General features: G+C 64.3%; 50 protein-coding genes and 1 riboswitch (2 of these 51 cut by a window edge). Of the genes, 31 read left to right on the forward strand and 19 right to left on the reverse strand.

Annotated features, from left to right (window positions below; all coding sequences use genetic code 11):
- Positions 1 to 585 carry the 5' portion of a CAP domain-containing protein gene (locus tag HUI96_RS03995; RefSeq protein ID WP_188253358.1) on the reverse strand. It extends 315 nt beyond the left edge of the window, so the window shows 585 of its 900 coding nt (coding positions 1–585); it begins with the start codon at positions 583 to 585; the stop codon falls past the left edge of the window.
- A gap of 261 nt (positions 586 to 846) precedes the next feature.
- Positions 847 to 976: riboswitch (FMN riboswitch) on the forward strand.
- A gap of 79 nt (positions 977 to 1,055) precedes the next feature.
- On the opposite strand from HUI96_RS03995, the gene HUI96_RS04000 reads away from it, so the two are divergent.
- A complete protein-coding gene (locus HUI96_RS04000; protein ID WP_188253359.1) occupies positions 1,056 to 1,532 on the forward strand; it encodes a 6,7-dimethyl-8-ribityllumazine synthase in 477 nt (158 codons plus the stop codon).
- A gap of 10 nt (positions 1,533 to 1,542) precedes the next feature.
- On the opposite strand, the gene HUI96_RS04005 is transcribed toward HUI96_RS04000, so the two are convergent.
- From HUI96_RS04005 to HUI96_RS04030, 6 genes are all read right to left on the reverse strand, one after another.
- Positions 1,543 to 3,207, reverse strand: coding sequence for a glycerol-3-phosphate dehydrogenase/oxidase (locus HUI96_RS04005; protein ID WP_188253360.1), 1,665 nt, complete (start codon positions 3,205 to 3,207; stop codon positions 1,543 to 1,545).
- Entirely contained in the window at positions 3,204 to 4,748 is a 1,545-nt protein-coding gene (locus HUI96_RS04010; protein ID WP_188253361.1) for an FGGY-family carbohydrate kinase, read from the reverse strand. The genes HUI96_RS04005 and HUI96_RS04010 overlap by 4 nt, the downstream gene beginning before the upstream one ends.
- 142 nt (positions 4,749 to 4,890) lie before the next feature.
- On the reverse strand, positions 4,891 to 5,838 hold the full coding sequence (locus HUI96_RS04015; RefSeq protein WP_188253362.1) for a D-ribose ABC transporter substrate-binding protein: 948 nt from the start codon (positions 5,836 to 5,838) through the stop codon (positions 4,891 to 4,893).
- 115 nt (positions 5,839 to 5,953) lie between these two features.
- Positions 5,954 to 7,009: an ABC transporter permease gene (locus tag HUI96_RS04020; protein WP_188253363.1), complete on the reverse strand. Its 1,056-nt coding sequence runs from the start codon at positions 7,007 to 7,009 to the stop codon at positions 5,954 to 5,956.
- A gap of 31 nt (positions 7,010 to 7,040) precedes the next feature.
- Positions 7,041 to 8,600: a sugar ABC transporter ATP-binding protein gene (locus HUI96_RS04025; protein ID WP_188253364.1), complete on the reverse strand. Its 1,560-nt coding sequence runs from the start codon at positions 8,598 to 8,600 to the stop codon at positions 7,041 to 7,043.
- The gene (locus HUI96_RS04030; RefSeq protein WP_188253365.1) at positions 8,597 to 9,247 is read right to left on the reverse strand and encodes a DUF2291 family protein; all 651 of its coding nucleotides are present in this window, start codon (positions 9,245 to 9,247) and stop codon (positions 8,597 to 8,599) included. Before HUI96_RS04030 ends, HUI96_RS04025 begins: the two co-directional genes overlap by 4 nt.
- A gap of 461 nt (positions 9,248 to 9,708) precedes the next feature.
- On the opposite strand from HUI96_RS04030, the gene HUI96_RS04035 reads away from it, so the two are divergent.
- From HUI96_RS04035 to HUI96_RS04100, 14 genes are all read left to right on the forward strand, one after another.
- Positions 9,709 to 11,310, forward strand: coding sequence for an FGGY-family carbohydrate kinase (locus tag HUI96_RS04035; RefSeq protein WP_188253366.1), 1,602 nt, complete (start codon positions 9,709 to 9,711; stop codon positions 11,308 to 11,310).
- The gene (locus HUI96_RS04040) at positions 11,307 to 12,824 is read left to right on the forward strand and encodes a glycerol-3-phosphate dehydrogenase (protein ID WP_188253367.1); all 1,518 of its coding nucleotides are present in this window, start codon (positions 11,307 to 11,309) and stop codon (positions 12,822 to 12,824) included. The genes HUI96_RS04035 and HUI96_RS04040 overlap by 4 nt, the downstream gene beginning before the upstream one ends.
- A gap of 66 nt (positions 12,825 to 12,890) precedes the next feature.
- Positions 12,891 to 13,823, forward strand: coding sequence for a TIM barrel protein (locus HUI96_RS04045; RefSeq protein ID WP_188253368.1), 933 nt, complete (start codon positions 12,891 to 12,893; stop codon positions 13,821 to 13,823).
- 34 nt (positions 13,824 to 13,857) lie between these two features.
- Entirely contained in the window at positions 13,858 to 14,892 is a 1,035-nt protein-coding gene (locus HUI96_RS04050) for a sugar-binding transcriptional regulator (protein ID WP_188253369.1), read from the forward strand.
- A gap of 3 nt (positions 14,893 to 14,895) precedes the next feature.
- Positions 14,896 to 15,666 (forward strand): triose-phosphate isomerase, encoded by a 771-nt coding sequence (locus HUI96_RS04055; protein ID WP_188253370.1) that lies wholly within the window; start codon positions 14,896 to 14,898, stop codon positions 15,664 to 15,666.
- Between the two features lie 11 nt (positions 15,667 to 15,677).
- The gene (locus HUI96_RS04060; protein WP_188253371.1) at positions 15,678 to 16,133 is read left to right on the forward strand and encodes an RpiB/LacA/LacB family sugar-phosphate isomerase; all 456 of its coding nucleotides are present in this window, start codon (positions 15,678 to 15,680) and stop codon (positions 16,131 to 16,133) included.
- 158 nt (positions 16,134 to 16,291) lie between these two features.
- A complete protein-coding gene (locus tag HUI96_RS04065; RefSeq protein WP_188253372.1) occupies positions 16,292 to 17,302 on the forward strand; it encodes a dihydroxyacetone kinase subunit DhaK in 1,011 nt (336 codons plus the stop codon).
- Positions 17,303 to 17,307: 5 nt separating this feature from the next.
- Positions 17,308 to 17,916, forward strand: a complete 609-nt coding sequence (gene dhaL / locus HUI96_RS04070) for a dihydroxyacetone kinase subunit DhaL (RefSeq protein WP_188253373.1) — start codon at positions 17,308 to 17,310, stop codon at positions 17,914 to 17,916.
- A 704-nt stretch (positions 17,917 to 18,620) separates the two neighbouring features.
- Complete coding sequence (locus HUI96_RS04075) at positions 18,621 to 19,448, forward strand: phosphogluconate dehydrogenase C-terminal domain-containing protein (RefSeq protein WP_188253374.1); 828 nt, start codon at positions 18,621 to 18,623, stop codon at positions 19,446 to 19,448.
- Positions 19,449 to 19,512: 64 nt separating this feature from the next.
- Positions 19,513 to 20,454: a D-ribose ABC transporter substrate-binding protein gene (locus tag HUI96_RS04080; RefSeq protein WP_188253375.1), complete on the forward strand. Its 942-nt coding sequence runs from the start codon at positions 19,513 to 19,515 to the stop codon at positions 20,452 to 20,454.
- Between the two features lie 90 nt (positions 20,455 to 20,544).
- Entirely contained in the window at positions 20,545 to 21,195 is a 651-nt protein-coding gene (locus HUI96_RS04085; protein WP_188253376.1) for a DUF2291 family protein, read from the forward strand.
- Positions 21,192 to 22,745 (forward strand): sugar ABC transporter ATP-binding protein, encoded by a 1,554-nt coding sequence (locus HUI96_RS04090; protein ID WP_188253377.1) that lies wholly within the window; start codon positions 21,192 to 21,194, stop codon positions 22,743 to 22,745. Before HUI96_RS04085 ends, HUI96_RS04090 begins: the two co-directional genes overlap by 4 nt.
- A complete protein-coding gene (locus HUI96_RS04095) occupies positions 22,738 to 23,799 on the forward strand; it encodes an ABC transporter permease (protein WP_188253378.1) in 1,062 nt (353 codons plus the stop codon). The genes HUI96_RS04090 and HUI96_RS04095 overlap by 8 nt, the downstream gene beginning before the upstream one ends.
- A gap of 4 nt (positions 23,800 to 23,803) precedes the next feature.
- Entirely contained in the window at positions 23,804 to 24,835 is a 1,032-nt protein-coding gene (locus HUI96_RS04100; protein WP_188253379.1) for a Gfo/Idh/MocA family protein, read from the forward strand.
- A gap of 48 nt (positions 24,836 to 24,883) precedes the next feature.
- On the opposite strand, the gene HUI96_RS04105 is transcribed toward HUI96_RS04100, so the two are convergent.
- Entirely contained in the window at positions 24,884 to 25,600 is a 717-nt protein-coding gene (locus HUI96_RS04105; protein WP_188253380.1) for a transcriptional regulator NanR, read from the reverse strand.
- Between the two features lie 134 nt (positions 25,601 to 25,734).
- Here HUI96_RS04105 and oiaX point away from each other — a divergent pair, with 134 nt between their 5' ends.
- Both oiaX and HUI96_RS04115 read left to right on the forward strand, forming a co-directional pair.
- The gene (gene oiaX, locus HUI96_RS04110; protein WP_273032463.1) at positions 25,735 to 27,021 is read left to right on the forward strand and encodes a 3-oxo-isoapionate-4-phosphate decarboxylase OiaX; all 1,287 of its coding nucleotides are present in this window, start codon (positions 25,735 to 25,737) and stop codon (positions 27,019 to 27,021) included.
- A 5-nt stretch (positions 27,022 to 27,026) separates the two neighbouring features.
- Positions 27,027 to 28,358, forward strand: coding sequence for a four-carbon acid sugar kinase family protein (locus tag HUI96_RS04115; protein WP_188253699.1), 1,332 nt, complete (start codon positions 27,027 to 27,029; stop codon positions 28,356 to 28,358).
- A 73-nt stretch (positions 28,359 to 28,431) separates the two neighbouring features.
- Here HUI96_RS04115 and HUI96_RS04120 read toward each other — a convergent pair whose 3' ends face one another.
- Complete coding sequence (locus HUI96_RS04120; RefSeq protein ID WP_188253382.1) at positions 28,432 to 31,101, reverse strand: DNA translocase FtsK; 2,670 nt, start codon at positions 31,099 to 31,101, stop codon at positions 28,432 to 28,434.
- 235 nt (positions 31,102 to 31,336) lie between these two features.
- Positions 31,337 to 32,845, reverse strand: a complete 1,509-nt coding sequence (locus tag HUI96_RS04125) for a DUF1254 domain-containing protein (protein WP_188253383.1) — start codon at positions 32,843 to 32,845, stop codon at positions 31,337 to 31,339.
- A 589-nt stretch (positions 32,846 to 33,434) separates the two neighbouring features.
- On the opposite strand from HUI96_RS04125, the gene HUI96_RS04130 reads away from it, so the two are divergent.
- Entirely contained in the window at positions 33,435 to 33,776 is a 342-nt protein-coding gene (locus HUI96_RS04130) for an SH3 domain-containing protein (protein WP_188253384.1), read from the forward strand.
- Between the two features lie 84 nt (positions 33,777 to 33,860).
- Here the strand turns inward: HUI96_RS04130 and HUI96_RS04135 are convergent, their stop codons facing one another.
- Both HUI96_RS04135 and HUI96_RS04140 read right to left on the reverse strand, forming a co-directional pair.
- Complete coding sequence (locus tag HUI96_RS04135) at positions 33,861 to 35,315, reverse strand: GntP family permease (protein WP_188253385.1); 1,455 nt, start codon at positions 35,313 to 35,315, stop codon at positions 33,861 to 33,863.
- A 3-nt stretch (positions 35,316 to 35,318) separates the two neighbouring features.
- Positions 35,319 to 36,365, reverse strand: coding sequence for a patatin-like phospholipase family protein (locus HUI96_RS04140; protein ID WP_188253386.1), 1,047 nt, complete (start codon positions 36,363 to 36,365; stop codon positions 35,319 to 35,321).
- A gap of 815 nt (positions 36,366 to 37,180) precedes the next feature.
- On the opposite strand from HUI96_RS04140, the gene HUI96_RS04145 reads away from it, so the two are divergent.
- The gene (locus tag HUI96_RS04145; RefSeq protein WP_188253387.1) at positions 37,181 to 38,155 is read left to right on the forward strand and encodes a sialate O-acetylesterase; all 975 of its coding nucleotides are present in this window, start codon (positions 37,181 to 37,183) and stop codon (positions 38,153 to 38,155) included.
- Between the two features lie 219 nt (positions 38,156 to 38,374).
- On the opposite strand, the gene HUI96_RS04150 is transcribed toward HUI96_RS04145, so the two are convergent.
- The 7 genes from HUI96_RS04150 to HUI96_RS04180 form a co-directional block, all read right to left on the reverse strand.
- A complete protein-coding gene (locus HUI96_RS04150; protein WP_188253388.1) occupies positions 38,375 to 38,815 on the reverse strand; it encodes a hypothetical protein in 441 nt (146 codons plus the stop codon).
- 1 nt (position 38,816) lies between these two features.
- Positions 38,817 to 39,455, reverse strand: a complete 639-nt coding sequence (locus HUI96_RS04155) for a cytochrome c oxidase subunit 3 (protein ID WP_188253389.1) — start codon at positions 39,453 to 39,455, stop codon at positions 38,817 to 38,819.
- Complete coding sequence (gene ctaD / locus HUI96_RS04160; protein ID WP_188253390.1) at positions 39,448 to 41,394, reverse strand: cytochrome c oxidase subunit I; 1,947 nt, start codon at positions 41,392 to 41,394, stop codon at positions 39,448 to 39,450. The genes HUI96_RS04155 and ctaD overlap by 8 nt, the downstream gene beginning before the upstream one ends.
- 9 nt (positions 41,395 to 41,403) lie before the next feature.
- Positions 41,404 to 42,186: a cytochrome c oxidase subunit II gene (gene coxB, locus HUI96_RS04165; RefSeq protein WP_188253391.1), complete on the reverse strand. Its 783-nt coding sequence runs from the start codon at positions 42,184 to 42,186 to the stop codon at positions 41,404 to 41,406.
- A 276-nt stretch (positions 42,187 to 42,462) separates the two neighbouring features.
- On the reverse strand, positions 42,463 to 43,236 hold the full coding sequence (locus HUI96_RS04170) for a hypothetical protein (protein WP_210320033.1): 774 nt from the start codon (positions 43,234 to 43,236) through the stop codon (positions 42,463 to 42,465).
- Positions 43,237 to 43,279: 43 nt separating this feature from the next.
- Entirely contained in the window at positions 43,280 to 45,064 is a 1,785-nt protein-coding gene (locus HUI96_RS04175) for a thiamine pyrophosphate-requiring protein (RefSeq protein ID WP_188253393.1), read from the reverse strand.
- 124 nt (positions 45,065 to 45,188) lie between these two features.
- Complete coding sequence (locus HUI96_RS04180; protein WP_425299190.1) at positions 45,189 to 46,505, reverse strand: family 1 glycosylhydrolase; 1,317 nt, start codon at positions 46,503 to 46,505, stop codon at positions 45,189 to 45,191.
- Between the two features lie 168 nt (positions 46,506 to 46,673).
- Here HUI96_RS04180 and HUI96_RS04185 point away from each other — a divergent pair, with 168 nt between their 5' ends.
- The 12 genes from HUI96_RS04185 to HUI96_RS04235 form a co-directional block, all read left to right on the forward strand.
- A complete protein-coding gene (locus HUI96_RS04185) occupies positions 46,674 to 47,342 on the forward strand; it encodes a gluconate 2-dehydrogenase subunit 3 family protein (RefSeq protein WP_188253394.1) in 669 nt (222 codons plus the stop codon).
- Positions 47,339 to 48,973 (forward strand): GMC family oxidoreductase, encoded by a 1,635-nt coding sequence (locus HUI96_RS04190; RefSeq protein ID WP_188253395.1) that lies wholly within the window; start codon positions 47,339 to 47,341, stop codon positions 48,971 to 48,973. The genes HUI96_RS04185 and HUI96_RS04190 overlap by 4 nt, the downstream gene beginning before the upstream one ends.
- Positions 48,970 to 50,145 (forward strand): alpha-hydroxy acid oxidase, encoded by a 1,176-nt coding sequence (locus HUI96_RS04195; protein ID WP_188253396.1) that lies wholly within the window; start codon positions 48,970 to 48,972, stop codon positions 50,143 to 50,145. Before HUI96_RS04190 ends, HUI96_RS04195 begins: the two co-directional genes overlap by 4 nt.
- Before the next feature lie 402 nt (positions 50,146 to 50,547).
- Positions 50,548 to 51,561, forward strand: a complete 1,014-nt coding sequence (locus HUI96_RS04200; RefSeq protein WP_188253397.1) for a LacI family DNA-binding transcriptional regulator — start codon at positions 50,548 to 50,550, stop codon at positions 51,559 to 51,561.
- A 91-nt stretch (positions 51,562 to 51,652) separates the two neighbouring features.
- On the forward strand, positions 51,653 to 52,324 hold the full coding sequence (locus HUI96_RS04205; protein WP_188253398.1) for an amino acid ABC transporter permease: 672 nt from the start codon (positions 51,653 to 51,655) through the stop codon (positions 52,322 to 52,324).
- 10 nt (positions 52,325 to 52,334) lie between these two features.
- Positions 52,335 to 52,991: an ABC transporter permease subunit gene (locus HUI96_RS04210; RefSeq protein WP_188253399.1), complete on the forward strand. Its 657-nt coding sequence runs from the start codon at positions 52,335 to 52,337 to the stop codon at positions 52,989 to 52,991.
- A gap of 33 nt (positions 52,992 to 53,024) precedes the next feature.
- Positions 53,025 to 53,828, forward strand: coding sequence for a transporter substrate-binding domain-containing protein (locus HUI96_RS04215; protein ID WP_188253400.1), 804 nt, complete (start codon positions 53,025 to 53,027; stop codon positions 53,826 to 53,828).
- A gap of 23 nt (positions 53,829 to 53,851) precedes the next feature.
- The gene (locus HUI96_RS04220) at positions 53,852 to 54,637 is read left to right on the forward strand and encodes an amino acid ABC transporter ATP-binding protein (protein ID WP_273032470.1); all 786 of its coding nucleotides are present in this window, start codon (positions 53,852 to 53,854) and stop codon (positions 54,635 to 54,637) included.
- A gap of 31 nt (positions 54,638 to 54,668) precedes the next feature.
- Positions 54,669 to 55,610 carry a 2-hydroxyacid dehydrogenase gene (locus HUI96_RS04225; RefSeq protein ID WP_425299191.1) on the forward strand — a complete coding sequence of 314 codons (942 nt, stop codon included), beginning with the start codon at positions 54,669 to 54,671 and terminating at the stop codon, positions 55,608 to 55,610.
- Positions 55,611 to 55,706: 96 nt separating this feature from the next.
- Entirely contained in the window at positions 55,707 to 55,886 is a 180-nt protein-coding gene (locus HUI96_RS29055) for a hypothetical protein (protein WP_210320035.1), read from the forward strand.
- A 9-nt stretch (positions 55,887 to 55,895) separates the two neighbouring features.
- Positions 55,896 to 57,023 (forward strand): metallophosphoesterase family protein, encoded by a 1,128-nt coding sequence (locus HUI96_RS04230; RefSeq protein ID WP_188253401.1) that lies wholly within the window; start codon positions 55,896 to 55,898, stop codon positions 57,021 to 57,023.
- Positions 57,020 to 57,671, forward strand: the start of a protein-coding gene (locus HUI96_RS04235; RefSeq protein WP_188253402.1) for an AAA family ATPase. Its footprint extends 1,973 nt past the window's final position; the window shows 652 of its 2,625 coding nt (coding positions 1–652); the start codon lies at positions 57,020 to 57,022; its stop codon lies beyond the right edge, outside the window. Before HUI96_RS04230 ends, HUI96_RS04235 begins: the two co-directional genes overlap by 4 nt.

Consider the following 57,671-nt stretch of genomic DNA (forward strand, 5'->3'; position numbering starts at 1 on the left):
GAGTACGTCCTTGCCGCCATTGCCGTTCAACTTGTCGTCGCCCGCTCCGCCTCTCAGGGTGTTGTTGTAGCTGTCGCCGAGGATGGTCTTGCCTGCGACAGGGGTCGGGCTGATCGGCGTCGTCGGTGTGCTGCCGACGTCGTTCGGCTCAGCCCGCTCGGCGGCATTAGGGGTGCCGAAGTTCTCGGTCACAAAGACGACGTTGTGACCGTTGATCGTGCCCGCCTTCAGGCCGATCCCGACCTCCTCGAACTTGCCGTTGACGATGTTGGCATAGTGGCCAGGCGAGTTCACCAGCATGGAATGCAGTTGCTGTACGGTGGCCTGGTTAAGCGGACCGCTCGCATAGGCGATGTTCTCGCCCCAGGCCTGCCAGCCATATCCGACCGAGGTCATGCGGGCACCCGCGCTCGACCCGTTTACCCCCGTGTGGGAGAAGGTGTCGGTCCGGTCCATCCACGCACTATGGGCGTCGGAGGAATCCAGAAGCTCGCCGTCGAAGGTAAGCGGCTTCGCCCCCGCCTTGGCCCGTGTCTCGTTGATGAGTTGCAGGAAGTAGGTTTCCAGACTGGTTGGAGTCGCCATTGTTACGCTTACACCCTCTCAAAGATCATCGTTTGCAGTCCTGGACGATCGAATCGTCTGTCCCGGCCCAGAATGCGCAACCGGGATCGCCGGCCAATATGTTGAGAGTTTGGTTTCGGGTGGGCAGCAATTGGGCGACGGACTGGCTTCGGCGGCCCAGGTTGGCCCATGGGCCTCTATCGCTCAGCCGGTCAGAGGCGGCCAAAGGGCCGCAAGGCAGAATTTCTGGATTGATGATCGGAGAACTGCACGGTAAGCCGTGAGCGCTCTCAGGGCGGGGTGCAATTCCCCACCGGCGGTGACAGCCCGCGAGCGCTTCCGGCGACGGAAGGTCAGCAGATCCGGTGGAACTCCGGAGCCGACGGTATAGTCCGGATGGAAGAGAACGCGTGGACGCGACGGCCCGCTCGGGCCGGAACGGCTGCCGGTCATGTCCTGGGACCTTGCGCAACGCGAACGGAAGGTTCCGAATGTCTATTCCCCAAAATTCCCGCATAGCTTTCATCAAGGCCCGGTGGCACGCCGAGATCGTCGACCGTGCCTACGAAGGTTTTTCTGCCGAAGCCTCAAAAATCCTGCCCGGCGCGACGATCGACGCGTTTGATATGCCCGGCGCGTTCGAGATGCCGCTTCTGGCCAAGAAACTCGCCGAGAGCGGCCGCTACGATGCGGTCGTCGCTGCCGCCTTCGTGGTGAACGGCGGTATCTACCGGCACGATTTTGTCGCGGGCGCCGTCGTCACCGGCCTCATGAACGTGCAACTCGAGACCGGCGTGCCGGTCTTCTCGGTCTCGCTGACGCCGCACAATTTTCAGCCGGTCGAGGAGTTAACCGCCTTCTTCAGCGAGCACTTCGTCAAGAAGGGCGCGGAGGCTGCAGAGGCTGTGCGGCAGGTCCTAGAGTTGGACGCGCGGCTCGCCGCCGAGGGGCTGCGCAAGAGCGCGTAAGCCGAGCCGACTATTGCTGACGGAGCCGATGGCGCTCCGTCAGCGTCGCCTGAGTAGCTTTCAGTTCCACTTCCCGCCTTGCAGCGTCCCAGCCCAGCGCAGAAGCCACAACATCGGCGATCCGCCCCAGATCCCGGTGGCTCAGCCGGCCGGTGATCGCAAGTGCCGTGCGGCGCATCACGATGTCCTCGAGATGGACGACGGCTTCGTTGCGGGCGATCCAGTCGAGCTCGGCAAGAGTGAAATCCGGCGCGTCCGCTAACGGAACTACCAATTGCTTCGCCTCGTGTGCGAGGATGGACCGAGCGGTCGTCCCGTAGCGGTCGAGCAGCGCCTCCGCGCGCTCGGGGGCAGCGCCGGTCTTGCGCGCCGTCTCCTCGATCCAGCGCGCGCGTGTCGCAGAATCTTCTGGGAAGCCGTGCCCGCCGCCGATTGCAAGCTTTGCGGTGCTCGTCCGGCGCGGCTTGTCCAGTCGCTTGAGCACAATCTCTGCCACTTCCTCGGCAAAGCCGCGAAAAGTCGTCCACTTGCCGCCGACCAGCGAGATGATCGGCCAGCTTCTCGCTCCCTCCGCTTCGGCTACCGGCGCGGAATGGTCGCGGCTGATCAGGCCCGGATTCGCGGCGTCGGAGGCAGGCAGGGGGCGAATGCCGGAATAGGCGTAGACGATCTGGCTGCGGTCGAAGGAGAGGCCGGGCAGCAGGCTGCGCAGGCTCTGCAGGAAATAGTCGATCTCGTCGTCTTCGCAGCGGACCGTATCCGGGTCGCTGTCGCGGATGTCGGTCGAGCCGACCAGCGCGCGCCCGAGATAGTCGAAGACCAGGCAGATCCGGCCATCGTCGGCCTCGAAATAGATCATCCGGCCGTTCAGGGCGCGGATCAGGTCCGGGTGGTCGAGCAGGATATGCGAGCCCTTGGTGCCGCCGATAAGCTTTGACGGCGCGCCGAGCGCCTCGTTGACCCGGTCGATCCAAGGCCCGGCGGCGTTGACGACGATCCGCGGCTTGAGGGCTAGCTCGACTCCGTCCGGCTTGCGGTAGCGAACGGTCGTGCCGTCGGCCCCGAGCAACTCGGCATAGTTGATCGCCTGGGATCCGGGGCTCGCCTTGATGCCGTCCTGCAGGAGTTCCAGTACGAGCCGTTCGGGGTGGCTGACTTTTGCATCGAAATAGGTGCCGGCGGCGACGATGCGCGGCGTGAGCGGTGCTATCTCGCCGAGCGCGCGCTTCTTCGACCACAGCGCATGACGCGGCATGACGCGTTGGCGCGCGCCGTAGAAGTCGTAGAGAGCAAGCCCGATTTTCATCAGGACCGCACCGCGGCTTCGGGGAGCCGTGGTGCTGCCAGCGAGCGTGCGGAGCGCGGCGGGAATTCCCTTGAGCCAGGAGAAGATCGGGATGACCGTTGGCAAGGGCGTGACGCAATGCGGCGCGTTGCGCAGTAGCAGGTTCCGCTCCAGCGTCGATTGCGCGACGAGGCGGAATTCGCCGGTCTCCAGATATTTGATGCCGCCGTGGATGAGCCGCGAGGGTGCCGCGCTGGTGCCCGAGCCGAAATCGGCCTTGTCGACGATCACGACCCTCAGCCCCTGTTCGCAAAGGTCGCGAAACAGGCCGGCGCCGTTGATGCCAGCACCGATGATCAGGACGTCGATGTCTTGGGGGGATGCAGTCATTCGGCAGGAGCAGTCCTGAGGTCATTCTCCGTGGCGAGCGCTTCGATGCGAGGCCACAGGGGTGCGAGGCTTTGGGCGATGTCGCAGTGGAGCCGATAGCGCTCTTCGAGCTTTGCGCTTCGGTCGGCGTGAGGCTCATAGGTGCGACCGAGCCCAGCAAGATCGCGCGGGTCGTGGCGCGGCGAAGCGAACAGGCCGACGCCGGTTCCGGCGCAGAGTGCCACTCCCCAGGCGGCCGCTTCCTCGGTCTCGGTCACGGTGACCGGCAGGCCGAGCGCGTCGGCGAAGATCTGAGCGAAGACCGGGTTGCGCGAGATGCCGCCGGTCAGCCGGGCCTCATGCGGGTCAAAACCCTCTCGCAGCGCATCGACATGGACGCGGTGGTTGAAGGCGATCCCCTCGATGACCGCACGCAGCATGTCGCCCCGGTCGTGCCAGCCGCGTAGGCCGAGGAAGCCGGCGCTGGCCAGCGGCCCGTGCGGGGAGCCGAAAAGGTAGGGGTGAAAGAGCAGCGTGGAGGGCCGTGCCAGGGCAGCCTCGATTTCGGGCGCGACCACGGCGTGGATCGAACGCCCTTCGGCATCGGCTGAGCGCCGCTCGATGCCGCAAAGCTTGTCGAGGAACCAGTCGTAATTCGCGGCGGAGGCCGGCGAGATCGACATGTTGTTCCATTCGCCGGTGCGCAGGCCGTTGCGGCAGAACCAGCGGGCATCGACCTTCGGCGAGGCCGAGACCGTCTCATTGATCGAATAGGTGCCGGCGACGATCGCGACGACGCCCTCGCCGTAGCCGCCGGATCCGAGGGCGGAGGCAGTAACGTCATGCAGGCCGGCGACGACAGGCGTTCCCGCCACAAGGCCTGTAAGCGCAGCGGCTTCGGCCGTGACCTTGCCCACAATTTCGTCAGGCCTTGCGATCGGGGGCAGGGCGGCGTGAAGAGCGTTCAGCCCGAACAGCGGCAGGATGTCGGCGCTGTAATTCTGGTTTTTCACGTCCGTGAAGGAGGTACTTGCTTCGGTCAGATCCGTGCCGATGGTGCCGGTCAGGCAGAAGCGCAGCCAGTCCTTGCAGGCGAGCACATGTCCGATCCTCGCGAAGCGCTCGGGCTCGTGATCGCGGATCCAGGCGAGAAGCGCAGAGGGGGCGGAGGCGTGCGGGACCTGGCCCGTACGCGAGAGAGCGGCGGCAGAAGTGCCGTCCTTCTCCCAGGCCGCCGCCATATCTCCGGCGCGGCTGTCGAGCGACAGCATGCCGTGCCCGAGCGGCTTTCGTTCGAAGTCAACAAGATAAAGCCCGTCGCCATGCGCAGTCGCCGCGACGGCGGCGATGTCGGATGCGCTTCGACCCGACAGAGCGATCGCCTCGCTGATCGCCTCGGCCGTCGCCCGCCAGAGGCCGTTCATGTCGCGCTCGATATGCCTTGCCCGCGGGATGATCTGGGGAACGCGCCGGCGTGCGACCGCCAGCGGCGTGCCGGTTTCGTCGAAGACGACGGCCTTGGTGACGGTCAGGCCATTATCGATTCCAAGAAGGCAGGGCATCGTGCGGACGGGAATCCCTTGATCTGCTGCCGGCTGGCCTCGGCACCCGTTCTGCGACGGGGCGATCACAGTGCCTGTTTGGAAGGCCTTCGGCTCTGAAGCAGGAGAGGGGCGCCGGTGTCCAGCGCCCCTCGAAGTGGTCTCACTCGGAGAGAGTGAAGGGTGCAGTGTACTTGTCGACATTGTCCTTGGTGATGAGGACGCAGTCGAAGAGCTGCTTTTCGGAGTCGGCTCCGGTCTTGCCGGTCTTGATGAAGTTGTCGGCCTGGCGGACGGCCTCAGCCGAGAAGGTCGCAACCGGCTGCAGCACCGTGTATTGGAGTTCGCCGGTCTTGATGGCAGCCACGGCGTCGGGCGAGCCGTCGAAGCCGCCGACCTTCACCTGCTCGAGCTTGCCGGCTTCCTTCAGCGCGGCGATGGCGCCGAGCGCCATTTCGTCATTGCCGGAGATCACGCCGCTGATGTCCGGATGGGCCTGCAGCATCGACTGCATCTTCTGGTATCCCTGCGTGCGGTCCCAGTTGGCGACCTCCTGGGCGACCTTCTTCAGGTCGGGATACTGCGTCAGCACGGTCTCGTAGCCGTTCGAACGCGTTGCGGCGTTGTTGTCGGCCGGATTGCCGAACAGCTCGACGAAATTGCCCTTGTCGCCCACCATCTCGACCCACTGCTGCGCACCGAGCGCGGCGCCTTGGGCGTTGTTGGAAACGAGTTGCGCCTTTGCAAGACCATCCTGGTTGATCTCGGCATTGACCAGGAAGACCGGGATGCCGGCGTCGACGGCCTTCTTGACCGCGCCGATGGAGCCGTCGGCATTGGCCGGGTCGAGGATGATGGCGACCGACTTGTTGGTGATCGCCGTATCGATCAGCGTGCTCTCGGTGTTGGTGTCGCCCTTGTGGGCGCTGACCGAGGCCTGGTAGCCGAGCTCTTCGGCGGTCTTCTTGGCGACTTCGCCTTCCGTGAACCAGTACGGGTTGGCCGGATCGGTCACGATGATGCTGATCAGCCCCTGCGCCCAGGCGTTGCCCGCCATCAGCGGCAAGGCCGCGGCGGCCATCAAGAACATCCTTCTCGTTGTGCTAAACATGTCTCACTTACTCCCCTAATGGATTGACACGATCGCCGATGATGTTCGGCTTTCTTTTCCGATGACGATGGGCAGGTCCGGTTCCGTCACGGAGAAGCTGGTTTTGGGGGCGGCGCTATTTCGTTGCTCCGCGGCGGCCCCGGTATTGGATCGAGTTCAGAAGCACAGCGAGCACGATGACGGCGCCGGTAAAGACCGTCTGCCAGTATGAGGACACGCCGATGATGACGAGGCCGTCCGACAGGAAGCCGATGACGAAGGCTCCGAGCATCGTGCCCCTTACGTTGCCGCGTCCTCCGGTCAGGGCAGCGCCGCCGATGACGACCGCGGCGATCGCGGTGAGTTCGTACGTCGTGCCCGCCGTCGGGCCAGCCGACGTCAACTGTGAGGCAAGCACCAGGCCGGCCACCGCAGACAGCATCCCGGACAGCGTGTAGACCGTTACCTTCACGCGCTTGACCGGCACGCCGGAAAGATCGGCAGCGCGCTCGTTTCCGCCCGAGGCATAGAGCCACCGCCCGAACGAGGAGCGGCTGAGCACGATACCAGCTACGATGGCGATAGCGGCCAGGACCAGAACGCTGATCGGTATGCCGAACAGTCGGTTGAAGCCCAGCCAGTCAAAACCTGTATTGCCCAGTTCCGGCCGGCCGGCGAGGTTGTTGTAGGTGAGGCCGTTGGTCATGAGCAGCGCGAAGCCGCGGGCGACATACATCACGCCCAGCGTGGCCACGAAGGCAGGCACGCGGAAATATGCAACCAGGACGCCGTTTACGGCTCCGATCAAGGCGCCCAGCGCGCAGGTCAAAACCACCACTGCCCAGACGGGCGGATAGAGTATGACGCCGAAGACATGCAGTTCCACACCTTGCATGAAGAATCCGGCCACGACGCCGCACAATGCGAGGATGGAGCCTACCGAGAGGTCGATGCCGCCGTTCAGGACGACGAACAGCATGCCGATAGCCAGGATGCCATAGATCGCCACGTGCGATGCCATGATCAGGAAGTTGCTCGCCGTGAAATAGTTGGGCGAGAGATACGAGAACACCGCGATGATCAGGATGAGGGCGAAGAACGCCCGGCCCTCGAGCAGCAGCTTGCCGAGGCTGAGCCTGTTTTTGTTCCCCTTCACCGGGCTAGAGACGCCATTCGCGCTGGTGTCCGTCATTATTGTCACGTCTCCCTAGGGACCGGCTCGATCAGGCGGCGACTGCTTCGCCGGAAGCGGCCATGATCTTTTCTTTGGTGACGTCCGCGCTGAATTCCGCCGAAATCCGGCCGCGGCTCATGATGATGATGCGATGGGCGATGGACAGGCATTCGCCGACCTCGGACGTCGTGAAGATGACCGCCTGACCCCGCTTGGCGCGATCCGAAAGGATGCGGAACACCTCCGCCTTCGCCCCGATGTCGATACCGCGGCTGGGCTCGTCGAGCAGGATCACCTTCGGATCGGTGGCGAGCATCTTGCCGATGACGACCTTCTGCTGGTTACCGCCCGACAGCGATCCGATCGCGGCTTCCGGCCCGTCGGTCTTCACGGTGACGTCGCGTATCGAATTGGCGATCAGCGCGCGCTCGAGCTTCTTGGAGGTGAAGATCCCGCGCGTGAATTCCATGATGGAGGCGAGCGAGAGGTTCTCTCCGACGCTCATCGTCTGGACCAGCCCGTCACGCTGGCGGTCCTCCGGCACAAGCGCCAGGCCGCGCGAAATGCGTTCGCCAATGCTGAGATGGGATATCTCCTGCCCGGCCAGAACGATCTGACCCGAGGAGGCTCGCACTCGGCCGGCGATCGTCTCCAGGAGTTCCGTTCGCCCCGCGCCCATCAGGCCATAGATGCAGACAATCTCGCCGGCCCTCACGTCGAGCGAAAGGCGGTCGACCACATTGAAGCCGGCGCCGGATTCGCTAGGCACCGTAAGCTCTCTCACCGACAAGGCGACGTCACCGAACTCGTATCCGCCCGGCGGTGTTCCCAGATCGTAGTTCTCGCCCACCATGTTGCGCACGATCCATTCCAGGTCGATCTCGGCGCGAGGTGCGTAGGCGGTCATCGCTCCGTCGCGCAGTACGACGGCATGGTCGGTGATCTGCAGGGCCTCTTCCAGGTGGTGCGAGATGTAGACGATCGACACGCCCTTCGACGTCAGGTCCCGGATGACCTTGAACAATACCTCCACCTCGGTGGCGGACAGGGCGGACGTGGGTTCGTCCATGATCAGGATACGGCTGTCGATCGACAGGGCGCGGGCGATCTCCACGATCTGCTGCTGGCCAAGGCGCAGTTCCTCGACCGGGGTGAGGGGATCGATATCCTCCTCCAGTTCCTCCATCAGCCCGCGGACCTGCCGCTCTTCCTCGGCATAGTTCACGCCGGTCGGGCCCATGATCTCGCGGCCCATGAAGATGTTGTCGCGGACCGACAGGTTCGGCGCCAGGCTGAGTTCCTGATGGATAATGGAGATGCCGCGGTCGCGCGCATCCGTCGAGGACGAGAAGATGACGGGCTTTCCGTCCAGGATGATCTCGCCGGAGCTCGGCTGCACGATGCCCGACAGGACCTTCATCAGCGTCGACTTGCCAGCGCCGTTTTCGCCGAACAGCGTGGTGACCTGGCCGCGGTGGATGTCGAAGTTGACGCCCTTCAGCGCCTGGATGCTGCCGTAGTTCTTGGCGACGTGGCGGGCCGCCAGAACGACCTCGCGCACATCAGGCTTCGCCAACGGCACATCGCTCAATCCCGGTGCGGCGCTCATTTGACGGTCACCTTCGACGGGGTGATCAGCCAGTTCTTCGGATTGATCAGGCGGAAGACGCCGACGATCTCGACCGTCTTGCCGGACAGGTTCGCCGTGTCGATCGGATCGAGTACGTCCTTCTTCATCGCGCGATTGATGCCCGATCCGGCGTTCTGGTACTCGATCTGGTTCTTGAACTGCCCGAACTCGATATTGCCCGCAGCGTCACGCAAGTCCGTGCCGTTAATGGCTGGCCCGGTCTGCACGCGGATGCCGATTTCGGAGGGGACGCCCTCGACCTTGACGTCGTAGACGCCGGACTTGGCCTCGCCCAACACGCCGGTCAGCCGGACAGGCATGATGGCGCCTGTGGAGGAAGCGGTCCCGAACTTCTCTGCCGTCGCCTTCTTATCGGCCAGCAAGGCGGGCCCAAGCGTCGCTGCATCTTGCGCGCGCTCGGTGATGGACGCCTGGATGGCCGGGAACTTCTCCTCGCCGAACTTGTCAGGTGAGAAGGCCTGCTGGCGCACATCGCCCTCAGAGCCGATCTTCACGACGGTCGTGTCAAGAGCTATGCCCGCCAGCACGGCGATGCCGACGACAATGCCGATCATCAATCCCCGACGCGGCGTCGCGGGTGCCCTCGGGACTGTGGTGGTGCTCATTGCGCAGCCTCAACTTTCCGGAAGGATGGAAGGGTATCGCGAATGCCATCTGCTTGCAGCAGCCGCAGCGCGTGGGTGGCCGCGCCAGCCATACCAAGTGAGTGCGAGAGCAGGCCAAGCGCAATTCGACGCATCCGCATGGTCAGCCCTGGAACCGCCGAACTGGATTCACCTTCTTCGCTCCGCCCTTGAATGGAGACATTTCCGGCCTGCACGCTCGGCAGGGCCTCTGTCTCTCTGTGGGTTTCGCACCAGCGGGCGTTCCCACCAATGCGGCTCGGAGCCTAACTGAAAAAAATTGCTGTGTCTGCAAAAAAAATCAGTAGTGCCGGGAAGTTTATGTTATAAGCGGCAAGGCCGAGCGTTCGCTCCCGCGGGTGCACCGGCCCAGGTGCTCGGCAGCACCATCGCGGAGCCTCGGTTTGGATATCGGAGGAGGCCGATGATCGGCAGGAATTTGCATGGCCGGCAATGACATTCTGATCGGCATCGACGCAGGCACTTCCGTCATCAAGGCAGTTGCCTTCGATCTCGCGGGCCATCAGATTGCTTCGGCAGCCGTGCCCAACCGCTATCTCGCCGGCCCTGACGGTGCCGTTACGCAGTCTCTTCCGCAGACCTGGGCAGATTGCGTCAGCGCGCTGAGAGGCCTGGCCGAGAAGGTGGACGGCCTGGCCACGCGCACTGCGGCCATCGCCGTGACGGCCCAGGGCGATGGAACCTGGCTGGTTGGAAAGGCCAACGAGCCGGTCACGGACGCCTGGTTGTGGCTCGACGCGCGAGCCGCGAGCACGGTCGAGGCGCTTGCCGGAGGTCCGCTCGGCCGAGCCCGCTTCGAGGCCACCGGCACGGGGCTCAACACGTGCCAACAGGGCAGCCAGATGGCGCATATGGAGCGCCATCTGCCGGAGTTTCTGGATCGCGCCGAGGTGGCGCTGCACTGCAAGGACTGGCTTTATCTCAATCTCACCGGCGTGCGGGCGACGGATCCGTCCGAGGCGAGCTTCACCTTCGGCAATTTCCGCAACCGCCGGTACGACGACACCGTGATAGAGGCGCTCGGGTTGCGAAGGCGCAAGGGCCTGCTCCCGGAGATCATTGACGGAACGCTGGTCACGCACCCGCTGGCCGACGAGGCCGCAGCAGCGACGGGACTGCGCGCCGGAACGCCTGTCTCGCTCGGCTATGTGGACATGGTGATGACCGCGCTTGGCGCCGGTGTTGTCGGCGGGAGCGGTGATGCGGCCTGCTCAATCGTCGGCTCGACCGGCGTCCACATGCGCGCCAAACATGTCGACGAAGTGTACCTCAACGCGGAAGGCACGGGCTACGTGATCGCCCTTCCCATCCCGGGCGTGGTCACGCAGGTCCAGACCAACATGGCCACCACGCTCAACATCGACTGGGTGCTTGGCCTCGCCGCGGACATACTGCGTGACATGGGTGAGGAGGTGCAGCACCGCGACCTGGTCGGCCGCCTTGAGGGCTGGCTTGCGGCCAGCGCCCCCGGCCAACTGGTCTATCATCCCTACATCTCCGAGGCTGGCGAACGTGGGCCCTTCGTCAACGCCAACGCGCGCGCGGGATTCGTCGGCCTATCGGTCAATCATCGCTATGCCGACGTCGTGCGCGCCGTGGTCGAAGGGCTCGGCATGGCCATGCGCGACTGCTATGCGGCCATGGGCGATCTGCCTCCCGAAATCCGTCTGTCCGGCGGCGCCGCCCGCTCCAAGGGCCTGCGCGGCATCCTGTCTGCGGCAACGCATGCATCGGTAAGGGTGTCGTCGCGCGAGGAGGCCGGCGCGGCGGGAGCCGCCATGATGGCCGCCGTCGCCATCGGCGCCTATCCCGACATGCACGCCTGCATCGCTGAATGGGTCACCCCGCTCCTCAGTCCGTCCGAGGCGCCGGACCCAGCCCTGGTGCCCGTCTACGACCAGATTTTTCCTGCCTTCAGTGCTGCACGACAGGGTCTTTTACCCGCCTGGGACGCACTGGCCTCCACGCGCCGCGGCAGAGCCGTCGCCTCTGGCGAGGCATCCTCCCAAGGAGCCAAGGAATGAGCATCGAGTCCGGGATTATAGACCTCTTCGTGATCGGCGGCGGCATCAACGGCGCGGGCATTGCACGTGACGCGGCCGGCCGTGGTCTTTCGGTCGTGCTCTGCGAGAAGGACGACCTCGCGCAGGGTACCTCCTCGCGCTCGGGCAAGCTGGTGCATGGCGGTCTGCGCTACCTCGAATATTACGAGTTCCGCCTCGTGCGCGAGGCGCTGATCGAGCGCGAGGTGCTGATGAACGCCGCACCTCACATCATCTGGCCGATGCGCTTCGTACTGCCGCACAGCCCGCAGGACCGCCCAGCCTGGCTCGTGCGTCTCGGGCTGTTCCTCTACGACCATCTCGGCGGCCGCAAGAAGCTGCCGGGCACGCGCACGCTCGATCTCAAGCGCGACCCAGAGGGGGCGCCACTGCTCGACCAGTACACAAAAGGCTTCGAATATTCCGATTGCTGGGTCGACGATGCGCGCCTCGTTGTGCTGAACGCCGTCGAAGCCGCCGAGAAGGGAGCCGAGGTGCTGACCCGCACGGCCGCGACCTCGGCGCGCCGCGAGAACGGCGCCTGGACCATAACGACGAAGCATTCGGTGACGGGCGAGACCCGCACTTTTCGCGCGCGCTGCATCGTGAATGCGGCGGGACCGTGGGTGTCCGATGTGATCGGACGCGTCGCCGGCTCCAACTCGACGCGCAACGTCCGGCTGGTGAAGGGCAGCCATATCATCGTGCCGAAGTTCTGGCAGGGCGCGAACGCCTATCTCGTGCAGAACCATGACAAGCGCGTCATCTTCATCAATCCCTATGAGGGCGACAAGGCGCTGATCGGCACGACCGACATCGCTTATGAGGGCCGCGCCGAGGACGTGCAGGCGGATGAGGGCGAGATCGAATATCTGATCGCGGCCGTGAACCGCTACTTCAAGGAGAAGCTGCGGCGCGAGGACGTGCTGTATTCCTTCTCCGGCGTGCGTCCGCTGTTCGACGACGGCAAGGGCAATCCCTCGGCCGTGACGCGCGACTATGTCTTCGACCTCGACGAGACGGGCGGCGTGCCGCTCCTCAATGTCTTCGGCGGCAAGATCACCACCTTCCGCGAATTGGCGGAGCGCGGCATGCGCCGGCTCGACAAGGTTTTCCCGAAGATGGGCGGCGACTGGACGGAAAAGGCGCCTTTGCCGGGCGGCGAGATCCCGAACGCCGACTACGAGAACTTCTTCAACGCCATGCGCACGACGTATCCTTGGATGCCGCGCAAGCTCGTGCAGCACTACGGCCGGCTCTACGGCGCACGCACCAAGGATGTCGTGAAAGGCGCGGCCAGCCTTGACGGGCTCGGCCGCCATTTCGGTGGGCTCTTCTATGAAGCCGAGGCACGCTACCTCGTCGACAAGGAGTGGGCGCAGACGCCTGATGACATCCTCAAGCGCCGCACGAAGCATTACCTGTACCTGAGCGAGGCCGAGCAGGCCGCATTCGCGGCGTGGTTCGAAGCCCAGCGCTTCGCGCACGCCGCGTGAGAGCAGAGGCGGGAGGGCATACTCCCGCCCGTGGAATTTGGACCACCATAGATTTCGGATTTCGATGTGCCACTGACCCTCTCACTCAACACCAACCCGCTGGTGAACCGCTTCGCCGATCCGGACGATCTCATCGACACCGTCGCGCGCGACCTGCGCCTCCGCGACCTCCAACTCACGCATGAGTTCATCAATCCGAGCTGGTCGGCCCCCGTGATCCGCAGGCTGACCCGGCAGATGCAGGCTGCGCTGGCGCGGACCGGGGTCCGGGTGACGAGCGGAATGACCGGCCCGTACGGGCGCCTCAACCATTTCGGCCATCCCGATCGGGACGTGCGGCGCTACTACGTCGACTGGTTCAAGACTTTCGCCGACATCACCGCCGATCTCGGCGGCTTGTCGGTCGGCACGCAGTTCGCCATCTTCACCTACAAGGATTTCGACGATCCGGCGCGCCGCGAGGAGCTGATCCAGATCGCCATCGACTGCTGGGCCGAGGTCGCTGAGCACGCCAAGGCGGCGGGGCTAGAATACGTCTTCTGGGAGCCGATGAGCATCGGCCGCGAATTCGGCGAGACGATCGCCGAATGCATGAAGCTGCAGGACCGTCTCACTGCAGCCGACATGGCCGTGCCGATGTGGATGATGGCCGACATCGACCATGGCGACGTCACCAGCTCCAACCCGGACGACTATGATCCCTATGCCTGGGCGCGGGCGGTGCCGAAGGTCTCACCGATCGTCCACATCAAGCAGAGCCTGATGGACAAGGGCGGCCATCGTCCCTTCACGGCCGAATTCAACGCCAAGGGCCGCATACAGCCCGAGCCGCTGCTCAAGGCCTTCGCCGAAGGCGGGGCGGTGGACAACGAGATCTGCCTCGAGCTCAGCTTCAAGGAGCGCGAGCCGAACGACCGGCAGGTGATCCCGCAGATTGCAGAAAGCGTGGCTTTCTGGGCGCCTTACATCGACACGGGCGTGGAAAGCCTGAACATCTGAGGGTATGCCGGCTAGATCATCACAGGGCAGGCATATGGCACGACGAAGCACCGAAATCGACACCGAGCAGTCCCTCGCGCTCCGCGCCGCTTGGCTGCACTATGCCGGCGGGATGACGCAGGCGGTCGTGGCAAAACGCCTCGGCCTGCCCTCCGTGAAAGCCCATAGGCTGATCGCCAAGGCCGTGGCTGACGGCGCGGTCAAGGTGTCGATCGATGGCGAGATCGTCGAATGCGTGCTTCTGGAAGACCAGCTCTGCCATCGCTTCGGCCTTGATTTCTGTGAGGTCGCACCCGATCTCGGCGAGGAGGGGCTGCCGTTGCGGGCCCTGGGCCTCGCCGGCGCCGGCTTCCTCCGGCGCGAGATCGAGCGCGGCGAGCACGCCGTGATCGGCCTCGGCCATGGCCGGACGCTCGCCGCTGCCGTTCACGAGATGGCGCGGTTCGAGGCGGTCGGGGTTCGCTTCGTGTCGCTGCTGGGCGGGCTGACGCGGAACTATATGGTCAACCCGCATGACGTCATGCATCGGCTGGCCCAGAAGACCGGTGCGCAGGCCTTCGTAATGCCCGTTCCGTTCTTCGCGAACTCCGCGGAAGACCGCGAGGTGCTGCTTTCGCAGCGGGGCGTGAGCGAGGTGTTCGAGATGTCGAACAATGCAGGGCTGAAGATCGTTGGGATCGGCACAGCCGATTCCGGCGCCCAACTGGTGGCCAGCGGCATGATCGAACCGCAGGAGATCGCCGAGATCATGGCCGTCGGCGGGGTAGGGGAAATGCTCGGCCATTTCTTCGATGCGAGCGGCCGTGTGCTGGAAACGACACTGACGGCGCGCACGCTGGCGGTCGACCTCGACGGACCCGAGGAAAGCCGGATCGTTGCCATCGCAGGCGGCCCGGGCAAGGTGGAGGCGATCCGGGCTGTCCTGAAAAGCGGGCGGCTGAAGGGGCTGATCACGGACGAGCCAACGGCAAGGGCTCTTATCGGCATGGACGCGCCCGAGGCAGCGTTCGTACGCCACTCCAACGGCGGAAGATCGAAGGACCGCAAGACAGAGGCCGCAAGGGATTGACGCATGGTTGAACAGCCGCAAGTCTGGATCGGCACCAGCTGGAAGATGAACAAGACGCTGGCCGAGGCGCGCGCCTTCGCCGAGGGCCTCAAGGCTGCCGATGCGGCGCGCGACCCGCGCATCCAGCGTTTCGTCATCCCGCCGTTCACCGCGGTGCGCGAGGTCAAGGCGATGCTGCAGGACACCTCGGTCAAGGTTGGCGCCCAGAACATGCACTGGGCCGACGAGGGCGCCTGGACGGGCGAGATCTCTCCCGTGATGCTCAAGGACTGCAATCTCGACATCGTGGAACTCGGCCACTCCGAGCGCCGAGAACATTTCGGCGAGACGGATGAGACCGTCGGGCTCAAGACCGAGGCGGCCGTCCGCCACGGGCTGATCCCGCTGATCTGCATCGGCGAGACGCTAGCCGAACGCGAGGCCGGGCGTGCCCGGGAGGTGCTGGAGCGCCAGGTGCGCGGGGCGCTTGGCCGGCTCGCCGGTTCGCAGAAGGATGCGCCGATCCTGCTCGCCTACGAGCCCGTCTGGGCGATCGGCGTCAACGGCATCCCCGCCACCTCGGACTATGCGGATGCGCGGCAGGCCGAGATCATCGAGGTCGCTCAAGACGTTCTCGAACGGCGCATCCCATGCCTCTACGGTGGTTCGGTAAACCCGGACAACTGCGAGGAACTCATCAACTGCCCGCATGTGGACGGGCTGTTCATCGGGCGCTCCGCTTGGAAGGTCGAAGGCTATCTCGACATCCTCGCCAAGTGCTCGGCAAAACTCTGAAGGAGAAGACCATGAAACTCGCGATTGCTGGAGACAGTGCCGGCGAAGGCTTGGCCAAGGTGCTCGCCGACCACCTGAAGGAAAAGCATGAGGTCGCCGAGGTCTCGCGCACGGACGCCGGTCCGGATGCCTTCTACGCTAACCTGTCGGACCGTGTCGCCAACGAGGTGATGCAGGGCAAATATGACCGCGCCATCCTCGTCTGCGGCACCGGCATCGGCGTCTGCATCGCAGCCAACAAGGTGCCGGGCATCCGCGCCGCGCTGACGCACGACACCTATTCGGCCGAGCGCGCCGCGCTGTCGAACAACGCGCAGATCATCACCATGGGGTCGCGCGTGATCGGCTCGGAACTCGCCAAGTCGATTGCCGACGCCTTCCTCAAGGAGACTTTTGATCCGCACGGCCGCTCCGCCGGCAACGTCGCTGCCATCGACGAAGTGGATGCAAAGTACACTGCCCGCTGAATGAGGCGCCCGGGCGTGAACATGCGACTGCCCGGCCACCGCATAGCCTCCGGGGAGGCTTCTTGCTTCATAGCCGCCGAGGTTCCACGACACCGGAGCAGCTTGCCCGGCGACCGCCGGCCCTGTACTTGAATAGGGCCGGTCGTGGGGAGGAGCGGATGAGCCTTACGCAGAAACTCATCAATGACGGCAACGCAGCCGTGGACGAGATGCTCGCCGGCGTGATCGCCGCGCACCCCGAACATCTCTGGCGGCCGGACAACGCGCCGCGCGCTGTCATTGCGAAGCACGGGCCACGGCCCGGCAAGGTCACGCTGGTGGTCGGGGGCGGCTCCGGGCACGAGCCCACTTTCCTCGGCTATGTCGGCAAGGGGCTCGCCGATGCCGCGGCCATCGGCAACGTCTTCGCCTCTCCACCGCCGCAGCCCGCCGTCGACGCGGCCCTGGCCGCCAATGGCGGCGCCGGCGTGCTGTTCCTGTACGGCAACTACGCCGGCGACGTCATGAACTTCGACATGGCCGCCGAACTCCTGGAGATGGAGGGCGTGGAGGCTCGCACCGTGCTGACCACGGACGACATAGCGTCGGCTCCGCGCGACCAGCGCGGCAAGCGCCGCGGCGTTGCCGGCAATGTCTTCATCTTCAAGGCGGCAGGCGCGGCGGCGGACATGATGCTGCCGCTCGACGAGGTCGAGCGCATCGCCCGCCATGCCAATGCCCGCACCTTCACCATGGGCGTCGCACTCTCCTCCTGCTCTTTGCCGCAAACCCGGCGGCCGAGCTTCGACCTGCCGGCCGGCGAGATGGAGATCGGCATGGGCATCCACGGCGAGCCCGGCGTCCGGCGCGGCCCCCTGCGCACCGCCAACGAGGTGGCCGACGAGATCATGGACGCCATCCTTGCCGAGATGGACGCTCCGCGCGGCGCGCGCGTGGCGGTTCTCGTCAACTCGCTGGGCGCCACGCCGCTGATGGAACTCTACATCCTCAACGCGCGCGTCGCCGAACGCCTGGCCGCAGCGGGACTTACGGTGCACAAGACGCTGGTCGGCCCCTACTGCACATCGCTCGACATGGCCGGGGCCTCGATTACGATCATGCACCTCGATGACGAGTTGCAGAGGATGATCGATCACCCTTGCGACTGCGCGATGTTCCGGCAGGGCTGATGATCATGGAGTTTACAGCCGAAGACGCGAAAGGTCTGTTCGCCGCCTTCGCCGCGCGGATGCAGGCGGAGAGGGACGCGCTTTGTGCCCTCGACGGGGTGATCGGCGACGCCGACCACGGCATCGCGATGGAGCAGGGCATGAATGCCGCAGCGGAAGCTGCGAAGACAGTCGAGGCGGGCACGCTCCAGGACGTGTTCAACGCGGCTGCCAAGGCTTTCCTCAATGCGGTGGGCGCATCTTCGGGACCGCTCTACGCCACCGCCTTCCTGCGGGCAGGCAAGGCGGCAGGCGCTCGCCCATCGATGACGGCAGGGGAATTGCGGACTGTCATCGTGGCCATGCGGGACGGCATCGTGCAGCGCGGCAAGGCAGAGCCGGGTCAGAAGACCATGCTCGATGCCTGGGCGCCCGCGGCGCAAGCCGCCGAGGCGGGTGCCGATGCGGAGGCGATCGCTGCCGCGGCCCGAGATGGAGCCGAAGCGACGCGCCAGATGGTCGCCACGCTCGGCCGTGCAGCGCGTCTCGGCGACAGGTCGCTCGGCCATCCCGATCCGGGCGCTGTTTCTGCCTCGATGCTGGTCGAGGAAATCTGCCGCGCAATGCGGGGCTGAGCCTGGCGCTGTAGAGGTTCCGCAGGCGCAACCAAAATCCCGTCCTTCGACAGGCTCATGGTTCGACAGGCTCACCATGAGGGATTTCGCGCGCCGGAGCCTCCAAGCATGGACACTCAGTGATCGAACTGAACGAGGTGCGCGACGCTTCAGTAGCCTCGTGGTGAGCCTGTCGAACCATGGGCGCTTGGCACCTGTTACGCCTTCACCGGTTTACCCCAAGCGCAAATGCCGTTTGCCAATCCTCCATCTTGATCGCTGCTTCCGATTGCTGGTCACGTCCTGATTGGTGCCGTCCTTATCGTATGGTGAATCCGTCGAACCATGAGGTTGTGGGCGAATAGGTAAGAGCAATTGGTGCCAAGCGCCCGTGGTTCGACAGGCTCACCATGAGGGCTACTGAAGCGCTGCGCCCCACTTATCCCTCCGCCGGCTCAACTCCAGGCGGCGACGCTCCCGGACTTGGCGTCTGCGAAACCCAAATCCCTCATGGTGAACTTGTCGAACCATGAGCCTGTCGAAGGACGGGATTTGGGTTTTTACCCCCCCCGTGCGCCTTTCTGTGCGGCCAGCTCTGCTGAGATGCACAGCCAACGCCTCACCAAGAGGGGCTAATGGAGCGCGCCCCCGAGGCCGAATGCCACTTGCGCAACGTTGGTCAACTCATTATACCACCTGACAAGATAACAGGTGCCGGAGAGATCATGTCGACGATCGCGCTGTTCGGGGCGGGCGGAAAGATGGGGTACCGCCTCGCGGCCAATCTCCGGAACTCGCCCTCTACTGTGAGGCATGTCGAGGTTGGCGAGGCCGGCCGCGCGCGGCTGAAGGAAAGTTTTGGCATCGACACCGTCGCTCCTGCCGAGGCGCTTGATGGTGCGGACGTGGTGGTTCTCGCCGTTCCTGACACGCACATCGGCAAGGTCGCCGCCGGCATCGAGAAGGGCCTGAAGCCCGGCACGATGGTGATCGTCCTCGACGCCGCCGCTCCGGCGGCCGGCCATCTGCCGGACCGTCCGGACCTCACCTATTTCATCACGCATCCTTGCCATCCGCCGCTCTTCAACGACGAGACGGACATGGCGGCGAAGAAGGACTATTTTGGCGGCATCAAGGCCAAGCAGCATATCGTCAGCGCCCTGATGCAAGGTCCGGAGGAGGATTTTGCCAAGGGCGAGGCTATCGCCAGGACGATCTGGGCGCCGGTCATGCGCTCCCACCGCGTCACCGTCGAGCAACTCGCGATGCTGGAGCCGGCGCTTGCCGAGACCATGTGCGCCTCGCTGCTGGAGGTCATGCGCGAGGGCGTCGACGAGGTGGTGCGCCGCGGCGTCGACCGTCAGGCCGCCATGGACTTCCTGCTCGGCCACATCAACGTCCTGGCTTCCGTGATCTTCGAGGAGCGCGAGGGCGCCTTCTCCGACGCCTGCAACAAGGCGATCGAGTTCGGCAAGCCGGCGCTCATGCGCGATGACTGGAAGCGCATCTTCGAACCTGAGGAGATTGCCGCGAGCATCCGGCGGATCACCTGAGGCAGCTTACCAAATCTGAGGCAGGCCGGCGCTTTGGGCGGGGCCGATTATCTGGGAGGAGATAATGAAACTTACACGCAGACTGACCATGGCGGCGTTCGCCGCGGCATTGGCAATGGGTACGGCGCTGCCGGCCTATGCCGCCGATTTGATCGCCATCATCACCCCGTCGCACGACAATCCCTTCTTCAAGGCCGAGGCCGTAGGCGCCGAACAGAAGGCGAAGGCGCTCGGCTACGAGGCGCTGGTGCTAGTGCATGACGACGACGCCAACAAGCAGTCGCAGCTGATCGACACCGCGATAGGGCGCGGCGCCAAGGCGATCATCCTCGACAATGCCGGCGCCGATGCGACCGTCGCCGCCGTGCAGAAGGCCAAGGACGCGGGCATCCCCTCCTTCCTCATCGATCGCGAGATCAATGCGGCGGGCGTCGCCGCCGCGCAGATCGTGTCCAACAACTACCAGGGTGCGCAGCTCGGGGCCGAGGAATTCGTCAAGCTGATGGGCGAGAAGGGCAACTATGTCGAACTCGTCGGCAAGGAGAGCGACACCAACGCCGGCATCCGCTCGAAGGGCTATCACGACGTCATCGACGAATATCCGGACCTGAAGATGGTCGCCCAGCAGTCGGCGAACTGGAGCCAAACGGAAGCCTTCTCCAAGATGGAGTCGATCCTCCAGGCCAACCCCGACATCAAGGGCGTGATCTCCGGCAACGACACGATGGCGATGGGCGCGTGGGCCGCGCTCGAGGCCGCGGGCCGCAAGGACGTCATTGTCGTCGGCTTCGACGGCTCCAACGACGTGCGCGACTCCATCAAGGCCGGCGGCATCAAGGCGACCGTCCTGCAGCCGGCCTTCGCGCAGGCGCAGATGGCCGTCGAGCAGGCCGATGCCTGGATCAAGACCGGCAAGGGTCCGGCGGAAGAGAAGCAGCTGATGGACTGCGTGCTCATCAACGCCGGCAATGCCGACAAGCTCGAGACCTTCGCGCTGAAGCAGTAGGCCCCAACGGGCGCCTGGATTAATCTCCCAAGCGGCGAGGGACGCGACCAAAGCGTCCCTCGCGACCGATTGCGCAGGCGAGAGCACCTGATGACGAAAAGCCGAAAATGGCCGATCATCGCAGTCCTCGCGATTGCGTTGGGCGGCTGCAAGATCCTGCCTACGCCCGCGGAAGGCGATACTGCCGCGGCCGGCGGCAAATTCGATCCCGATGCCATGGTCGCGAAGATCTGGGACGCCAAGGTGATCCCCTATCTCGAACAGAAGGCCGGGCCGTTCGCGGAGGTGGATGCGCTTGCCCGCAGCGACGCCAAGGCGGCGGGCGAGAAGTACGGCAATCCCAACAAGCAGGCGAACTCGCCCTGGACCTACGCAGTTCGCGTGGACGGCAAGATCGTTGCCGCCAACACCAAATCCCGCGCGGCCTCGATCGACGTCGACGTCGATGTGGATGGCGACGGCAAGGCCGACCTGCGCGCCGAGATCGGGCCGGCCATGCGCGGAACGGCGCTGCGTGATGTGCTCGACTTCGTCAACTTCAATGAATTCATAAATCAGATCGACTTCGCCCAATACGGCAAGGCCTTCAACACCTATGCCGACAAGACCGTCCTCTCCAAGCTCCCGCGCGAGAACCTCGAGGGGCACAATGTGAGGCTGCTCGGCGCCTATGTGCCGGCAAACGGCAGTGATCTGCCGCTGCTGACGCCTGCCAAGGCCGAGATCGGACCTTCGCCATGAGCCCGGTGCTGAGCGACGTCGTCCTCAGTCTCGAGGACGTCTCCAAGGTCTATTCGGGCACGGTGGCGGTGAAGCACGCGACGTTCGATGTGCGGCGCGGCGCCGTCAACGTGCTGGTGGGCGAGAACGGCGCCGGCAAGTCCACAATGATGCGGATGTGCGCCGGCGTCGAGAAGCCGACCAGCGGGCGCATCCTGCTCGACGGCGAGGAGGTGACCTTCAACTCCTCCGGCGATGCGGTGGCGCGCGGCATCGGCATGGTGTTCCAGGAATTGAACCTCTTCGGCAACATGACCGTCGCCGAGAACATCTTTGCCACGCGCGAGATCACCAACGCGCTCGGCCATATCGACCACAAGGAGCAGGAGCGGCGCGCCGGCGAATTCCTCGACCGGCTGCAGGCCGGGATCAAGCCGACGACGATGGTCGAGGACCTGACGATCGGCCAGCAGCAGCTGGTCGAGATCGCCAAGGCCGTGTCGCTCGACGCCCGCGTGCTGATCATGGACGAGCCGACATCGGCGCTGTCGGCGGCCGAGGTGGAGATCCTGTTCAAGGTGATCGCCGACCTAAAGGCCCGCGGCGTGGCGATCGTCTACATCTCGCACCGGCTGGAGGAGCTCATCCGCATCGGCGACTACATCACCGTGCTTCGCGACGGCCGCATCACCGGCCAGGAGGAGATGAGGAACGTCGACACCCAGTGGATCGTGCGCCAGATGATCGGCTCCGACGCAAAGGATTTTGCCAAGCCGGACGGCCACGAGCCGGGTGGGGAGGTGTTCCGCGCCGAGGAGATCAGTTTGCCGCGGGCAACGGGCGGGCTCGCCGTCGACCATGTGTCGCTCTCGCTCAGGGCAGGCGAGATCCTCGGCATCTACGGGCTGATGGGCGCCGGCCGCAGCGAACTCTTCGACTGCATCATGGGGAGGCACGGCCACGCCACCGGCCGGATCTACATCGAGGGCAGGGAAGTCCGCGAGCGCGATCCGGCGGGGCGGATCCGGCGCGGGCTCGCGCTCATTCCCGAGGATCGCCAGCGCGAAGGCCTGGTCACCATCCTGTCCGTCGCCTCGAACCTCACATTGGCGAGCCTGCAGAAATTCGCGAAGCTCTTCCACATCAGGGGCTCGCTCGAGCGCGGCGCCGTGCGCGAGATGGTGAAGGACCTTTCGATCAAGGTCGCCGACCCCGACAACGAGGTGTCGTCGCTCTCCGGCGGCAACCAGCAGAAGGTGGTCATCGGGAAGGCGCTGCTTACCGGCCCGAAAGTCCTGCTGATGGACGAACCCAGCCGCGGCATCGACGTGGGCGCCAAGGCGGACGTGTTCCGCACCATGCGCAGGCTTTCGCGGGAGGGGATAGGCATCCTCTTCGCCACGTCCGACCTCGATGAGGTCATGGCGCTGTCGGACCGCATAGCCGTGATGAGCAATGGGAAGCTGACCGGACTGTTCGAGCGGGCCGAGGCGACGGAAGCGGCGATCGTCGCCGCGTCGGCCCTGGGGCACGGTCCGGCCAAGGGAACTGGGAGGTCCGCACATGTCTGATGCCACCGTGCAGATGGGGGTGGCGCCCTCGAGCAGCTCCGTGCTTCTGACCCTGATGAAGGCGCGGACCTTCATCGCGCTAATCGCCGTCCTCGTCTTCTTCTCCCTTGCAGTGCCGAGTTTCCTCTCCACGGCGAACCTGATCCTCATGTCGAAGCACGTCGCGCTCAACGCCTTCCTGGCGATGGGCATGACCTTTGTCATCATCACTGGCGGCATCGACCTGTCGGTCGGGTCGATCGTCGGGCTATGCGCCATGGTGGCGGGATACCTGGTCCTCAACGGCATCGACCTGCAGATCGGCTACACCGTCTATTTCAACGTGCCCGAGATCATCCTGATCACACTGCTGGTCGGCATCCTCATTGGGGCGATCAACGGACTGTTGATCACCCGGCTCAACGTCGCGCCGTTCATAGCAACGTTGGGAACGCTCTATGTGGCGCGCGGCGCTGCGCTGCTCTCATCGGACGGCCGCACCTTCCCGAACCTCGTCGGCAATCCCGATCTCGGCAATACGGGCTTCGGCCATCTCGGCGCCGGTCGCATTCTCGGCCTTCCGGTCTCGGTGTGGCTGCTCATCGTCGTGGCGCTGGGGGCGGCCTACCTCTCCAAGTACACGACGCTCGGCCGCCACATCTATGCGGTCGGCGGCAACGAGCGGGCCGCACGGATATCGGGCGTGCGCGTGAACCTGGTGAAGATGTTCGTCTACATGTTCTCCGGCTTCTGCGCGGCGATCGTCGGGCTGATCATCTCCTCGGAACTGATGGCGTCGCACCCGGCGACGGGCGAGACTTTCGAGCTGAATGCGATCGCAGCCGCGGTGCTCGGCGGAACCTCGATGTCGGGCGGGCGCGGCGCGATCGGCGGCACCATCGTCGGCGCATTCGTCATCGGCATCCTGTCGGACGGCCTGGTCATGATGGGCGTGAGCTCGTTCTGGCAGATGGTCATCAAGGGGCTGGTCATCATCGTCGCGGTGGTGGTGGACCAGGCGCAGCGGAAGCTGCAGCAGAGGGTCACGCTGATGCAGATGGCAAAGGCCGGGTGAGAGTATGGCAGATATGAAGGCAGGGCTGATCGGCTGCGGCTTCTTCGCCGTTAACCAGATGCACGCCTGGCAGGACGTGGACGGTGCGTCGGTCGTCGCCATCTGCGATCGCGATCCCGAACGGCTGCGGATCGTCGGCGACCAGTTCGGGATCGAGCGCCGCTACGCCGATGCGGGCGAGATGCTGGCTTCCGAGAAGCTCGACTTCGTGGACGTGGCGACGACGGTCGGCAGCCATAGGGCGCTGGTCGAGCTAGCCGCCGCGCACAAGCTGCCGGTGATCTGCCAAAAACCGTTCGCGCCGACTCTCGAGGATGCAAAGGCCATGGTGGAGGCGTGCAAGGCGGCGGGCGTGCCCCTCATGATCCATGAGAATTTCCGCTGGCAGTCGCCGATCCAGGCGGTGAAGGCGGCGATCGATACCGGCGCGATCGGCACGCCGTTCTTCGGGCGTATCTCGTTCCGGTCGGCCTATGACGTGTTCTCCGGCCAGCCCTATCTCGCCAAGGGCAAGCGCTTCATCATCGAGGATCTCGGCATCCACATCCTCGACATCGCCCGCTTCCTGCTGGGCGACGTGACGACGCTCACCGCCCGCACGCGGCGCGTCAATCCGGCGATCGCCGGCGAGGACGTGGCGACTATGCTTCTAGACCATCAATCCGGAGCGACCTCCGTCGTTGACTGCAGCTATGCGACGAAGCTCGCTGTCGAGCCGTTCCCGGAGACGCTTGTGGAGATCGACGGCGACAAGGGCACGATCCGCCTGGACCAGGGCTTTCAGCTTACCGTCACCGGGGAGGCGGGCTCAAGCACGACCGATGTTTCGCCTCCGCTGCTTCCCTGGGCTTCGCGACCCTGGCACAACATCCAGGAGAGCGTCCTGACGATCCAGCAGCACTGGGTCGACTGCCTGCGCAGCGGCCGCGACCCGGACACCTCGGGCGCCGACAACCTGAAGACTTTTGCGCTGGTCGAGGCGGCCTATCTTGGGGCAGCGAGCGGACAGCCGGTCGCCGTCGCCGATCTCCTTTGACGATGTGAGACTTTCCTTCGACGCACGCCGTCGCGAGCGCTCATAGCGTCAGGGTTGGGGTGCAGCGATGGAATAGAGCGCGCGCGACCGCTCGAGGTGCCTGATCATCGCCTGCTCGGCGCCCTCGGGATCGTGCGCGGCGATGCGCTCGATGATCTCTTCGTGCTCGGTCAGCGTGAACTTCTCCTTGCCGGTCCAGATCAGCATGTCGGTATGATACTCTTTCAGCCAGCCGAGCATCGCCTCGCTGACCGCGACATAGATCGGGTTGCCTGAGATCGTGGCAATTTGCGAGTGGAACCGCATGTCGGCTGCAATGAAGGCCTCGGCATTGCCGAGGTGACTGCGTTGCTCGTCGAGCGTCGCCCGCAGCTGCGCGACGTCATCCTCGGTAGCCTTCGCCGCCGCGTCCCGCACCATGCCGCGCTCGAAGAAGATGCGTGCGCTCTTCAGGTGCTCCAGCGAATCCGCCGAGGAGGAAAGCATGATCTTGGCGGCCACGTCGACCTGCCGGAAGATCGACTGCGCCGTAAGCTGAAGCACCTTGGCTCGCTCGCCGTGCGAGATCGCCACGAGCCCCATATTGGCCAGCGCCTGCATGGCCTCGCGGATCGCCGGCCGGCCGACGCCGAAGCGTTCCATCAGTTCGCGCTCGGAAGGCATCTCGTCGCCGGGCTGGAGTTCGCCGCTGACGATCAGGCGCTTGAGGCGGAGGAAGACTTCGTCGGAAAGCTTGCGTCTTACGATCGGTTCCGAAACGTTCATGGCTTGAGACGCCTTGATGGTGAATCGCTGTTGCTCGAACGCCTAGCACACCTGCGGGCACAAGACTCGCCATACGAGGCGCTACTTGCGTTGCCGGCATACTCATTATACCAGTTCTCCGGTTTGGGGAAGTATTGCGGCACTTCCCGTTCCGAAAGGCGGACAAGATGATCGTGTTTACCTACCGGATCGAGACCGCGGGCAACATCGAGGTCCTTGCCGCGAAGATTGCCAGCGATCAGTCGACCGGTACCTTCGTCGCCCTGCCAGGAGAGACCGAGGAACTGAAGGCGAGGGCAGCCGCGCGTGTGCTCGACATCCGCACGCTGGGGCCGCTCGATGTTCCTTCGATCCCCGCGCCCGGCGAGCGAGGCCCGTTCAAGCGCGCCGATGTCGACATCGGCTTCCCGCTCGACGCGATCGCCACCGACTTGTCGGCCCTCATGACGATCGCGATAGGCGGCACCTACTCCATCAAGGGTCTCACCGGCATTCGCGTGATGGATATGAAGCTGCCGGAGGAGTTCCGGGGCGCTCATCCGGGTCCGCAGTTCGGTGTCGAGGGCAGCCGCCGACTCACCGGCGTTAAGGGCAGGCCGATCATCGGTACGATCGTGAAGCCCGCGCTCGGCCTCAGGCCGGAGGAGACCGCGGCGGTCGTGAAGGAGCTTGTCCAGTCCGGCGTAGACTTCATCAAGGACGACGAGAAACTGATGAGCCCGGCCTATTCGCCTCTCGCGGAGAGGATCAAGGCGATCATGCCAATCATCCTCGACCACGAGCAGAAGACCGGCAAGAAGGTGATGTACGCCTTCGGCATCTCGCATGCCGATCCCGACGAGATGATGCGCAACCACGACCTCGTGGCGGAGGCAGGCGGCAATTGCGCCGTCGTCAACATCAACTCCATCGGCTTCGGCGGAATGGCCTTCCTGCGCAAGCGCTCGCGGCTCGTCATCCATGCCCATCGCAACGGCTGGGACATCCTCACCCGGCACCCCGGTCTCGGCATGGAGTTCAAGGTGTGGCAGCAGTTCTGGCGGCTGCTCGGCGTCGATCAGTTCCAGATCAACGGCATTCGCGCGAAATACTGGGAGCCGGACGAGTCCTTCGTCGCCTCCTTCAAGGCCATATCGACGCCGATCTTCTCCCCCGGTGACTGTGCGCTGCCCGTGGCCTGCTCCGGTCAATGGGGCGGCCAGGCGCCCGAAACCTATCAGCGCACCGGCCGCACGCTCGATCTCATGTATCTTTGCGGCGGCGGCGTCGTCAGCCATCCCGACGGTCCGGCGGCCGGCGTGCGGGCGGTGCAGCAGGCCTGGGAGGCCGCAGTGCAAGACATCCCGCTCGACGAATATGCCAGAACACATCTTGAGCTGCGGCACGCAATCGACAAATTCGCGGAGGGAAAGGCGGCGTGATCGACATGCAAGACCTGCTGCTGAGCTACTACGGCGACGACCTGACCGGCTCGACCGACGTCATGGAGGCTTTGTCGCTCGGCGGCGTGTCGACCGTGCTTTTCCTGCGGCAGCCGGACGAAGAACTGCTGTCGCGTTTCGGCGATTGCCGGGCGGTGGGGCTCGCCGGGACTGCCCGCAGCCAGACGCCGGACTGGATGGACGCGCATCTGTCGCTCGCCTTTGAATGGCTGAAGGGGCTGGGTGCCGCGCTCTGCCACTATAAGGTCTGCTCCACCTTCGATTCCAGCCCAGCGGTGGGCAGCATCGGACGCGCCATCGAGATCGGCCGCGGGGTTTTCGGCGATGCGCCGGTGCCCGTCGTGGTCGGTGCGCCGCAGATCAGACGCTACACCGCCTTCGCAAACCTCTTCGCGCGCTACCGGGAGCACGTCTACCGGATCGACCGCCACCCCGTGATGTCACGCCATCCCGTGACGCCGATGGACGAGGCCGATCTGCTTCTGCATCTCGGCAAGCAGACCGCCCTGAAGTCGGGCCTCGTCGATCTCGCGGCGATTGGAGCCGGCGGGGCTGCGACCGAGGCCGACCGGCTCTCGGGGGAGGGCGCGGCCATCATCTTGTTCGATGTCGCGAGTGCCGAGACGCAACGATCAGTCGGTGCCGAGATCTGGCGCAGGCGCGCTTCCAGCCCGTTCGTGGTCGGCTCATCGGGGGTGGAATATGCGCTGATCAACGCCTGGAAGACGGCCGGCCTTGCGCCCGGGCCGGCGAGCTACGCTGGCGCGGGCGAGGTCGACAGGCTGGCGGTCGTCTCGGGCAGCGTCTCGCCGACGACGGAACGGCAGATCGCGCATGCTCTGGCGAACGGTTTTGACGGCATCGCGCTCGATCCTCTGGAATTGGTCTGCGAACGCGGCGACGTTGCAATGGAAGATGCGATCCGGCTCGGCAACGCCAGCCTGACTGCCGGCCGCAGTGTCATTCTGTACACGGCGATGGGGCCGCAGGCCGACCGCGGCAGCGAGATCGACGAGAAGCCGGGTGCCCGCCATCTGCTCGGAAGAAGGATAGGGACCATCCTCCAGCGCCTGATTGCCGAGCAGGGCCTGAAGCGCGCCGTGATTGCCGGCGGGGATACGTCCAGCCATGCGCTCGGCGAACTGGGGGTGGACGCGCTGACAGTGTTGATGCCCCTGCCGCAGACGCCAGGCTCGCCGCTCTGCACCGCGCACAGCCGCGACGCCCGCGTCGACGGCCTGCAGATTGCGCTGAAAGGCGGCCAGATCGGCCACGACGACTATTTCGAGACCATCCGCCGAGGCGCGCTCAACTGAACGGTTTGACCACGACTGGACGCCATTCGATAGCGGCGTCCACTTGTGTCAGGAAGAGGGCGTCTTCTCCGCCTCAGTCCATTTCGCCTGACTCAGTTCGCCGCCCGAGCAGGATCTCGCGCTTGCCGACATGGTTGGGCGCACCGACGATGCCTTCCTTCTCCATGCGCTCGACCAGCGAGGCAGCGCGGTTGTAGCCGATACCCAGGCGGCGCTGGATGTAGGAGGTCGAGCACTTCTTGTCGCGCAGCACCACCTTCACCGCTTCGTCGTAGGTCGTATCGGAGTCTTCGCCCGAGGCAGGATCTCCCTCGTAGGCAACCTCCTGGTCGGCGCCTCGGTCCTCCTCGCTCTCCTCGGACGTGACCGTCTCGAGATATTCGGGGCGCCCCTGCGTCTTCAGGTGAGCCACGACCACCTCCACCTCGGCGTCGGAAACGAAGGGGCCGTGGACGCGAGCGATGCGTCCGCCGCCGGCCATGTGCAGCATGTCGCCCTGGCCCAGCAGTTGCTCGGCACCCTGTTCGCCCAGGATCGTGCGGCTGTCGATCTTCGACGTCACCTGGAAGGAGATGCGGGTCGGGAAGTTGGCCTTGATGGTGCCGGTGATGACGTCCACCGAGGGGCGTTGCGTAGCCATGATCAGGTGGATGCCGGCCGCACGTGCCATCTGGGCGAGCCGCTGGATGGTGCCTTCGATCTCCTTGCCGGCGACCATCATCAGGTCGGCCATCTCGTCGACGATCACGACGATGTAAGGCAGCGGCGCAAGATCGATCTCCTGCTCCTCGTAGAGCGGCGCGCCGGTGCCCTTCTCGAAGCCGGTCTGCACCTGCATGAAGACCCGTTCGCCGGTTTCGCGGGCGACCGCGGCGCGCTGGTTGTAGCCGTCGATGTTGCGCACGCCGAGCCGCGCCATCTTGCGGTAGCGGTCCTCCATCTCCCGGACGGCCCATTTCAGTGCCGTCACGGCCTTCTTCGGGTCGGTGACGACGGGCGTCAGCAGGTGCGGGATGCCGTCATAGACGGAGAGCTCCAGCATCTTCGGATCGACCATGATCAGCCGGCACTCCTCCGGCCTCAGCCGGTAGAGCAGGGACAAAATCATGGTGTTAATGGCGACCGACTTGCCCGAGCCGGTGGTGCCGGCGACCAGCAGGTGCGGCATCTTCGCGAGGTCCGCGATAACCGGCTCGCCGCCGATCGTCTTGCCGAGGCAGAGCGCCAGCTTGCAGCCGGTGCTGACGAAATGATCCGACTCGATCAGGCCGCGCAAATAGACGGTCTCGCGCGTCTCGTTCGGCAGTTCGATGCCGATCACGTTGCGGCCCGGGATCACCGCGACACGCGCGGAAATGGCCGACATGGAGCGGGCAATGTCGTCGGCAAGGCCGATCACCCGGGAGGACTTTATGCCCGGCGCAGGCGCGAATTCGTAGAGCGTGACCACCGGGCCGGGGCGGACGTGGATGATCTCGCCGCGGACGTTGAAGTCTTCGAGCACGCTCTCAAGGAGATCGGCGCTCTGCTCCAGACGCTCCTGGGACATGTAGAAGCCCTGCCCCAAGGGCGGCTCCTGCAGGAGTTCTACGGACGGGAACTCGTAGCCTTCGACCACGGTTGGGGATCCGACCACGGCGAACTGCCGAGCCGACGCGCGCACCGGTTGAGGCGGCATGGTGACTTCCACCTTCCTCGGCGACTCGGCGATGGCCTGATTTCCCGCAACGGGTGCCGCGGCGGGTTCGGTCGGGATAGGCGCAGAAGCATCTTCTGCGGGCTGGACGAGGCCTTCCTTCGCCGCCGTAGCTTCAGCTTCCTTCAGGGTGTCGGCTGCGCGGGCACCGGCCTGCTCCCCAACTTTTTCAGTGGGGGCCTGTAGGGCCTCCGCGGCTGGCAGGGCAGGTGCGGCTTGCGGGGCGTTACAGTCGATAACGCGGTAGAGCGACCTGATCTCGACGCCGTATGCCGGGCGAATCGTTGGCGAAGAGGCGACGGGCGCCGGCGCGACCGGGCGCGGTACAGGCACCGGCACGTGCGGCCGCTCCCCGACTGCAACCATTGGCAGCAGTTCGAAGAAGACATGGTCCGACAGCATGGTCCAGGGCGCCGCCTTGCGGGTGACACCTCCGGCTGGCGCAGGGCTGTTTGCAGGATGAGCCCTTTGAGCGGCAATCTGCGGGCGGGCAATCGGCACCGGAGTCGCTGACGCGGGGACCTGCGCCGTCGCCACGACCAATTTCGGCGCGGAAAATCTGTCGATCCTCGCCGCCGGTGCTTCGGGCCTGCCGGCCGCGTTGCGCACCTGCTGCTGGGCCGCTTGTGGGAGGGGCTGCCGCGTTGCCGGCACGGCCTGTGGCGCAGACGGCTTCGGCGAGGCAGGAGTGGCGGGAAAAGCAACCTGCGATGCCACAGGCGCCGGGCTAGGAGGGTTCTCGGCTTTTGATTCCGGCGGTTCGGCGCTGTTTCCGGTCTGTGGCGAGCGGCGCTTTTCGATCTCTATTTCGGGTGTGCGCGTGAAGCGCACGTTCGGCGCCAGATAGAAATGATCCTGCATAGTCGAATGGGTAAAATATCCGTCCGCTACGTCGGGCTTCTGCTGCGCGGACCTGCGCTCTTCGGCCTGGTTGATGGCGGGGTGGGAGGCGCCTTCCGGTGCGGCACTGCGCCGGATCTCGGGGCGGGGGGCTTCGCCTTCGTCGTGCGAACCCAGGTACGAGAGGTTGTTTCGTTGATAGCGCATGAACCTTTACTCGAGACTCGCCGGTAAGGGGGAGACCGAGCAATAGGAAGCGAGGGTTAACAGATCCTTCGAGGCGGCTCGTCCGGGTGTCGCAAGTTGGTACACCCTGCGTCAGATGTGGAAAAGGACCGCCGCCGCCCGGGTAAGTGTTTGTTTGCGCGACGAATTGGGGCCGCGCGGCAGCGCATGAGGCGCGTTTTTTCGGCGCGGAGCACGTAATCCGACGCGCGTTGAATCACTCCATAATCGAACCAGTAGCTGCCTCCATCCGCGTGACCGGCGGAGGATTCCACTTGCCCGTCAGGGCGTCTGGCTGCGGAGCGTAGAGACGCAACATCACATTGAACGGCCCCTTCGGCGCGGGAAGCCAGTTGGCCTCCCTGTCCGTGCCGGGGCTCTCGTTCTGCAAGTAGAGGTCGAGCGAGCCGTCCGCATTTTGCTTGAGCGGCATCCAACCGCTCAGCGCGAACCGGTTGAGGCTGTTGGGAACCTGAAAGCCCTCCGAGTCGTAGAGCGTGATTGACCAGAAAGCCGAAGCGGGTGGGGTCTCTCCCTTCTCGAAGTGAATCGCATATTTGTTCGCGCCGTCCAGCGGCTTGCCCGTGTCGTCAGCGAGGTTGAATGGATAGATCGCGTCCTCCGACAGGTTGGCCCCTAGTCCGAGCTGCGCGATGATGGCCCGCTTGAGATAGTAATTGCCATAGACCCCCATGGTCTCGGTGTTCATCGACCAGCCGTTTGCCACCCGAGCCAGCGTCGGCATCTTCCATTGCATGAGCGTCCGCGCGCTCTGCGGCGCGGCTTCGAGGGCCTTTCTGGCGACAGGATCGACCTTCTCGATGTCGAAGCTCTTGCCGGCCTCGATGCCGATCCGCTTCATGCGTGCAATGATCGGCTCGTCGGTGACATGGGGGCCGGCCATCTTCAGGACTTCGGCCGCATAGGCGAAGTACTTGCCGGCCGGCATCGCATCGACCTGCTCCTTGGGCGGCGTCTTCATGTCGATGCTCGGATCGATCTTCACCTCGGGCGCCTTCGGGGTCTTCCCCCATTCGGACAGGGGCGTGACCTTGTACCCGGCCTGGATCTTGTGGACCGCGTCGTAGTCGGCCGGGCCGTCCGTCTTGGTGCGTCCGATGATCCACACGATCGGCGTCGGCGCATCGATGCGCTGCGTCCCGGAGGGCAGCCGGAATTCGTCGAACCGCTCACGCAGGTCAGGCCGCCAGCCGGGCGACGCTATCAGGTAGTTGCCCGCTTGCGTTCCCGTGGTGCGCCAGCCCGGCGATGCGAAGACGTCCGTCCACATGTCGAGCATCGGCAGGAGATAGTAGCGGCCACCGGTGTCAGGAACCGAGACCACCATCGGTTCCTTGGTGAGGTCGAGGAAGGCCGACGAATACAGCGTATCGAAGTTGTAGCGGACCACGCCCTTGTCATCGGCGGCCGGATAGGTCGGCACGTTGTTGAACATGTTCATCGGGCCACGGCCCTCGACCTTGCCGGGTTCGAGGTTGGTGAATTGGTTCCGAGTTACGTCCAAGGTCACCAGCGGATAGAAATAAACGTAGGCGTCGGTGGCGATGTCGCGCGCCTCCGCTTCGCTGATGGCCTGGGCTTGGACAGCGGATGGAAAACCAATCCCCGCGGCGGCGATGACCAAAGCCGTTGCGGCAGCTTTGGCGCGCAGCTTCGACGCGCAGCGCCCCGATTGGATCTGTCCCAGGAAGTGCTCGCGATACATGGCAGTTTTCCTCTCGTTTTGTCATTCGGGGCATGCTGCGGACCATGTGCGACTGGGGAGCGACGGCAAAACGGGGGCTGTGTACGGTGGACCCGAAAGCGCCGACTTGCCGGGCAAGCGGCCCGGCAGGTAACGCCCGTCCGTCACTTCAAAACCGAGCTGTTACATTGCCTAGCGAAGTTGCGACCTAGTTCGGGCACGCCGGCACCGGACTCCAATCTCACATTTGCGCGCACCGTAGCGGCCTGTGGGTGCTACGCCCTTAATTGAAATCAAATCCTGGCGAACTTTATCGCCACGCGTATCGTTCGGACCTTCACGATTTGGGGAAGACATGGCTCCCCGCCATAAGCTGTAGCGCCGGAAGAGCAAGTAGCGCGCCGGAGAAGATGAGCTTGGGCGCAGCTATATCATTGCTGCGCCAATCGATTTCTGCTTCCGAATCCAAGTATTCTTCAAATCACTTCACTCTGCGGAAGGGCTTCCGCAGAAAAAGCACCCAACTGCGCCAGCCCATAGGCACGAGCCCGAGGCAGGTATAACCTACAAACGCCCTGGAGGGGTCGGGCGAACCCTACAGGAGCAAGAGATGAACCTGAAGCAACTCGCCATCCTGACCGCCTTGGCAGGAGCAATCACACCTATAGCGGTCTCCCCTGTGGAAGCGGCTCGAGCGGTCGTCACCAGGAGTACAAATGTGCATTCCGGGCCCGGCAGCGACTTTCGCGTCATTGGGCGCGTGCGCGGTGGAGACCGGGTGAACGTGACGCGCTGCGCTTCGTCCCGTCGCTGGTGCCGTGTTCAATCCCGGCATACTCGCGACGGCTGGGTCCGTTCTCGGTTTCTGGACCGGGTTTCCCGCCGCGGGCCGAATCGACGCGGCGGCATTTGCTTCTTCGGCGCCCACGGTGAGGTTTGTCTAGGCCGTTAGCCTGATGGCAGATGCCTCTTGGCCAGGCGTTTGCGAATCCGCGGGCACGCAATCTGGGTGCTCGGCAGCGCAGCGGTGGTGCTCTCAGAACGAACCGAACAGCGAGCCGAGGACGATCACCACCGCCAGCGCCAGGAGCGAGTTGACGATTCCGACCATGACGATGTCGAAATAGCTTTCACGGTGGCTTGAGTCGCACAGGGCGAGCAGGGTCACGACCGCGCCGTTGTGCGGCAGGATGTCGAGCGTGCCGGAGCCGATGACCGCAACGCGATGCAGCAGGGCGGGATCGATGCCGAGTTGCGAGGCCAGGCTCATGTAGGTCTCGCCGAGGGCGTCCAGCGCGATCGTAAGACCGCCCGAGGCGGATCCGGTCAGCGCGGCGAGCACGTTCGTTGCCACCGCCAGCGACACGAGCGGCCCGCCTCCGATCGTCAGCACCCAGTCCCGGACCACTGCGAAGGCGGGGAGGGCGGCGATCACGGCACCGAAGCCGACCAGGCTGGCGATGCTGACCGCCGGGAGCACGGATGCATTGGCGCCCGCGTCCATGCTCTCGCGCAGAGACGGCAGGCGGCCGTAGTTGAGGACGACCAGCACCAGGATCGCGGCGGCGAGGGCGACTACGACCGACCACACACCGGCCACCGCCGACAGCGAGGTGCCGCCCCATCGCTCCTCGGCCAGGAACGAGAAATCGAGACGCGGCAGAACGAGCAGCGACATCAGGAGATTGACCGTGATGACCACGACCAGCGGCAGACCCGCCTCAAGCGCTGATGGCGCCTTGGAACTGGGCTGGCCGTGCGCGATCTCCGCAGGGTCGAACTCGCGCGCAATGGTCGCCCGCTCTCGCACCATCCCATCGCTTGCCACGGCATCGGGAGTGATGGGCGTAGCCCTACCATAGCCCTCACCCGCCCGGCGGGCTGCCGCCTCCGCTCGACCTAGCCACCACAGGCCGAACGCAAGTACCACTGCGGCGGCGATGAGACCCAGCCCTGGCGCCGCAAACGGCGTGGTGCCGAAGAAGGGCATGGGGATCGCGTTCTGGATCGCGGGCGTGCCGGGCAGCGCTGTCATCGTGAAGGTAGAGGTGCCGAGGATGATCGCGGCGGGCATCAGCCGCCGCGGGATGTTCGCGGCGCGGAACAGCGCCTCCGCCATCGGAACGAGGACAAAGAAGGCGACGAACAGGGAGACGCCGCCATAGGTCACCAGAGCGCCGGCCAACACCACCGCAAGGATCGCCCGATCTTTGCCGAGCCGGGCCGTGATGGTCTCAGCGATTACCGTGACTGATCCGCTGTCGTTCATCAGCTTGCCGAACAACGCTCCCAGCAGGAACAGCGGGAAGAACTGCGCTAGGAAGCGCGCGGCACTGCCCATGAAGGTCTGCGTCCAGCTCGCCAGCAGGGGCTCGCCGGCGAGTGCAGCCGCGACCAGGGCCGCGGCGGGCGCGAGCAGCAGCACGCTCCAGCCGCGGAAGGCGAGCCAGATGAGGAGGCCGAGGCCGAGCAGGATCCCGAAGAGGCCCATGGGTTACACACCCTCGAGCAGCCGGTCGATGTCGAGCGTGGAGCGCGTCCCGATGTTCCGTCCGTCCGTGGCCAGGAAACCCTCCGCGGCCTGGCGTCCCTTGTCCCGTAGCATGGTGAGAAACGCCCATTCGGCATTGAGCTTCGAGGAATAGCCGAGTTCCACCATCCGATCGCTCGCCACCCGGTGGATGCGCATGCCCGCCCACATGGCGCCCTCGCCGCCGCCAGGATCGGCCACCCTGCGCAGCAGGGCGATCATGCGCAGTTCCTTGAGCAGCACCGCGTTGAAGGATACCTCATTGAGCCGGTTGACGATGTCGCGTGCGGCCCGCGGCGTGCCGGAGCGCTCGACCGGGTTGATCTGAACGAGGATCATATCCTTCGACGTGCATTCGCGGACAAGCGGGGTAATGGTGGGATTGCCGGAATAGCCGCCGTCCCAATAGGGCTCGCCCCCGATCTCGACGGCGTGGAACAGGGTCGGCAGGCAAGCCGAGGCGAGGAGTACGTCAGGCGTGATCTCCCGGTTGCGGAAGACGCGTCCCTGGCCGGTGCGCACGTTGGTGGCGGTGACGAACAGCTTGATCGGTCCCGCGGCCAGCCGATCGAAATGGATGCTCTCGGCCAGGATGTCCCGCAGCGGATTGTATCCGCGTGGGTTCAAGTCATAGGGCGAGAAGAGGCGGGCCATCAGGTCCATGGCAATGAAGGCAGGTGAATGATCGAGCGTCCAGCGGCCGAGCAGGAGGTCGAGCGGACCCCGCCGCAAGGGGCTGAACCGGGCCGCATTCGAGACCTTGCGCCAGAACGCCTCGAGCGTAGCCCGCGCCCCATCCGCCCCACCCTCGGCATAGCCGTCGGCGAGCACCACGGCATTCATCGCACCGGCCGACGTGCCGGAGATGCCATCGATCCGCAGCCATGGCTCCTCCAGCAGCCGGTCAAGAACGCCCCAGGTGAAGGCTCCATGTGCACCGCCGCCTTGCAGCGCAAGGTCCACCTGCATGGCATCCTGCTTCGGAGTACGCCCGGTGCGAACGTCAGGCATGCTTTACCCCAGCGTTGATTCAACTTGGCCCCAGCATGAGCAGGACCGCGCGGATGCGCTGCGAGAAATCGGGTGCACCATCAGCGACTGCACGGCTTCGTCGGTTAGGGTCTGCAGTTGCAACTCGTGGAACGGCGTCGGGTCCACTAGCCGCTCCGGTGCGGTCTGCCTGCGGGGCGACCTCGAAGCTTGGTTTTGACTTGGCCGCCTCGATTCACGCCATCGTAGGCATCGGCTGGTGCTGCTGGCATGACGACACCTCGTCTTCCGCGCAGCGGCGAGAGGATTTGCGCCCGTGATCAGAGCGAGACAATAATCCTCTTGCCGTCTGTTGCACGTTCCGGCGACAGTTTGACACGCGTACAAGCATCATTCCACCGCTGTTCCTGCTGCGATGGAAGCTAAATGACAATTATTGGAAATAGCGCACCGGAGAACATGAAACCGGGAACCATTATGCGATTGTTTCCGCTGCACTCTTCTGACGGTTGGCCAACGGAAGCTTCGGACCTGCACGGCTTCCGGTCATAGGCTGGATCGGGCGCCCTCCTCTGAACCATTGAGGGTGCAGTCCAGCAGAGGATCTGTTTGCCATTCGGCTTCAGCAGATAGGCTATTCGCACTCAGCCGTAAAAAGAATATCCGGCAGGGTAGATGATCGGGAAACACTCCGCTATATTTGTGCCAAATACCTAGTATAGTTAGGTCAGCGGCCGGCTGGTGCGGGCCGTACCCCTCGTAGTCGTGAGAAAAAACGGCCTTCCCATCGCGCTTGTGCAACTGATTGAGCTGACCGGCCCGCAGAGGGTAGCCAGATGCGCAGAAAATGGACCTTTGGCTTGGTGGCGTTGGTTGCCATCTATTTGGTCGGCGGAATCGGCGGACGGCACAACTTCTTCCCTTGGCCTCAGCTTTCCGCGCTGAAGAAGCAGGTCGTCGGGACCGAGGCCGTAGAGGCAAGCCGTTACATCTTCGAAGACAATGGCCGCCTTGTTGCCGACGAAACGAAAACCGCAGTCGACTGCCCGAAGCAGACCAAGCGAACCGCCGTCTTGCTGGTTCTCGGCCAGTCTAATGCTTCAAATCACACGGGCCAGCGGAATAGATCGGCATATGGCGCGAGGGTCATCAATTTCTTCGCAAAGCGATGTTTTATCGCGGCTTCGCCGCTTCTCGGATCGACGGACGCGAGAGGAGAGTATTGGACGCAGTTGGGAAACTTGCTGATCGCATCGGGAGAGATCGACAACGTCATCATCATATCCCAGGCGTTTTCCGGCTCGGAGATTGCACGATGGAGCCGAGGCGGCGATCTCAACGGACTTTTGGTTGAGACAGCTAGGCAGCTTCAAGATGTGGGCTATCGCGTGACGGATGTCCTATGGGTTCAAGGGGAGAGCGACTACGTCAAGGGTACGAGCACGGAAGCCTATCAAGAGGGATTTCGGTCTATGGCTGATACGCTGCGTCAGCAAGGCATTGACGCTCCTATCTACGTTTCGGTCGCTACGAAGTGCCTCGAGCCGAGCAACGGGGGCTTCAAAACGCATGTTCCGGACAATGCAATTGTGCGTGCTCAGCAGGCCTTGTCCAGGAGCGGAGATGGCTTCAGGCAGGGCGTGAATACGGACGCACTGCTCGACGACGTCGATCGCTACGACGATTGTCACATAGGTGGTACGGGCGCGGAGAAAGCGTCGCGGGCCTGGGCTGACCTTCTGCTCACTGATCGCCGGATAGCAAGCTCTACTACGCCAACCACAACAGCGCCCAACGACAGCCCACTATGAACGCATGACGCGCAACAAAGACCCGTCATGGGGAACGGCTTCTCTCGAGGCGCGCGACCGTTTCGGCAGCCGTCATCCGACGTTTGACCATACCGGCTCGCACACCGTCACTTTCGGTGCGTCGCTGCCCTCGAAAAGCAGGGCCTCCTTGGCTCTCACATCATCGCGGTCCGCGGCAGCAAGTCAGCGCGCCGATCGCCCGAACCCGAAGGCGTGAGCTCAGCGATGACAGAGTCCGCTCCACAGAACGGATATCGTGTTGAAGCCGATTGCCACGATGAAGAGGATGTTGGCGAAGATGCCCCAGACCGCCATGAACCGCGTGCGTCCTTCGCCGGTTTCGACGACGCCCTGCTCGACGCTGCCCGGCCCGGTGCGCCGGAAGGCGATATAAGAGACGATGAGCGCCAATACCGCGATGGCCAGCGCGACAAGATTGACGAAGCTGGCCGCGGTGGTGGCCCAATCGGATACCGAAGCTCCTCCAGATTCCACTTCACCGCCCATGGCGCAGGCGGCGCCGGTAAGGGCACTGATCGCGCAGATCTGCAGGCCCCATGCGGTTGCGCCGCCGGCCAGCACGACCGCCAGTGCCCAACTGCTCACTCTTTGGCGGTCGGGCGCGGGATGGCCTATGTCGAAGCCGTAGGATTGGGCCATTCTACCAATCCAGGCGCGGGGTGACGTAGAAGGTGAAGAAGATCGCCAGCCACACCACATCGACGAAGTGCCAGTAGATGGCGCCTATGTTGACGGGGGCGGAGCGGGTCTCGTCGAAATAGCCGAGCGCGCTCCACAGCGCGAGTACGGCGAGGATGATGAGCCCGGCCGCGACGTGCGCCATATGCAGGCCCGTCACAATGAAATAGGTCGAGCCATACGAATTGGAGGACGGCCCGAAGGCCTTGTTCATCCATTCGACATACTGGACGACAAGAAAGCCAACGTCCATTGCAAAGCCGGTGAGCAGCCCGCCGACGAGTTGCACACGAGACCCGGGCAGGCCGTTCTCGCCGAACCGGACGGCAACACTGCTCAGTAGCAGGAGCACGGTGTTCGGGCCGGACAGCCTGAAGGACGGAAGGTCTGGCGGCAGCCAATTGCGGCCGTTTTCGAGGGCCAGGTAATAATAGCTGAACAGCAGGTATACGAAGAGCGAGGCCTCGGTGGCGATCAGGGTCATCATGCCCCACCAGCCGGAGGCCTTGCGGTCGATGCTGCCGACAGCGAGCCGCTCGATGATCACCCGCTCGTTCAGAGCGCGCGGCTGCATTTGGGTTATCGCTACCGTTTCAGCCATGGACCCCTTCCGCCGTTTGGGCGAGTTCCGCGCTCGGCCACAGCCAGGCGATCAGGCCGACCGGGGTGAGCAAGCCGCCCGCTGCCGCCAGCCACCACCAGTGAAGGAGCAGCCCGGCGAACCCCAACGTCATGAACACGGTGACCAGGAAAGGCGAAGGGTCGTCGTCCGGCATTTTCAGAATCAGGTCGGGCTCGGCGTCGATGGCCGTGGTGGCGATGATCTCCTTGCCGTTGTCGAGCACGATTCCGCGATCCAGCGAGGATTCGCCCGTGCCTTCCCGGAGACGATTCTCCCAAAGGGGATGGCGGCTTGCGACCACCGGCAGGACTGCGAAATTGTAGGGCGGGGGCGGCGACGAGGTCGCCCATTCGAGGGTTGGCCCGTCCCAGGGATTGGGCCCGGCGATCCGGCCACGCTGAAGGCTGACAAAGACGTTTACAAACAGCATCAGGAAACCCACCGCGAGGACGAATGTGCCGATGGTGGTAATCAGGTTCACCGTCCCCCAGCCGGCTTCGATCGGATAGGTGTAGACGCGCCGTGGCATACCGAGCAGGCCCGTCCAGTGCATCGGCAGGAAGGCAACGTTGAAACCGATGAAGATGAGCCAGAAGCTCCAGCGGCCGAGTTTCTCATCCAGCATGCGGCCAGACATCTTCGGGAACCACATATAGAGCGCGCCGAGCACGCCGAACACGTTGATCCCGATCAGCACGTAGTGCAGATGCGCCACCACGAAGTAGGTGTCGTGAAGCTGGAGGTCCGCGGGCATCGATGCGGTCATCACCCCGGAGACGCCCCCAACGACGAACATGACGACGAAGGCGGCGAAGAACAGGAAGGCGGTGGTGATCACCGGCGTTCCAGCCAGGATGGTGGCCACCCAGGCGAAGACCGCGACTGCGCTGGGCACGGTAATGATGAGGGAGGAGCCGCTGAAGACCGACAGCAGCATGTACGGCAGTCCAGTGGCGAACATGTGGTGGACCCACACGCCGAAGCCGAGCACCATCGTCGTGATCGTGGCGAGCACCACCAGCGTGTAGCCGACCAGCGGCCGCCGACAGAAGATCGGCAGCCCGTCGGAAACCATGCCCATGGCCGGCAGCACGATCACGTAGACCCAGGGATGCGCAAACATCCAGAACAGGTGCTGCCAAAGAAGTGGCCTCCCGCCTCCCGAGGCATCGTAGAAGTGCGTGCCGAACTGCCGGTCGAGCCAGAGGAGGAAGAAGGCGAGGCTGACCGCGGGGACGGCGAGCAGGTTGCCCACCGAGATGGTGGTCGTCCCCCAGACCAGGATCGGGATTCGGTTGAGCGACATGCCAACTGCGCGGGTGCGCGCGACGGTGATCACGAAATTGGCGGCCCCGGCCGTTGTCGAGATGCCGAGCAGGATCATGCCTAGCGCATAGAAATCCATGTTCGGGCCGGGGTTGAACTCGGGCAGCGAGTAGGGTGGGTAGTTGAACCAGCCGTTGTTGGGCGCGCTGCCGGTCAGGAAGCTCGAATAGAGGAACAAGCCGGAGGCGAGATAGACCCAGTAGGAGAATGCGTTCAACCGAGGAAAAGCCATGTCGCGCGAGCCGAGGACCAACGGAAACAGATAGTTCGAGAAGCCCGACAGGATCGGCAGGCCGTAGAGGAAGATCATCGTGATGCCGTGCATCGTGAAGAGTTGGTCGTAGACCTCGGGCGTGACTAGACGCGTTTCCGGCTGCGCCAACTGGACCCGCATGATCAGCGCCTCGACCCCGCCGACCACCAGGAAGGCGAAGGCGGTCACGATGTAGCGGATGCCGATCTGCTTGTGGTCGACGGTCGAGATCCATCCGTACAGGCCGGGCTTGGTTTCCCAGATCCGCTGCAGTCTTTCCGCAAGCCGATCAGATCGGCGCTCGACTTTCGGCTGTTCCTCGTAGGTGGTTACCGACACCTGCCCCTCCTATCGGAGCGACTGAAGATAGCTGCGGCCCCCCGCGGGCCTGAGTTGTCCATCCCACCACGCCTGGAACCTGTCCGGCGGGTCGGCGAACACGCTTAGCGCCATATGGGCGTGCTGCTGGCCGCAATACTCCGCGCATTGGCCGCGATAGACGCCCGGCTTGTCGGCCTCGATCCAGGTCTCGTTGATGCGGCCGGGAATGAGGTCCGTCTTTCCGGTCAGCGCGGGAACCCAGAAGGAGTGGATAACGTCGTTGGAGATCAGACGAACTCGGACGGGTTCGCCTACCGGGATGTGAATCTCGTTGGCCGTTACGAAGATGCGTGACTGGTCTCCCTGCGGCTCGTAGCGGACGCGCCACCACCATTGGTTGCCGGTGATTTCGATGGTTAAAGGCGGTTCCTTCGGCGGGCGGCCGATCGAGACCATGGAGCTAATCGTCCAGACGGCGAGCACCGCAAGCGTGATCGTCGTCACGATCAGCCCGGCATAGATCCAGGGCATGGCGTCCCTCTCACCGCGAGAAAGGGGCGGGAGGGTTCCTTCAAACGAGGCCACCCCGGTGCGGAGCGAGCGCCAGCTGCCGATCAGCACCAGCATTCCGATGATGACCACTACGGAAATGGAGACCGCGGAGAAACCCCAGATGAGTTTCGCCATCACCGCGCCGCGCATTCCCTCGCCCTGCAGGGTGTACATGGGATGGCTAGCCCGCTCGACGGCGTCGGCAGCAGATGCCCCATCGAGTAGAGCTACCGCGGCTACTGCTCTGCGGAGATCCATGATGATCCCAATATTCCAACGGGTCCGATGTTCCGGCGTGGAATCTCCCGATCACTCACTGTTGCAGAGGTTGGGCAGGGACGCCCGGCTTCTTCATCGCACCCTGCCCGGAGCTGAGGTTCAGTATATGTTTACACGGCTCGGCCGTGTCGACGTATTCGGCGGGAACTTGTTGGATCGTAAAAGTCGCGCGCGGGCGTTCGGCCGCCCTGGAGAATGCTCAGGAAGACCTGTCTGTCGCCTGTCGAGTTACGAGCAGGACAGTCTTGTCAGAGATCAGCCACGGCCGCGTTCTAGAAGCATGAGCGCCGCGAGACCGGCCAGCGCCAGCCCGGTGAAGGCCGGCGGCGCCGGGATCGGCGGCCCGGCGAGGATGTTCTGCCGCCAGTTGTACCAGCCGCCCATATTGCGGTGGACGCCATAGATGTGGAAGCCGACGCCGGCGATGCCGAGCGCCGCGGTCGCGGCCAACAGATATCGCGTCTGGGGCCGTGCTTCGCCTTCAATGGCGTCGCGCGCCAAAGACAGCGCCGCGAGCGGCGGCAACGACACCGGCGCCCACATGAACGGGTTGTGGTAGGCGCCCCGGAAGTGAAGCACACCGGCTTCCCCGACAGTGCCTGCCAGCCCGACCGCGACAATGAGGCCGAGCGGCCGGCCCGAGGCCACGGACATCGGACCAGGCTGTCCTCCCGAAAGCTCCAGAGCTGCGCTGGTCTCCCCCAGAAGCCCGCCGAGCAGCAGTGCCGCGGGCGCGCCGAGCGGTGCACCATAGAAGACGTTGCTCCAGTTGAAGCCGCCCAACCGCTTGACTACGTTCCAGAGGTGGAAACCAAGCCCGGCCGCGCCGGTCAGCATGGCCGCCATGTACTCGGTCCTGCCGGATGTTGTCTTTCTTCCGATGACTCTTCGGATGCTCGTTGCGAGAGCCGCGCTTGCCGCGGCAAGTGGTGCGACCATGAAGGGGTTGCGGAAGGAACCCCTGTAGTGCTCCAGGGCACTATCCGCGAGCACTGCTGCGGCCAGCAGCGCGGTTCCGCCGGCGATCATGCGTGCTGGGGCATCGCCGCCGTCTAACGGCGCCCGGCCCATCTCAGTCGCCCGGCAGGACGCTGCTCAGAACCTGCCGCGCCGTTTCCTTGATGACCGAACCTTCCTCGGGATCGCGCTTGATCAGCATGGACATGAAGTTCCGCATCTGCTCGAAGCTGATGTGAGGCGGCAGCGGCGGCACCTCCGGATCGGTCTTGACCTCGAGCACCACCGGCTGGCGGGCGGCAAGCGCCCGGTCCCAGGCAGGCCCGACCTCGTCCGGCTTGTCGACAAAAATGCCCTCGAAGCCGATCATCTCGGCGAAGCGATGATAAGGCACGTCCGGGATCTGCTGGGTCGCGAGGAATTTCGGATTGCCTTCCATGACCCGCTGCTCCCAGGTGACCTGGTTCAGGTCCTGGTTGTTGAGCACCATGACGATGAAGCGTGGATCGGACCACTTCTCCCAGTATTTGCGGACAGTGATGAGTTCGGCCATGTTGTTCATCTGCATGGCACCATCACCCACCATCGCGATGACCGGGCGGTCCGGGTGGGCGAATTTTGCTGCGATCGCATAGGGCACTGCGGCGCACATCGAGGCGAGCCCGCCCGACAGCGATGCCATCATCCCCCGCCGTATCTTGAGGTCGCGCGCATACCAGTTGGCGCAGCTGCCCGAATCGCTGGTCAGGATGGCGCCATCGGGCAGGCGCGGGCTGAGCTCGAAGAAGGGAAGCTGCGGGTTGACGGGGTTCGCCTCGGCATGCGCCCGATCGTCGAGGGTCTGCCACCAGTCCGCCACCCAGCCGGCGATCTCCTCGCGCCAGTCCATGTCCTGCTTCTGCTCGAGCAAAGGCAGCAAGGCGGTTAGGGTCTCGCGGACGTCGCCCGTGAGGTTGAGCTCCATGGGATAGCGGATCGAAAGCATGCCCGGATCAATGTCGACCTGAACGCCGCGCGCCTGACCTTCCTTCGGCAGGAACTCGGAATAGGGGAAGCCCGACCCCAGCATGAGCAGTGTGTCGCAGCCCATCATCATATCGTAGCTCGGTTTTGTGCCGAGCAGGCCGATGGAGCCGGTTACCCATGGCAAATCGTCGGGCAGCACCTGCTTGCCGAGCAAGGCTTTTGCGGCTCCCGCGCCGAGCCGGTCGGCGACCGCGATCACCTCGTCGCTCGCGTGCCTGGCGCCCGCGCCGACCAGGATGGCCACCTTCTTGCCGGCGTTTAGGATGTCGGCCGCACGCTGGAGGTCATACGCGCTCGGCATGACGACGGGCGGAGACCAGCCGACGCCCGAGAACACCGCCCCATGCTTGCGCGGCGGTTCTTCCATCGGCACCTCCTGCATGTCGTTCGGGAAGACGAGCGCCGTCACACGTCGATGGCCTATGGCGATCCTGACTGCGCGATCTACCAGGTGCCGCACCTGCGCCGGGACGGTCGCAACGCCGATGAAGGAACCGGCGACGTCCTTGAACATCGAGGTTAGATCGAGTTCCTGCTGGTAGTGCGCGCCGATCGCCGTGCGGGCTTGCTGGCCCGCGATGGCGAGGACCGGCATGTGGTCCAGCCGCGCATCATAGAGCCCGGTCAGCAGGTGCGAGGCGCCCGGGCCGGAGGTCGCGATGCATACGCCGAGCTCACCCGTGAACTTGGCGTGCGCCGAGGCCATGAAGGCCGCCATCTCCTCATGCCGCACCTGGACGAATTCGAACTTGTCTTCGACGCGCTGCAACGCCCCGAGCAGCCCGTTGATGCCATCTCCCGGATACCCGAAGACCCTGCGGACGCCCCATTGATGCAGCCGCTCCCAAAGAAAATCGCCGACGGTCTGGCTCATGGCGCATGACTCCCGCTGTAATCGCTTTCCGGGGAGGAACCCCGTGGCGTACGCTGGTTTCCGACATGACCAAAAGTTGATGCGCGACCGGCCGCCATCTTCCTCGTCTTGTCGGTGCTGAACTTCAGTCCTGGAGTGGTACGGCGGGCCCCTTCGCCGCCGCCTTCCGCATCTTCCCGGCCCGCGATTTCTGGTCTTGCGCCTGCTCGCCTTCGGCCTTGCGCGGTTCAATCACCGGTACCGTCAGGCAGACGCTCTGGGTCGGGAGGACGTCGCGCCAGTTGGCGATCAACTGCTTGTAGGCCTTGCCCACTGCGCGGATCTTGCGATCGAGGTCGAACAGCCCGCGCGGATTGATGTGATCTTCGCGGAAACATAATCCGGAATCCCAGTCGACTTGGTCCGTCAGCGAGTACCAGGTGAAGCCGACGATCGGCACGCCGTCGTTCCGCACGCGCAGCACGTTCGCCCACTCCTTCCAGAGCCAGTCGACAGCTTCGGTTCCATTAGGACCCTCGTCGAGATTGGTCTCGGTATGCATGACCGGAATGCGGTAGCGATCGTAATATTGCTTTGTGATCTCGTTGTATCCGAACACCTCTCCACAGGAGCGGGTGGTGCCATCTTCACTCACGCGGTGCTCGTTGCTGATGTAATAGTCGTTTCCCAGCAGGCAGCTATGGCGCTCGTGGTTCGTTAAAAAGAAGTGATACTCGTCTCGCGTCATTCCATTGTCGAGAAGGTACTCGTACATCTCGGAATCGACGCGCTTGCCGTAATTCAGATCCAGAGACAGGAATCGCATCGAGTTCATGATCTCGGCCGGCTTGATCGCGTCCGGGCTCTCAGCGTGGAAATATTCCGAGGATTCGCTCTGGACGAAAATCGCGTCGGGCCGAATCTCCAGGATTGCGCGCATCGCCAGCACGTTCGCTTTGACGATGTGCTTTAGGGCGGTGACGAACGCCCGATCGGTGGTCAACTGCTCGTTCCAGCAACCATGCTTGGCTGAAAAGGCAGCGCAGATGAACATCTCGTTGACCGGGGTGTAGAGCTGCACCCACGGAAAACGCCGCGCGAAAGCATCCGCATAGATCCTGAACTGCTCCGCGAAATCAGGGTTCTGGAAGTTGCCGATCCAGTCCGGCACGCCGAAATGACAGAGGTCGACGATCGGCACGATGTTTCGCCGTTTCAGTTCCGCCATGGTCTCGTCGGCGAACTCCCACGCAAACTTTCCGGGCCCGATCAGCGTCCGGTAAATCGGCGGGCCGTAGCGCAGGAAGTGGATGCCCAGTTCCTCGACCAGCTCGAAATCCTCGCGCCAGCGTTCGTAGAAGCCGCAGCTCTCATACTCGTCGATGCGGGTCAGGCCGCCGTCGATTGTCGGGCAACTGTTCTCGATGCCGGTGCAGAACATGAAGCTGGCGATGACCCGCACTCCTGCTGCGCCAAAAGGCAATTGGATCGCTTGGTCCCCATCCATCTAATCGGGTGGGGGCGGCCTTCAAAGAATATCGCGTTGATGTGAACGCCCGGAACTGCGCCCACAGAAGTTGCTTTTGCTTGGACAGGGCCGGGAGGTTGGCCGCGCAGCCGAATGAACCCGATGCACCTCACTCGCTATGGAAGATCGCTCCGTACCCATCTCCCAAGGGCGCGAAACGGAGACCTGCGGGGCAACGCCACGGCTGGGGCGTCCTATGCCCGCTACGACGTGCTCGCGAAATGGGACACGCCGTCATTCGACGACCTGACCCGCAGCGTGATCGCCGCCCGGCTGGAGGAGGTGCCGCCGATATGCTTCCTGTCCCCGGATGAAGTTCGGCTTCTCGACCTCGTCCTGGCGCGCTTGCTGCCGCAGCCCGAGCGGAGCCGTCCCATTCCGATCACGCCCTGGATCGACGACATGCTGAACCGGAACCAGGGCGAGGGCTACCGGCTCGACGGATTGCCACCGCTGCGGGAGACGTGGCGAAAAGGTTTGGCAGCGCTGGCCGCGGAGGCTGCTCTTACCGGGCCGGGCGGGTTTTCCGGAATGTCGAAGACAGAGCAGGATCGTCTGCTTCGGAACGTGCAGCTTGGCGAGGTTCTCGCCGAGTGGCCGGTGCCGGCGGCCCATTTCTTCACGCACGTCCTGCTCAAGACGGCCGCGGACATCTACTATTCTTACCCCGATGCATGGAGTGAGATCGGTTTTGGCGGGCCTGCATCGCCGCGTGGTTATGTCCGCCTCGGCTTCGACGAACGGGATTCCTGGGAAGCCAAGCGAGCATGACGGCGGAGCTTCCCCGCGCACGCAACGGGCGGGCGCCGGACGTTTTCAGGCGCGACGGCTGGGTGCCGATGCGTTGCCATGCTGACCACGAGACAGTCGATTTCGCGATCGTCGGCACGGGTGCCGGCGGAGGCACTCTCGCCGCCCGGCTGGCAGAAGCGGGTTTCTCCGTCGTTGCCTTCGATGCCGGGCCGTTCTGGCGGCCGCTCGACGAGTTCGCGTCCGACGAGGCCGAACAGCAGAAGCTCTATTGGACGGACGATCGGATCACCGGCGGAGCCGATCCGATCGCGCTCGGCGGCAACAATTCGGGGCGCGGCGTCGGCGGCTCCACGATCCATTTCAGTATGATTTCGCTGCGGTGGCGGCCAGAGTGGTTCAAGGCTCGTAGCCGGCTCGGCTACGGCTTCGACTGGCCGATCTCCTATGAAGAGGTGGCACCCTATTACGAGGAAGTCGAAGAGGCACTGAAGGTCTCGGGACCGGTCAACTATCCCTGGGGCGGCAAGCGCCGACGCTACCCCTATCGCGCACATCCGGTGAATGCGGCGGGACTGGTGCTTGCGCGCGGGGCCGAACGGCTCGGCATTGAATGGTCGTCGGTGCCCCTGGCCACCGTGTCGGCGCCGCGAGGCAAGTCGCCGCCCTGCGTTTATCGCGGCTTCTGCAATTTCGGCTGTTCGACCAATGCGAAGCAGAGCGTGCTCGTCGCCTGGATCCCGCGCGCCTTGAGAGCCGGGGCCGAGATACGCGACATGGCGATGGTCGGGCGCATCACCCTGGCGCCGAACGGGCGCGTGCGCGGGCTCGAATTTCAACGAGAAGGTTCCTGGCACTTCCAGCACGCCCGCAACGTCGTCGTCGCGGGCTACGCGATCGAGACGCCGCGCCTGCTCCTCAACTCAGCTTGCCGCCAGTTCCCGCAAGGGCTCGCCAATTCCAGCGGGCTGGTCGGAACGCATCTAATGACGCATTCCGGTCCCGGCGTGTGGGCCACGTTCGAGGAGGAGGTCCGCTGGTACAAGGGTCCGCCCAACATGGCGGTCACCGAGCACTGGAACTACCACGACGAGGACAAGGACTTTCCGGGCAGCTACGCCTTCATGAGCCAAGGGCCGCTGCCGCGCGCCTGGGCCCAGATCGTGACCACCAATCGCGGCCTATGGGGCAGTGCGCTCCAACAGGAAATGCGCAAGTACAACCATATGGCTGGCCTGGTCCCGGTAGGCGAAACTGAGCCTCGTCCCGAAAACAGGGTGGAACTGGCCGAGGAAGAAGATCAGTACGGTCTTCGGATCCCCCGTGTGCTGTTCTCCTATTCGGACAATGACCGCCGCCTGATCGAGCATTCGAAACGCACCATGGCGCAGTTTCTCGAGGCGGCGGGCGGGCGCGACCTCTGGGAGAGCAAGGACACCAGCCATCTGCTGGGAGGATGCCGGATGGGCAGCGATCCGGCGACTTCGGTCGTGAATGCCGACGGCCGCAGTTGGGACGTCCCGAACCTCTGGATCTGCGACGGTTCCCTGTTTCCGACCTGCGGCGGGGTCAACCCGTCGCTCACCATCCAGGCGCTTGCCTGCCGCATCGCCGACCGGATCAAGACTCTAGCCTCACGGGGGGAATTATGAGGAAGCCTCCCGATAGTATCGCCAGCATCGAGGACCTGCGCCGGCGTGCCCATCGCCGCGTGCCAAAACCGTTCATGGAATATGTCGAGAACGGCTCATTCGCCGAGTTGACCCTGCACGCCAACCGGGCAGAGCTCGACGCCATAAGGCTGCGCGAGCGCGTGATGTTTGACGTGTCCAATCGCAAGCTCGGGACGACCATGCTCGGCGAGCCGGTAAAGATGCCGGTTGCGATCGCCCCGACCGGCATGTGCGGCGCCGTCTGGTCGAACGGCGAGATCCTGTCGTGCCGCGCGGCACAGGCGTTCGGTATTCCGTTCAGCCTGTCGAGCAACGCACTGCTCTCGCTCGAAGATGTCGCCGGGGCGGTCGACAAGCCCTTCTGGTTCCAGCTCTACATCACACGCGACCGGGGCTTCTCCGAAGAGATGATCAATCGCGCCAGGGCAGCCGGCTGCTCGGCGCTGATCCTCACCATGGACCTGCACGTGGAAGGCACGCGCTATCGCGACGTGCACAACGGGCTTGGCATCCCGCCTCGGCTCACACCCTCGAACGTATGGAGCATCATTTCGCACCCGGCCTGGGCGATTGCGATGCTACATTCGAAACGATGGAGCTTTGGCAACTATGCCGGCCGCGTGGACCCCTCCCACATCAGGGAAATGGCTGAGCTGGTGAAGGATCAGCTCGACCCGTCCTATGACCAGAAGACGGTCGAGTGGGTGCGAAAACTCTGGCCGCGCAAGCTCATCCTGAAAGGGATACTCGATCCGGAAGATGCGAGGCTGGCGATCAATGCCGGCGCGGACGCAGTGCTGGTCTCCAACCATGGCGGGCGGCAACTGGATGGCGCAGGCGCGACGGCCTCGATCCTGCCCGACATCGTCGAGGCCGTCGGCGACCGCACCGAAGTATTCGCCGACAGCGGCGTGCGTTCCGGGCTCGACGTGCTTAAATTTTTGGGCCTCGGCGCGCGGGCCTGTTTCATCGGCCGCGCCTATCTCTATGGCCTTGGCGCCTTCGGAGAGGCAGGCGTCACGAAGGCGCTTCAGCTTCTCTATGACGAGCTCGACACCGCAATGGCGCTGACCGGCATCACCGACGCCTCATCCGTGCCGCGGTCCGTCATCTTGGACGCTGGGAGACGTAAGCGACAGCATCAATCATGAGAACGTTCTACGATGCAGAGGGTACCAGCGCGCCAGTCACAGTGCACTTCGCCACTATCCATTGAAACTTCAGCCTGACCGATACGGATGTCTCGGTAGCGACGCTGACATCGGGGCGAAGGCGCGCCGGGTCGAATCCTTTCCGAACGCGCGAAGTGATGACCCAAGAGCGACGTCCGGGAACTCCGCGACGGGCGACCGCTTTGCGCCCGATGTCGGTCGTAGAGGGCGCATTTGCCGCTAGCAAAAACCAGACATTGCGTACAGTGAGGCTGTAGGTCAGGTCGCGCCTCTTCTCGACATTCTCCGTCGAGCCTTTACTGACTCGCATGCCGGTTATATTGTTAGATCGATCCAAAAGAGGACCGATCCAATGAGCGATGGTCGCCGGTGTAGAGTGGGATGAAGCGCCCGACACTTCTCCATGTTGCCCAGAAAGCAGGCGTTTCGAGAGCGACCGCCTCGCTGGTGGTGCGCGGAAGTTCCCTCGTCAGTGCGGCCACGCGCAAGAGGGTCGAGGCGGCCATGGTCGAACTCGGCTATGTCTACAATCTCGGTGCGGCCGGGATGCGGGCGTCGCGCAGCCGCACCGTCGGCGTCATCGTTCCTGATCTCACCAATCCGTTCTTCGCGGTGCTTCTGGCCGGCATCGAGGCGGCGCTGGAGACAGCCGGCCTCGCCGTCGTCCTAGCCAATTCGAATGAGAACGTCGAAAAGCAGAACGGCTTCATCAGGCGCATGCGCGAGCACGGCGTCGATGGCTTGATCGTATGTCCGGCGGAGGGGACCGAAAAGGCGTTGGTCGAGGACGCCGCGAGATGGGGCATGCCGCTTGTACAGGCGCTCCGCTTCGTCCGGGACACGGTGAGCGACTATGCCGGAACCGATTACCGCGGTGGCATGCTGGAGGCGACGAACCACCTGATCGCCCTTGGCCACAGGCGCATCGCCTTCATCAACGGGAACCGGGAGCACTCAGGGCGGACTGATCGTTTGGAGGGCTTCCTGGCGGCGATGGATGGCGGCGGGCTCGAGCCGCTATTTGTGCTCGAACTGCAACTCACCCACCGGGCGGCGCGGGCGGCGGCGCTGGAGATCATGCACCGCCCGGATCCACCTACCGCCTTGATCTGCTTTAACGACGTGGTGGGGCTCGGCCTTCATCGGGGCCTTTGTGACCTTGGGGTGGAAATCGGCCGCGACGTCTCGCTCGTCGGTTTCGACGATGTCGCCGAAGCCGACCTTATCCGCCCGGCGCTCGCATCGGTGGCGACGGAACCTTTCAAGGTCGGCCAGAGCGCGGCCAGGCTCCTGCTGCGAAGGATCAGCGAGCCCGACGCAGAGTTCCGACACGAAATCGAACCCACCCGTTTCGTGCTGCGCAGGTCGTGCGGACCCGCGCCCTCCCAAGCTTGACCTCCGTCCGGTTTTCTCTTAGATCGATCTAAACGGGCGGCGGGGGTCGGCTCGCAAGCCACCTTCACGGGCGGCTCGGGAGGGTCCGAACTTGGGTTACGAGTTCAATTTCGCGCCAGTCTTCGCCAATTTCGACCACTTGCTGGCGGGGACATGGATGACGATCCAACTCTCCTTCGGCGCCATGCTGCTGGGAACAGTGGTCGCCATTGTCTGCGCCGTCGGCAAGACGGCGGGCCCGGCGCCCCTACGCTGGGCGGTCGACACCTATGTCGAGATCATCCGCAATACGCCCTTCCTCATCCAGATATTCTTCATCTTTTTCGCATTGCCTGCGGTCGGCATACGCATGACGCCGAATGTCGCTGCGTTGGTAGCGCTCACCGTCAACGTCGGCGCCTATGCGACCGAAATCATCCGCGCAGGGATAGAATCGATCCACAGAGGACAGGTGGAAGCCGGCATCGCGCTCGGCCTCAGGCGCGGCCAGATCTTTCGCTACATCATCATGAAGCCGGCGCTGAGGACGATCTATCCGGCACTGACCAGCCAGTTCATCTATCTGATGCTGACCTCCAGCGTCGTCTCGGTCATTTCCGCGACCGACCTCGCGGCGGCGGGCAACGACATCCAGTCCCGGACCTTCGCCGCTTTCGAAGTCTACATCGTCATCACTGCGATCTATTTCCTCCTGTCGATCGGCTTCTCAGGCCTGTTCGCGCTCGTTCAGCGTCGCGCCTTCAATTATCCGCTGAGCCGGTAGGAGAGGCGCCGTGATCCGTCCCTTCGGCATCAACGAGTTCCTGTTCATCCTTTTCGCTGTCCAGTGGACGCTGGCGCTCTCGGTCGTGGCCTTCACCGGCGGCGCCGTCGGCGGGCTGTTGATCGCGCTCGCCCGGGTCTCGAAGGTCGCGCCGCTTCGCTATGCGGCGCTCGGCTTCATCCGGCTATTCCAGGGCACGCCGCTGCTGATGCAGCTTTTCCTCGTCTTCTTCGGCCTGAACATCTTCGGCGTCGGCATTAATCCGTGGCTCGCGGCCGCCATCGCCCTAACCCTGCATGCCAGCGTCTTTCTCGGCGAGATCTGGCGAGGCTGCATCCAGGCCGTACCGGTTGGCCAGTCGGAAGCCTCCTGGGCGCTCGGACTCCGCTACTACGACCGGATGAAATCCATCGTGTTGCCGCAGGCCGCCAAGATCGCCGTGGCGCCGACGGTCGGCTTCCTCGTCCAACTTATCAAGGGCACCTCGCTCGCTTCGATCATCGGCTTCGTCGAGATGACGCGCGCCGGGCAGATCATCAACAACGCGACCTTTGACCCGTTCACCGTGTTCGGCCTCGTCGCGGCGCTCTATTTCATCCTCTGCTGGCCCTTGTCGATCCTGGCCCGTCGGATGGAACGGCGCTTTGCCGTGGCAACGCGGCGCTGAAGCGCCGACCAGATTCAACAAGGAGGGAAAGACATGAACATCTTCAAAAAGACTGCTGCGATCGCAGCCAGCATGGCGCTTCTCGCCGGGCTCGCCCTTTCGGGGGCTTCGGCCCAGACCACAGAGGAGATCAAGGCGCGTGGATCGATCAACATCGGCATGCTGGTCGACTTCCCGCCATTCGGCATTATCAACGAGCAGGGCAACCCGGACGGCTATGACGCGGATGTCGCCAAGCTGTTGGCTGAGGATCTCGGCGTCACCGCCAACATCGTGCCGGTTACCGGTCCGAACCGCATTCCGTATCTGATTTCCAATCAGGTCGATGTCCTGGTCGCATCACTCGGCATCACAGAGGAGCGCGCCAAGCAGGTCGCTTTCTCGCAGCCTTATGCCGGCATCGAAATTTTCGTCGTCGGCGACGTCAACGTCGGGGTCGACGACGCCGCCGGTCTCTCCGGTAAGAATGTCGGCGTGGCGCGCGCTTCCACGCAGGATACGGCGATTACCGAGATCGCGCCCGACGACGCCAAGATCCAGCGTTTCGATGATGACGCGGCCGCGGTCCAGGCGCTAATTTCGGGCCAGGTACCACTGATCGGCGCATCAAACACCGTCATCGCCCAGATCCAGAAAGTTGCGCCGGGCCGCTTCGAGCCGAAATTCTCGCTACGCCAGCAAAGCCAGGCGATTGCGGCTCGTCCGGGTGCGGACGAGTTCATGGCGTATATCAACGACTTCCTCACCCGCAAGAAGGAGAGCGGCGAACTGAACGCCATTCATGAGAAATGGCTCGACGCGCCATTGCCCGAATTCGTCGCCAAGACCGCGAAATAGCTTATGCAAAGCGGGGTTTCGCGATGAACGCCATCTCTGAAGCACATGGCCCGGGCGATGTCGCCCGGGCGGGCATGCCCGCCGTGCAGATGGAAGGCGTCGACAAATGGTACGACAAGTTCCACGCGCTCAAGAACATCGATCTCGAGGTGGCGCGCGGCGAAAAGATCGTCATCTGCGGGCCTTCGGGCTCGGGCAAATCAACCTTGATCCGCTGCATCAACCAGCTTGAATCGGTCCAGAAGGGGCGGATCTTCGTCGACGGGATCGAACTCACGGCCGGGCCGAAAAACGTCGAGCAGGTGCGGCGCGATGTCGGCATGGTGTTTCAGCAGTTCAACCTTTTTCCGCATATGACCGTGTTGGAGAACTGCACGCTGGCTCCCGTGAAGGTACGCGGCGCATCGAAAGCCGAAGCTGAGACGACGGCGCGCAAATATCTCGAACGCGTGCATATTCCCGAACAGGCCGAGAAATACCCTGCCCAATTGTCCGGTGGGCAGCAGCAGCGCGTCGCCATTGCCCGGGCGCTGTGCATGAACCCCAAGATCATGCTCTTTGACGAGCCGACCTCGGCGCTCGATCCGGAAATGGTCAAGGAGGTGCTGGACACCATGATCGACCTCGCCGAGGAAGGTATGACGATGCTCGTCGTCACCCATGAAATGGGCTTTGCCCGGCAGGTCGCCGACCGCGTGATCTTCATGGACAAAGGCGAGATCGTGGAGACTGGCAATCCGAAAGAGTTCTTCGCCAATCCCAGGCATGAGCGCACCCGCAACTTTCTCGGACAGATTTCCGGGCACTGACCGGTCGTGCCATTTCGAGGAAGTTCATGAGTTGAAACAAGCGATCATTTTGGTCGAGCCGATGCTCGACGAGATTGAGGCGCGCCTCGATGAATCCTATGACGTCCATCGCCTCGGCCTGGAAAGGGACCGGGCGCGCATCGAGGCGAAGCCGCAGGCGATTCGCGCCGTGGTCACGGGCGGCGGCACAGGGCTTTCGCGCGAATGGTTCGACAGGCTTGCCGCGCTCGGGCTCGTGGCGATCAACGGTGTGGGGACGGACAAGGTTGATCTGGAGCTTGCGCGGTCACGTGGCATCCATGTGTCGACAACGCCCGGCGTTCTCGCCGACGATGTTGCCGATATGGGCATGGCGCTGATCCTTGGCGTGCTGCGGCGCGTCACCGAGGGGGACCGCTTCATGCGCAGAGGCGATTGGGCTTCTGGCGGGAAGCCGGCGCTGGGCGCGAGTTTGAAGGGCAGGCGGCTCGGCATTCTCGGCCTCGGCCAGATCGGCAGAGCGCTGGGCCGGCGCGCCGAAACGTTCGGAATGCGCATCAGCTATTGGAATCGTTCCGTCTGCGATGGCCAGGAAGCTTGGAAGAAGTTCGGCTCGCCGGTCGAACTTGCCGCCGCCTGCGACGTGCTCGCCGTCTGCGTGGCCGCAACGCCGCAGACGGAAAAGATTGTGGGCCGTGACGTGCTGGCGGCGCTTGGACCGAGCGGCCTCCTCGTCAATGTCGCGCGCGGCAGCGTTGTAGACGAGGATGCGCTGATCGCGGCTTTGAAGGGCGGTGTAATCGCCGGCGCGGGACTCGATGTCTTCGTCAACGAGCCAAAAATCCGCTCAGAATTCATGGCGCTCGACAACGTGTTGCTGTCCCCGCATCAGGGCAGCGCCACGGTCGAGACGCGCCGCGCCATGGGTGAGATTGTGCTCGCGAATCTTGCGGCCTATTTCGCCGGTGCGACGCCGCCCACATCTGTGCCGTGACTAGGCGGCGCAATGATCGTCCGCCAAGCCTTCTTCGAAGGCGAGATCAACAAAGGCTGCTAAGCGGATTTTTGAGACTTCGTCGAGAGACGGCTGATGCCGATGTGGTGCCGTTTCCCCGGCGCGCGCGACGAAGCACCCATGCTGATGTCGCCCCTTTCGATCTCACAGTACCTGCCGCCGAACCAGTCTTTGTTCGACATGGTGATTTTTGACGAGGCCTCGCAGATCACAGCCTATCGCGAGGGCTCGCCTCCATGTGGCTGTGCAGGATAGAAGCGCCAAATGACGTTCCGCTTCATCCACTCCACCGACCTGCATCTTGGCAAGCGGTTCGGGCAGTTCTCCGGCGACTTGCCAGGGCGACTGCGCGAGGCGCGGCATGCGGTGATCGGCAAGCTCGCCGAGCACGCGCGGCAGAACGAGGCTACGACGGTACTGCTGGCCGGCGACACGTTCGACAGCGAGACTCCGGCACCGGAGGTGCGGCGCCAGGCGCTCGCCGAGATGCGTTACCACGCGCCGGTCCGCTGGATCATCCTCCCCGGCAACCATGACTCGCTGCAGGCAGCGCAACTCTGGTCGACCCTTCGAACCGAGGCGCCGGAAAACGTGACGTTGGCGGTCGAGGCGCAGCCGGTCGACCTCGCGCCTGGCGTGCAACTCTTGCCTGCCCCATGCACCACGCGCCGGCCCGGCCGCGACCTCACCGAATGGATGGACGGCGCGGCAACGCCCGAAGGGTCGGTTCGACTCGGTCTCGCCCATGGCGCGGTCCAGAGCTTCTCCGAGGACGGCCACGGGCTCGACGTCATCGCCCCGGACCGGGCGCGGCGCGCCGGGCTTTCCTACCTCGCGCTTGGCGACTGGCACGGCGGCGTCGAGATCGATCCGCGTACACGATACAGCGGCACGCCCGAGCCCGATCGCTTCAAGCACGACCGGCCCGGCGAGGCGCTGCTGGTTTCGCTGGAGGGACCGTCGGCGCTTCCGCAGGTGACGGCGCTGCCGACGGGCAGCTTCGCCTGGCGCACGTTGGCGCTCGAACTGCTCGACGGCGAGGATGCCGTTGCGCGAATGGAGGCGATGCTGCCCGAGGCACGGCTCAGGCGGCAGTCGCTGGTCAAAGTCATCGCCGGCGGGCGGGCGCGGTTAGAAGGCCGCACGGCGCTTGCGGCCGCGATCGAACATGTCCGGCCCGACTTCGCCTTCCTGCACTTCGACGACGAAGGTCTCGCCACCGAATGCGAGGCGGAAGACCTCGACGCGGTCGACCGCGCCGGCGCGCTGCGCGAGGCGGCCGATGAGTTGCTCGCCGAGGCCCACGACGCCGGGCGCTCAGCGCAGGAGCGCGAGATCGCGCGATTGGCGCTGGCCCGGCTCTACGCTTATGCGCAGGCGGTTGGCCAATGAAGATTTCCGCGCTGCGCTTTTTCAATGTGAAGCGCTTCGCCGGTCGCGGCATCGCGATCGAAGGCATCAGCGAAGGCGTAAACGTGCTCTGCGCCGTCAACGAGTTCGGCAAGTCGACCAGTTTCGAGGCACTACACGCGCTGTTCTTCCAGCCGCATTCGAGCACCGCCGCCGACGTGCGCAGCCTGCGTCCCTATTCGGGCGGAAATCCGCTGGTCGAGGCCGACATCGCAACGGAGGCCGGCCGCTTCCGCATCACCAAGCAGTTCTTCGGAGGCCGCTCCGCACGGGTCGTCGATCTCGCAAACGAACGGATCGTCGCTCAGGCGGACGAAGCGGAGAACTTCATCGCCGGATTGGTGCGGGATGGGACGGCCGGGCCGGCCGGCCTGCTCTGGGTGCGCCAGGGCATCACCGGCATCGAGAAGCGCAGCCGGTCCGAGGAAGATAGCGAAAAGCAGGTGCGCGCCAGCCTTCTGGAATCCGTGCAGGGCGAAGTCGAGGCCGTCACCGGCGGCCGTCGCATGGCCGAAATCATGGCTGCGACCGAGGAGGCACTCGGCCGGCTCGTCACCTCGACCGGCCGACCAAAAGCGGGAGAACGCTTCGCCGCGGCGGTCGACGAACTGAACCGGCTGGACGCTGACG

The sequence above is a fragment of the Pseudaminobacter soli (ex Zhang et al. 2022) genome (assembly GCF_014595955.1).
Taxonomy (GTDB): domain Bacteria; phylum Pseudomonadota; class Alphaproteobacteria; order Rhizobiales; family Rhizobiaceae; genus Kumtagia; species Kumtagia pseudosoli.

What these genes read in the sequence shown, in the direction of transcription:
- HUI96_RS04025 (WP_188253364.1), bottom strand. Translation starts at nt 8,600, where the DNA reads ATGAGCGCCGCACCGGGATTGAGCGATGTGCCGTTGGCGAAGCCTGAT.
- HUI96_RS04100 (WP_188253379.1), top strand. Translation starts at nt 23,804, where the DNA reads ATGGCAGATATGAAGGCAGGGCTGATCGGCTGCGGCTTCTTCGCCGTT.
- HUI96_RS29055 (WP_210320035.1), top strand. Translation starts at nt 55,707, where the DNA reads ATGCCGATGTGGTGCCGTTTCCCCGGCGCGCGCGACGAAGCACCCATG.
- HUI96_RS04065 (WP_188253372.1), top strand. Translation starts at nt 16,292, where the DNA reads ATGAGCCTTACGCAGAAACTCATCAATGACGGCAACGCAGCCGTGGAC.
- HUI96_RS04215 (WP_188253400.1), top strand. Translation starts at nt 53,025, where the DNA reads ATGAACATCTTCAAAAAGACTGCTGCGATCGCAGCCAGCATGGCGCTT.
- HUI96_RS04040 (WP_188253367.1), top strand. Translation starts at nt 11,307, where the DNA reads ATGAGCATCGAGTCCGGGATTATAGACCTCTTCGTGATCGGCGGCGGC.
- HUI96_RS04090 (WP_188253377.1), top strand. Translation starts at nt 21,192, where the DNA reads ATGAGCCCGGTGCTGAGCGACGTCGTCCTCAGTCTCGAGGACGTCTCC.
- HUI96_RS04105 (WP_188253380.1), bottom strand. Translation starts at nt 25,600, where the DNA reads ATGAACGTTTCGGAACCGATCGTAAGACGCAAGCTTTCCGACGAAGTC.
- HUI96_RS04155 (WP_188253389.1), bottom strand. Translation starts at nt 39,455, where the DNA reads ATGGCTGAAACGGTAGCGATAACCCAAATGCAGCCGCGCGCTCTGAAC.
- HUI96_RS04080 (WP_188253375.1), top strand. Translation starts at nt 19,513, where the DNA reads ATGAAACTTACACGCAGACTGACCATGGCGGCGTTCGCCGCGGCATTG.
- HUI96_RS04130 (WP_188253384.1), top strand. Translation starts at nt 33,435, where the DNA reads ATGAACCTGAAGCAACTCGCCATCCTGACCGCCTTGGCAGGAGCAATC.
- dhaL (WP_188253373.1), top strand. Translation starts at nt 17,308, where the DNA reads ATGGAGTTTACAGCCGAAGACGCGAAAGGTCTGTTCGCCGCCTTCGCC.
- HUI96_RS04125 (WP_188253383.1), bottom strand. Translation starts at nt 32,845, where the DNA reads ATGTATCGCGAGCACTTCCTGGGACAGATCCAATCGGGGCGCTGCGCG.
- HUI96_RS04060 (WP_188253371.1), top strand. Translation starts at nt 15,678, where the DNA reads ATGAAACTCGCGATTGCTGGAGACAGTGCCGGCGAAGGCTTGGCCAAG.
- HUI96_RS04170 (WP_210320033.1), bottom strand. Translation starts at nt 43,236, where the DNA reads ATGATCGCCGGCGGAACCGCGCTGCTGGCCGCAGCAGTGCTCGCGGAT.
- HUI96_RS04195 (WP_188253396.1), top strand. Translation starts at nt 48,970, where the DNA reads ATGAGGAAGCCTCCCGATAGTATCGCCAGCATCGAGGACCTGCGCCGG.
- HUI96_RS04075 (WP_188253374.1), top strand. Translation starts at nt 18,621, where the DNA reads ATGTCGACGATCGCGCTGTTCGGGGCGGGCGGAAAGATGGGGTACCGC.
- HUI96_RS04000 (WP_188253359.1), top strand. Translation starts at nt 1,056, where the DNA reads ATGTCTATTCCCCAAAATTCCCGCATAGCTTTCATCAAGGCCCGGTGG.
- HUI96_RS04030 (WP_188253365.1), bottom strand. Translation starts at nt 9,247, where the DNA reads ATGAGCACCACCACAGTCCCGAGGGCACCCGCGACGCCGCGTCGGGGA.
- HUI96_RS04190 (WP_188253395.1), top strand. Translation starts at nt 47,339, where the DNA reads ATGACGGCGGAGCTTCCCCGCGCACGCAACGGGCGGGCGCCGGACGTT.
- HUI96_RS04220 (WP_273032470.1), top strand. Translation starts at nt 53,852, where the DNA reads ATGAACGCCATCTCTGAAGCACATGGCCCGGGCGATGTCGCCCGGGCG.
- coxB (WP_188253391.1), bottom strand. Translation starts at nt 42,186, where the DNA reads ATGGATCTCCGCAGAGCAGTAGCCGCGGTAGCTCTACTCGATGGGGCA.
- HUI96_RS04085 (WP_188253376.1), top strand. Translation starts at nt 20,545, where the DNA reads ATGACGAAAAGCCGAAAATGGCCGATCATCGCAGTCCTCGCGATTGCG.
- HUI96_RS04015 (WP_188253362.1), bottom strand. Translation starts at nt 5,838, where the DNA reads ATGTTTAGCACAACGAGAAGGATGTTCTTGATGGCCGCCGCGGCCTTG.
- HUI96_RS04020 (WP_188253363.1), bottom strand. Translation starts at nt 7,009, where the DNA reads ATGACGGACACCAGCGCGAATGGCGTCTCTAGCCCGGTGAAGGGGAAC.
- HUI96_RS04200 (WP_188253397.1), top strand. Translation starts at nt 50,548, where the DNA reads ATGAAGCGCCCGACACTTCTCCATGTTGCCCAGAAAGCAGGCGTTTCG.
- HUI96_RS04150 (WP_188253388.1), bottom strand. Translation starts at nt 38,815, where the DNA reads ATGGCCCAATCCTACGGCTTCGACATAGGCCATCCCGCGCCCGACCGC.
- HUI96_RS04115 (WP_188253699.1), top strand. Translation starts at nt 27,027, where the DNA reads ATGCAAGACCTGCTGCTGAGCTACTACGGCGACGACCTGACCGGCTCG.
- HUI96_RS04230 (WP_188253401.1), top strand. Translation starts at nt 55,896, where the DNA reads ATGACGTTCCGCTTCATCCACTCCACCGACCTGCATCTTGGCAAGCGG.
- HUI96_RS04175 (WP_188253393.1), bottom strand. Translation starts at nt 45,064, where the DNA reads ATGAGCCAGACCGTCGGCGATTTTCTTTGGGAGCGGCTGCATCAATGG.
- HUI96_RS04135 (WP_188253385.1), bottom strand. Translation starts at nt 35,315, where the DNA reads ATGGGCCTCTTCGGGATCCTGCTCGGCCTCGGCCTCCTCATCTGGCTC.
- HUI96_RS04050 (WP_188253369.1), top strand. Translation starts at nt 13,858, where the DNA reads ATGGCACGACGAAGCACCGAAATCGACACCGAGCAGTCCCTCGCGCTC.
- HUI96_RS04145 (WP_188253387.1), top strand. Translation starts at nt 37,181, where the DNA reads ATGCGCAGAAAATGGACCTTTGGCTTGGTGGCGTTGGTTGCCATCTAT.
- HUI96_RS04120 (WP_188253382.1), bottom strand. Translation starts at nt 31,101, where the DNA reads ATGCGCTATCAACGAAACAACCTCTCGTACCTGGGTTCGCACGACGAA.
- HUI96_RS04140 (WP_188253386.1), bottom strand. Translation starts at nt 36,365, where the DNA reads ATGCCTGACGTTCGCACCGGGCGTACTCCGAAGCAGGATGCCATGCAG.
- HUI96_RS04055 (WP_188253370.1), top strand. Translation starts at nt 14,896, where the DNA reads ATGGTTGAACAGCCGCAAGTCTGGATCGGCACCAGCTGGAAGATGAAC.
- HUI96_RS04005 (WP_188253360.1), bottom strand. Translation starts at nt 3,207, where the DNA reads ATGACTGCATCCCCCCAAGACATCGACGTCCTGATCATCGGTGCTGGC.
- HUI96_RS04095 (WP_188253378.1), top strand. Translation starts at nt 22,738, where the DNA reads ATGTCTGATGCCACCGTGCAGATGGGGGTGGCGCCCTCGAGCAGCTCC.
- HUI96_RS04185 (WP_188253394.1), top strand. Translation starts at nt 46,674, where the DNA reads ATGCACCTCACTCGCTATGGAAGATCGCTCCGTACCCATCTCCCAAGG.
- HUI96_RS04010 (WP_188253361.1), bottom strand. Translation starts at nt 4,748, where the DNA reads ATGCCCTGCCTTCTTGGAATCGATAATGGCCTGACCGTCACCAAGGCC.
- HUI96_RS04035 (WP_188253366.1), top strand. Translation starts at nt 9,709, where the DNA reads ATGGCCGGCAATGACATTCTGATCGGCATCGACGCAGGCACTTCCGTC.